At 73.2% G+C, this 56997-nt stretch carries 48 protein-coding genes and 3 pseudogenes (1 of these 51 only partly in view); 31 read left to right on the top strand and 20 right to left on the bottom strand.

Annotated features, from left to right (window positions below; translation table 11 throughout):
* Positions 1-532: the 5' portion of an ABC transporter substrate-binding protein gene (locus KIS93_RS00250; protein ID WP_222107149.1), read on the bottom strand. Its footprint begins 470 nt before the window's first position; 532 of the gene's 1002 nt are visible here — the first part of the coding sequence; its start codon is at positions 530-532; the stop codon falls past the left edge of the window.
* 195 nt (positions 533-727) lie between these two features.
* On the opposite strand from KIS93_RS00250, the gene KIS93_RS00245 reads away from it, so the two are divergent.
* The 3 genes from KIS93_RS00245 to manD are packed head-to-tail and all read left to right on the top strand — an operon-like array spanning position 728 to position 5027.
* On the top strand, positions 728-1882 hold the full coding sequence (locus KIS93_RS00245) for an ROK family transcriptional regulator (RefSeq protein ID WP_186403491.1): 1155 nt from the start codon (positions 728-730) through the stop codon (positions 1880-1882).
* A gap of 14 nt (positions 1883-1896) precedes the next feature.
* Positions 1897-3822, top strand: coding sequence for a cellulase family glycosylhydrolase (locus KIS93_RS00240; RefSeq protein WP_222107148.1), 1926 nt, complete (start codon positions 1897-1899; stop codon positions 3820-3822).
* On the top strand, positions 3819-5027 hold the full coding sequence (gene manD / locus KIS93_RS00235) for a D-mannonate dehydratase ManD (RefSeq protein WP_080040330.1): 1209 nt from the start codon (positions 3819-3821) through the stop codon (positions 5025-5027). The genes KIS93_RS00240 and manD overlap by 4 nt, the downstream gene beginning before the upstream one ends.
* 28 nt (positions 5028-5055) lie before the next feature.
* On the opposite strand, the gene KIS93_RS00230 is transcribed toward manD, so the two are convergent.
* The gene (locus KIS93_RS00230; RefSeq protein WP_222107147.1) at positions 5056-6843 is read right to left on the bottom strand and encodes a SpoIIE family protein phosphatase; all 1788 of its coding nucleotides are present in this window, start codon (positions 6841-6843) and stop codon (positions 5056-5058) included.
* A 544-nt stretch (positions 6844-7387) separates the two neighbouring features.
* A pseudogene (locus KIS93_RS68710) lies at positions 7388-7537 on the bottom strand (PAS domain-containing protein); the annotation flags it as partial.
* Positions 7538-7686: 149 nt separating this feature from the next.
* Between KIS93_RS68710 and KIS93_RS00220 the strand changes: the two are divergent.
* From KIS93_RS00220 to KIS93_RS67185, 7 genes and pseudogenes are all read left to right on the top strand, one after another.
* Positions 7687-9395 (top strand): annotated as a pseudogene (locus tag KIS93_RS00220) (NAD-dependent malic enzyme).
* Between the two features lie 70 nt (positions 9396-9465).
* On the top strand, positions 9466-9966 hold the full coding sequence (locus KIS93_RS68705; protein WP_080040332.1) for an ATP-binding protein: 501 nt from the start codon (positions 9466-9468) through the stop codon (positions 9964-9966).
* A 103-nt stretch (positions 9967-10069) separates the two neighbouring features.
* Positions 10070-10747 (top strand): class I SAM-dependent methyltransferase, encoded by a 678-nt coding sequence (locus KIS93_RS00210; RefSeq protein ID WP_080040333.1) that lies wholly within the window; start codon positions 10070-10072, stop codon positions 10745-10747.
* Between the two features lie 84 nt (positions 10748-10831).
* The gene (locus KIS93_RS00205; RefSeq protein ID WP_080040334.1) at positions 10832-11626 is read left to right on the top strand and encodes a hypothetical protein; all 795 of its coding nucleotides are present in this window, start codon (positions 10832-10834) and stop codon (positions 11624-11626) included.
* On the top strand, positions 11623-12753 hold the full coding sequence (locus KIS93_RS00200) for a hypothetical protein (protein WP_080040335.1): 1131 nt from the start codon (positions 11623-11625) through the stop codon (positions 12751-12753). Before KIS93_RS00205 ends, KIS93_RS00200 begins: the two co-directional genes overlap by 4 nt.
* Positions 12754-12850: 97 nt before the next feature.
* Complete coding sequence (locus tag KIS93_RS00195; RefSeq protein ID WP_080040336.1) at positions 12851-14278, top strand: hypothetical protein; 1428 nt, start codon at positions 12851-12853, stop codon at positions 14276-14278.
* Positions 14275-15561, top strand: coding sequence for an AAA family ATPase (locus KIS93_RS67185; RefSeq protein ID WP_268966985.1), 1287 nt, complete (start codon positions 14275-14277; stop codon positions 15559-15561). The genes KIS93_RS00195 and KIS93_RS67185 overlap by 4 nt, the downstream gene beginning before the upstream one ends.
* Before the next feature lie 16 nt (positions 15562-15577).
* Here the strand turns inward: KIS93_RS67185 and KIS93_RS00185 are convergent, their stop codons facing one another.
* Together KIS93_RS00185 and KIS93_RS00180 are read right to left on the bottom strand one after the other, a co-directional pair.
* On the bottom strand, positions 15578-16510 hold the full coding sequence (locus tag KIS93_RS00185) for a GNAT family N-acetyltransferase (protein ID WP_080040338.1): 933 nt from the start codon (positions 16508-16510) through the stop codon (positions 15578-15580).
* Positions 16511-16631: 121 nt separating this feature from the next.
* Positions 16632-18215, bottom strand: coding sequence for an MDR family MFS transporter (locus KIS93_RS00180; protein ID WP_230466321.1), 1584 nt, complete (start codon positions 18213-18215; stop codon positions 16632-16634).
* Positions 18216-18318: 103 nt separating this feature from the next.
* Between KIS93_RS00180 and KIS93_RS00175 the strand changes: the two genes are divergently transcribed.
* Together KIS93_RS00175 and KIS93_RS00170 are read left to right on the top strand one after the other, a co-directional pair.
* Entirely contained in the window at positions 18319-18864 is a 546-nt protein-coding gene (locus KIS93_RS00175) for a TetR/AcrR family transcriptional regulator (RefSeq protein WP_080040340.1), read from the top strand.
* A gap of 103 nt (positions 18865-18967) precedes the next feature.
* Positions 18968-19387 (top strand): ATP-binding protein, encoded by a 420-nt coding sequence (locus KIS93_RS00170; RefSeq protein ID WP_206068941.1) that lies wholly within the window; start codon positions 18968-18970, stop codon positions 19385-19387.
* 132 nt (positions 19388-19519) lie between these two features.
* Here the strand turns inward: KIS93_RS00170 and KIS93_RS00165 are convergent, their stop codons facing one another.
* From KIS93_RS00165 to KIS93_RS00155, 3 genes are all read right to left on the bottom strand, one after another.
* Positions 19520-19879 carry a hypothetical protein gene (locus tag KIS93_RS00165; RefSeq protein ID WP_080040342.1) on the bottom strand — a complete coding sequence of 120 codons (360 nt, stop codon included), beginning with the start codon at positions 19877-19879 and terminating at the stop codon, positions 19520-19522.
* 68 nt (positions 19880-19947) lie between these two features.
* Positions 19948-20910, bottom strand: coding sequence for a Ppx/GppA family phosphatase (locus KIS93_RS00160; protein ID WP_080040343.1), 963 nt, complete (start codon positions 20908-20910; stop codon positions 19948-19950).
* A 9-nt stretch (positions 20911-20919) separates the two neighbouring features.
* Positions 20920-21126: a hypothetical protein gene (locus KIS93_RS00155; RefSeq protein ID WP_080040344.1), complete on the bottom strand. Its 207-nt coding sequence runs from the start codon at positions 21124-21126 to the stop codon at positions 20920-20922.
* A 45-nt stretch (positions 21127-21171) separates the two neighbouring features.
* Here KIS93_RS00155 and KIS93_RS00150 point away from each other — a divergent pair, with 45 nt between their 5' ends.
* The 3 genes from KIS93_RS00150 to KIS93_RS68215 are packed head-to-tail and all read left to right on the top strand — an operon-like array spanning position 21172 to position 23247.
* A complete protein-coding gene (locus tag KIS93_RS00150) occupies positions 21172-22110 on the top strand; it encodes a formylglycine-generating enzyme family protein (RefSeq protein ID WP_471633769.1) in 939 nt (312 codons plus the stop codon).
* 4 nt (positions 22111-22114) lie between these two features.
* Positions 22115-22846 (top strand): UDP-N-acetylglucosamine--N-acetylmuramyl-(pentapeptide) pyrophosphoryl-undecaprenol N-acetylglucosamine transferase, encoded by a 732-nt coding sequence (locus tag KIS93_RS68220; RefSeq protein ID WP_335673870.1) that lies wholly within the window; start codon positions 22115-22117, stop codon positions 22844-22846.
* Positions 22834-23247: a UDP-N-acetylglucosamine--N-acetylmuramyl-(pentapeptide) pyrophosphoryl-undecaprenol N-acetylglucosamine transferase gene (locus KIS93_RS68215; RefSeq protein ID WP_335673869.1), complete on the top strand. Its 414-nt coding sequence runs from the start codon at positions 22834-22836 to the stop codon at positions 23245-23247. Before KIS93_RS68220 ends, KIS93_RS68215 begins: the two co-directional genes overlap by 13 nt.
* A 92-nt stretch (positions 23248-23339) precedes the next feature.
* Here KIS93_RS68215 and KIS93_RS00140 read toward each other — a convergent pair whose 3' ends face one another.
* The 4 genes from KIS93_RS00140 to KIS93_RS00125 form a co-directional block, all read right to left on the bottom strand.
* Complete coding sequence (locus tag KIS93_RS00140) at positions 23340-24224, bottom strand: hypothetical protein (RefSeq protein ID WP_230466323.1); 885 nt, start codon at positions 24222-24224, stop codon at positions 23340-23342.
* A 21-nt stretch (positions 24225-24245) separates the two neighbouring features.
* Positions 24246-25154 (bottom strand): hypothetical protein, encoded by a 909-nt coding sequence (locus tag KIS93_RS00135; protein ID WP_230466324.1) that lies wholly within the window; start codon positions 25152-25154, stop codon positions 24246-24248.
* A 35-nt stretch (positions 25155-25189) separates the two neighbouring features.
* Positions 25190-25999: a coiled-coil domain-containing protein gene (locus KIS93_RS00130; RefSeq protein WP_230466325.1), complete on the bottom strand. Its 810-nt coding sequence runs from the start codon at positions 25997-25999 to the stop codon at positions 25190-25192.
* 126 nt (positions 26000-26125) lie between these two features.
* Positions 26126-28135 (bottom strand): MMPL family transporter, encoded by a 2010-nt coding sequence (locus KIS93_RS00125; RefSeq protein WP_080040348.1) that lies wholly within the window; start codon positions 28133-28135, stop codon positions 26126-26128.
* Positions 28136-28261: 126 nt separating this feature from the next.
* Between KIS93_RS00125 and KIS93_RS00120 the strand changes: the two genes are divergently transcribed.
* The gene (locus KIS93_RS00120; protein WP_080040349.1) at positions 28262-30715 is read left to right on the top strand and encodes a tetratricopeptide repeat protein; all 2454 of its coding nucleotides are present in this window, start codon (positions 28262-28264) and stop codon (positions 30713-30715) included.
* A gap of 200 nt (positions 30716-30915) precedes the next feature.
* On the opposite strand, the gene KIS93_RS00115 is transcribed toward KIS93_RS00120, so the two are convergent.
* Positions 30916-31572: a response regulator gene (locus tag KIS93_RS00115; protein WP_080040350.1), complete on the bottom strand. Its 657-nt coding sequence runs from the start codon at positions 31570-31572 to the stop codon at positions 30916-30918.
* On the bottom strand, positions 31569-33224 hold the full coding sequence (locus KIS93_RS00110; protein WP_080040351.1) for an ATP-binding protein: 1656 nt from the start codon (positions 33222-33224) through the stop codon (positions 31569-31571). The genes KIS93_RS00115 and KIS93_RS00110 overlap by 4 nt, the downstream gene beginning before the upstream one ends.
* A 447-nt stretch (positions 33225-33671) precedes the next feature.
* On the opposite strand from KIS93_RS00110, the gene KIS93_RS00105 reads away from it, so the two are divergent.
* From KIS93_RS00105 to KIS93_RS00080, 6 genes are all read left to right on the top strand, one after another.
* Complete coding sequence (locus tag KIS93_RS00105; protein WP_080040352.1) at positions 33672-34565, top strand: ABC transporter ATP-binding protein; 894 nt, start codon at positions 33672-33674, stop codon at positions 34563-34565.
* The gene (locus tag KIS93_RS00100; protein WP_080040353.1) at positions 34565-35284 is read left to right on the top strand and encodes an ABC transporter permease; all 720 of its coding nucleotides are present in this window, start codon (positions 34565-34567) and stop codon (positions 35282-35284) included. The genes KIS93_RS00105 and KIS93_RS00100 overlap by 1 nt, the downstream gene beginning before the upstream one ends.
* Positions 35285-35297: 13 nt before the next feature.
* Positions 35298-36788: a sensor histidine kinase gene (locus tag KIS93_RS00095; RefSeq protein ID WP_186403489.1), complete on the top strand. Its 1491-nt coding sequence runs from the start codon at positions 35298-35300 to the stop codon at positions 36786-36788.
* A 103-nt stretch (positions 36789-36891) separates the two neighbouring features.
* Positions 36892-37485 (top strand): response regulator transcription factor, encoded by a 594-nt coding sequence (locus KIS93_RS00090; RefSeq protein WP_080040355.1) that lies wholly within the window; start codon positions 36892-36894, stop codon positions 37483-37485.
* Positions 37486-37605: 120 nt separating this feature from the next.
* Positions 37606-38262, top strand: a complete 657-nt coding sequence (locus KIS93_RS00085) for a response regulator transcription factor (protein ID WP_080040356.1) — start codon at positions 37606-37608, stop codon at positions 38260-38262.
* Between the two features lie 8 nt (positions 38263-38270).
* Positions 38271-39419, top strand: coding sequence for a sensor histidine kinase (locus KIS93_RS00080; RefSeq protein WP_222107146.1), 1149 nt, complete (start codon positions 38271-38273; stop codon positions 39417-39419).
* 857 nt (positions 39420-40276) lie between these two features.
* On the opposite strand, the gene KIS93_RS00075 is transcribed toward KIS93_RS00080, so the two are convergent.
* Positions 40277-43021 (bottom strand): NACHT domain-containing protein, encoded by a 2745-nt coding sequence (locus KIS93_RS00075; protein WP_186403488.1) that lies wholly within the window; start codon positions 43019-43021, stop codon positions 40277-40279.
* A gap of 96 nt (positions 43022-43117) precedes the next feature.
* Positions 43118-44983, bottom strand: a complete 1866-nt coding sequence (locus KIS93_RS00070; protein ID WP_080040359.1) for a propionyl-CoA synthetase — start codon at positions 44981-44983, stop codon at positions 43118-43120.
* 45 nt (positions 44984-45028) lie between these two features.
* Between KIS93_RS00070 and KIS93_RS00065 the strand changes: the two genes are divergently transcribed.
* Positions 45029-45682, top strand: a complete 654-nt coding sequence (locus KIS93_RS00065) for a nucleotidyltransferase domain-containing protein (protein ID WP_230466326.1) — start codon at positions 45029-45031, stop codon at positions 45680-45682.
* Positions 45670-48756, top strand: a complete 3087-nt coding sequence (locus tag KIS93_RS00060; RefSeq protein ID WP_186403487.1) for a helix-turn-helix transcriptional regulator — start codon at positions 45670-45672, stop codon at positions 48754-48756. Before KIS93_RS00065 ends, KIS93_RS00060 begins: the two co-directional genes overlap by 13 nt.
* A 6-nt stretch (positions 48757-48762) precedes the next feature.
* On the opposite strand, the gene KIS93_RS00055 is transcribed toward KIS93_RS00060, so the two are convergent.
* The gene (locus KIS93_RS00055; protein ID WP_080040362.1) at positions 48763-49527 is read right to left on the bottom strand and encodes an arylamine N-acetyltransferase family protein; all 765 of its coding nucleotides are present in this window, start codon (positions 49525-49527) and stop codon (positions 48763-48765) included.
* Between the two features lie 36 nt (positions 49528-49563).
* Positions 49564-50508, bottom strand: a complete 945-nt coding sequence (locus KIS93_RS00050; protein WP_080040363.1) for a GNAT family N-acetyltransferase — start codon at positions 50506-50508, stop codon at positions 49564-49566.
* 132 nt (positions 50509-50640) lie between these two features.
* Between KIS93_RS00050 and KIS93_RS00045 the strand changes: the two genes are divergently transcribed.
* Both KIS93_RS00045 and KIS93_RS00040 read left to right on the top strand, forming a co-directional pair.
* The gene (locus tag KIS93_RS00045; protein ID WP_080040364.1) at positions 50641-51573 is read left to right on the top strand and encodes a hypothetical protein; all 933 of its coding nucleotides are present in this window, start codon (positions 50641-50643) and stop codon (positions 51571-51573) included.
* A 173-nt stretch (positions 51574-51746) separates the two neighbouring features.
* Complete coding sequence (locus KIS93_RS00040) at positions 51747-52262, top strand: hypothetical protein (protein ID WP_080040365.1); 516 nt, start codon at positions 51747-51749, stop codon at positions 52260-52262.
* A 78-nt stretch (positions 52263-52340) separates the two neighbouring features.
* Here KIS93_RS00040 and KIS93_RS00035 read toward each other — a convergent pair whose 3' ends face one another.
* Both KIS93_RS00035 and KIS93_RS00030 read right to left on the bottom strand, forming a co-directional pair.
* Positions 52341-52718, bottom strand: coding sequence for a hypothetical protein (locus tag KIS93_RS00035; RefSeq protein ID WP_155127971.1), 378 nt, complete (start codon positions 52716-52718; stop codon positions 52341-52343).
* 24 nt (positions 52719-52742) lie between these two features.
* Entirely contained in the window at positions 52743-53558 is an 816-nt protein-coding gene (locus KIS93_RS00030; protein WP_080046928.1) for a methyltransferase domain-containing protein, read from the bottom strand.
* A gap of 140 nt (positions 53559-53698) precedes the next feature.
* Between KIS93_RS00030 and def the strand changes: the two genes are divergently transcribed.
* From def to KIS93_RS00005, 5 genes and pseudogenes are all read left to right on the top strand, one after another.
* Entirely contained in the window at positions 53699-54235 is a 537-nt protein-coding gene (gene def, locus KIS93_RS00025) for a peptide deformylase (protein WP_186403486.1), read from the top strand.
* A gap of 7 nt (positions 54236-54242) precedes the next feature.
* Complete coding sequence (locus tag KIS93_RS00020; RefSeq protein WP_080040368.1) at positions 54243-54863, top strand: helix-turn-helix domain-containing protein; 621 nt, start codon at positions 54243-54245, stop codon at positions 54861-54863.
* Positions 54856-56271: a pyridoxal phosphate-dependent decarboxylase family protein gene (locus KIS93_RS00015; RefSeq protein WP_080040369.1), complete on the top strand. Its 1416-nt coding sequence runs from the start codon at positions 54856-54858 to the stop codon at positions 56269-56271. Before KIS93_RS00020 ends, KIS93_RS00015 begins: the two co-directional genes overlap by 8 nt.
* 77 nt (positions 56272-56348) lie before the next feature.
* Complete coding sequence (locus KIS93_RS00010; protein ID WP_080040370.1) at positions 56349-56765, top strand: CBS domain-containing protein; 417 nt, start codon at positions 56349-56351, stop codon at positions 56763-56765.
* Positions 56766-56777: 12 nt separating this feature from the next.
* Positions 56778-56997: pseudogene (locus tag KIS93_RS00005) on the top strand (MmcQ/YjbR family DNA-binding protein); the annotation flags it as partial.

The raw sequence follows: 56997 nt of genomic DNA, 5'->3' as shown, positions 1-56997 counted from the left end.
ACTCCTGCCACGTCTTCGGCACGGCGATCTTCAGCTCGTCGAAGCGTTTCCTGTTGTAGACCATGACCATGGGCCCGACGTCCTGCGGCACGCCGTAGACGGCGCCGTCGAAGCTGGTCAGCGACCACACCTCGGGCGTGAAGGCGTCCTTGATGTCGGCGGTGTAGGCGGAGATGTCGGCCAGCGCGCCGGCGACGATCATGGCGGGGATCGTCTGGTACTCCAGGCAGGTGGCGTCGGGGGCGTTGCCGGCGCGGCTGGCCGTGAGCAGCTTGGTGGCGGTGTCGGTGCCGCCGCCCGCGTCGGTGTGCTTGACCTGGATGTCGGGGTGGGCCTTGTTGAAGGCGGCGACCTTCTCCTTCTGGCCGGCGCTCCAGCACCAGAAGTTCAGCGTGACCGGCCCGGTCTCGGCGGCCTGCGTGGCGGCCTGGGTGGCGGCCGTCCCGCCGCCGTTCGTGCCGGACGAGCAGGCCGCCAGGGCGACGGCCAGGCCGAGCGCCGCGAGCGAGCCGGGGACCCCTCTGATACGCATCCACGTCTCCTTCCGCACAAAGTCCCGGAGTCGGCTTTGCAGGGAAGCCAACCTAGAGAAAGAGTGAGGCGCATGTCACTACTTGTGCACACATTTCCTGAGTGTTATGTGCGCCGGGAGGCGTGTTAGCTTTGCGGCGAAACCAAGAGCGGGAGGGTGGCGCTGATGGAGGCCGGGGGCCGAAGATGGGGCGGCATGTGGGACGCCTTGCCCGACGCCGCTCGCTCCATCGTCAAGGAGCTGATCATCCACGGCCCGCAGTCCAGGACCGCGCTGGCCAGGACGCTGCACCTGTCCACCGGCAGCCTGACCCGGCTGACCAAGCCGCTGATCGACGCGGGCCTCCTGGTGGAGGGCGAGGTGGTGCACGACCCGGTCAACGGCCGGCCGACCCGCCCCCTCGACGTGGCCGCGGCCGAGCACCGGTTCCTGGGGCTGAAGCTGACCGCCGACCGCGTGCACGCGGTGGTCACCGACCTGCGGGCCGAGGTGATCGCCGGCCGCGACGAGGCGATCGCCGACCACGACCCCGAGGCCGTCTGCCGCCAGGCCAGGCGGCTGCTCGACGAGCTGTCGGACGGGCTGCCGCGCGGCGCCGGCACGCCCGTCGGCGCCGGTGTCACCATCGGCGGCAACGCCCGCGCCTCGACGCAGATCGGCGGCGAGCAGCTGGTGGACGCGCCGTACCTGGGCTGGGAGCAGGTGGAGCTGCGGCCGCTCATGGAGCGCGCCCTGGGTGTGCCGTGCGTGGTCAAGAACGACGTGGCGGCGCTGGCGCACCAGCACCACTGGTTCGGCCCCGGGCGCGGGCTGCGCGACTTCGCGCTGGTCACCATCGGCGCGGGCATCGGCTACGCGCTCATCGTGCACGACCACCTGGTGACCGCGGCCGAGGCGGACCTGGGCATGTTCGGCCACATGGTGCTGCATCCCGGCGGGCCGCTGTGTCCGGAGGGGCACCGCGGGTGCGCGGCGGCGTACCTGTCGAGCTGGTCGATCGAGCGCGCCGCGGGGCTGGCGCTGCGGCGGGAGGTCGGCTACGACGAGGTGATGCGGCTGGCCGCGGCCGGCGACCGGGTGTGCCTGGCCCTGGTCCGCGAGGCCGCGCACGCCCTGGGCAGGCTCATCGCGATGATCGCCACGATCTCCATGGTCAAGACCGTGGTGCTGGCGGGCGAGGGCGTGGAGCTGGCCCGCCTGGCCAAGGACGAGCTGAGCCGGGCCGTGACGGCCAACCGGCGCGACGTGCCGGGCTCGGTGAACGTGGTCGTCGAGGCCGACGACTTCCGCGAGTGGGCCCGCGGCGGCGCCGTCGTCGCCATCCAGAGCTTCGTCACCGGCAGCGACTGAGGAGGACAGCACAGGTGAAGCGGCAATCGGCCAGGCTCGGCGACATCTGGGTCGGCGTCAACTTCTGGTCCAGGGCGGGCGGGCCGCGCATGTGGCGCTCGTACGACCCGGAGGTCGTCTCCGAGGAGCTGGCGGTCATGCGCGCGCACGGCATGACCGTCACCAGGAGCTTCTTCTACTGGCCCGACTTCATGCCCACCCCCGACACCCTCGACGAGGAGCTCGTCGCCCGCTACGCCGACTTCCTCGACCGGCACCAGGCGCTCGGCATGCGCACGATCCCGACGTTCATCGTCGGCCACATGTCCGGCCAGAACTGGGACCCCGCCTGGCGGCAGGGCCGCGACCTGTTCGGCGACGTGTGGTTCGTGGCCCGCCAGGCCTGGTACGTGCGCGAGCTGACCGCCCGCTTCAAGGACCACCCGGCCGTGGCCGCCTGGCTGCTGACCAACGAGGTGCCCATCTACGCCGACCAGCGCTCGCGCGGCGTCGGCACGCTCGACCACGAGCAGGTGGCGAGCTGGGCCCAGATCCTCATCGACGCCGTCCGGGCCGGCGGCGGCACCCAGCCCGTCTCGATCGGCGACGGCGCCTGGGGCGTGGAGGTCACCGGCAACGACAACGGCTTCCGCGTGCGCGAGCTGGCCGGGCTGGTCGACTTCCTCGGCCCGCACGTCTACCGCATGGAGACCGACCCCGTACGCCGGCATCTCGGCGCGGCGTTCGTGTGCGAGCTGCTCGACCTCGGCGGCAAGCCGGTGATCATGGAGGAGTTCGGCCTCACCAGCGACTACACCAGCGAGGCCGACGCCGCCCACTACTACCGTCAGGTCCTGCACAACACCCTGCTCGCCGGCGCGAGCGGCTGGCTGACCTGGAACAACACCGACTACGACGACCTGTGGCAGGACGAGCCCTACAGCCACCACCCGTTCGAGATGCACTTCGGGCTGGTGGACGCGGCCGGGCGGCCCAAGGCGCAGGCCCTGGAGGTGCGCGACTTCGCCGCCCTGATCGAGCGGGTGGACCTGGCGCGCTGCTCCCGGCCCGACGCGCGGGCGGCGCTGGTCGTCTCGTCGTACCTGGAGAGCGGGTACCCGTTCACGCACCCCCAGGACGCCACGGTCGTCTTCGACGTGTGCCGGCAGGCGTACGTGGCGGCCCGCGAGGCCGACCTGGCCGTCGGCGTGGCCAGGGAGAAGGACGGCATCCCGGACGACTGCCTGCTGTACCTGCTGCCGTCGGCCAAGCAGCTCACCGCGCCCGGCTGGCGGGCGCTGCTGGAGCGGGCCCGCGACGGCGCCACCGTGTACGCCTCCTGGTTCGCGGGCGAGCACGCCTACCAGCGCGGCTCCTGGTGGCCCGGCCTGGACGCGATGTTCGGGGTGCGCAAGCAGTCACGGTACGGCCTGGTCGAGCCCATCACCGGCGACCGGGTCACGCTCACCATGACAGCCGCGCTGGGCGACCTGAAGGCCGGGGACGAGCTGGTCTTCCCGGTGGCGGGGAACGCGAACGCGCGCTCGTACCTGCCGGTGGAACCCGACGGGGCGGAGGTGCTGGCCCGCGACGACGCCGGCCGGCCCGCGCTGCTGCGGCACGCCGTCGGCGCCGGCTGGATGGTGCTGGCCGCCTACCCCTTCGAGTACATGGCGGCGATCACCCCGAACGTCAACCCCGAGCCCACCTGGCGCCTCTACCGGGCGCTGGCCCGCGCCTCGGGCGTGGACGAGCCCGTCTCGTTCGACACGCCGCTGGTCAGCGCCGCCCTCATGCGGCACGAGGACGGCCGCGTGTTCGTGTGGTGCGTCAGCCAGGCCGGCACCGAGGTCAAGGCCGCGCCGGCCGTGCGCTCCGGCACGCTGCGCGACGAGCACGGCGCCCCCGTCAGCGTCGTCGAGCTGCCGCCGTACGGTGTGCGGGTGCTGGAGCTGGCATGAGGATCACCGACGTCGAGGTGCTGGTCACCTGCCCGGGACGCAACTTCGTGACGCTGCGCGTGCACACCGACGAGGGCGTGCACGGGCTCGGCGACGCCACGCTCAACGGCCGCGAGCTGGCCGTCGCCTCCTACCTGCGCGACCACGTGGCGCCCTGCCTGATCGGGCGCAACCCGTTCCAGATCGAGGACATCTGGCAGTTCCTCTACCGCGGCGCCTACTGGCGGCGCGGCCCCGTCACGATGACCGCGATCGGCGCCGTCGACATGGCGCTGTGGGACATCAAGGGCAAGGCCCTGAACGTGCCCGTCTACGAGCTGCTCGGCGGCGCCAGCAGGACCGGCGTCCTCGTGTACGGGCACGCCAGCGGCCAGAGCGCCGGCGAGGCCGTGGACGCGGTCGGCCGCTACCTGGACATGGGGTACAAGGCGGTCCGCGTGCAGGCCGGGGTGCCCGGGCTCACCGGCACGTACGGCGTGGGCCGCGGCGAGCTGTTCTACGAGCCCGCCGCGGCCGGGCTGCCCGCCGAGGACGTCTGGAGCACCGAGAAGTACCTGGCCACCGTGCCGTCGCTGTTCGCCCGGGTGCGCCAGGAGTACGGCGACGAGGTGCGCCTGCTGCACGACGCCCACCACCGGCTCACCCCCGTCCAGGCCGGCCGGCTGGGGCGGGACCTGGAGCCGTACCGGCTGTTCTGGCTGGAGGACGCGGCCCCCGCCGAGCAGCAGGAGGCGTTCCGGCTGATCCGGCAGCACACCACGACGCCGCTCGCCGTCGGGGAGATCTTCAGCACCATCCACGACGCGACGCTGCTGCTGCGCGAATACCTCATCGACTACCTGCGCATGACCGTCGTGCACGGCGGCGGCATCACCCACCTGCGCACCGCGGCGGCGTACGCGGACGTGCACCAGGTGCGCACCGGCTGCCACGGCGCCACCGACCTGTCGCCCGTCGCCATGGCCGCCGCGCTGCACTTCGACCTGTCCGTCCCGAACTTCGGCATCCAGGAGTACATGCGGCACACCGCCGAGACCGACGAGGTCTTCCCGCACGCCTACACCTTCTCCGACGGTTACCTGCATCCCGGGGACGCGCCCGGGCTCGGCGTGGACTACCGGGACGACCTGGCGGAGCGGTTCCCGTACCGGCGGGCGTACCTGCCGGTCAGCCGGCTGGAGGACGGCACCATGTCCAACTGGTGAGCGTTCGACCGGTGAGCGCCCGCGCCCGTCACGCGCGGGTGCGGGCCATGAGCAGGGCGACGTCGTCCTCGGCCGGGCCGTCGCCCACGATCGCGCCCACCACGGCGGCGCACAGGCCCTCCAGCGTCGGCATCCGCACCGCGCCCGCCAGGGCCGAGCCCAGCCGGGCCATGCCCGCGTCCAGGTCGGCCTGCCGGGTCTCGATCAGGCCGTCGGTGTAGAGGGCCAGCAGGGTGCCCGCGTCGAGATCGAGGCTGTGCGACTCGAACGCGCCCATCCCCAGGCCGATCGGGGTGCCGCTGGGCAGCGCCGGGAACGTCACCTCGCCCGACGGCGCCACCACCGCGGGCGGCGGATGCCCGGCGGCCGCCATGGTGCAGCGCCTGGTCGCCGCGTCGTAGACGGCGTACAGGCAGGTGGCGCCTGCGGCGTCGAGGTCGCCGCACGACTCGTCGGCCACCAGCCGGTCGAGGTGCGCCAGCAGCTCGTCAGGGGGCAGCTCCAGGTACGTGAGGGTACGCACGGCGGTGCGCAGGCGGCCCATCGTGGCGGCGGCGTTGATGCCGTGCCCCGTCACGTCGCCCACCACCAGCGCGATCCTGGGGCCCGGCAGGCGGATGACGTCGTACCAGTCGCCGCCGACGCCCTCGTGCACCGCCGACGGCAGATACCTGGAGGCCACCTCGACCGCGCTGCCGCCGCACAGCTCGCGCGGCAGCAGCTCCCGCTGCAACGCCAGCGCCGTGGTGCGCTCGCGCGTGTAGCGGCGCGCGTTGTCCAGGCTCAGCGCCGCCCGCGCGACCAGCTCCTCCGCCAGGACCAGGTCGTCCCTGGTGAACGGGGCGGGGTTGGCGTTGCGGACGAACACGGCCACGCCCAGGATGTCGCCGCGCGCCTCCAGCGGGACGATGATCAGCGTGTGCATGCCGGTGCCGTGGATGATCCGCGCCCGGTCCGGGTCCTGATCCAGCCACGAGCCCGGCGAGGTGTCCAGCACCGCCTCGAAGTGCGGCCGCCGCGAGGCCAGCACCTTCGTGAACGGCGAGTCCGGCGGCACGAACACCGCCGCCCCCAGCGGCCACAACGACTCCGGCACCCCGTCGTGGACCGACGCCACGCCCGCCCGCCGGAACACCGGGATGCTCGCCTCCGTGGCCGGCAGCCGCTGCAACGGCTCGGCGTCCGGCAGCGTCTCCTCCGACAGGTCCACCGTCACGTAGTCCGCCAGCACCGGGACCGCCAGGTCGGCCAGCTCCTGCGCGGTCTTCCTGATGTCGAGCGTGCTGCCGATCCGCACGCTCGCCTCGCGCAGCAGGGCCAGGCGGTCCCGCGCCCTGCTGTGGCTGATGTCCAGGGCCAGCGAGCACACGCCCAGCGGGCGGCCGCTCACGCCCTCCAGGCGGAACAGCGACGTCGACAACGTCAGCGCCTCGCTCCCGTCCGGCGCCGCCCAGCGCGCCTCACGGTCGATCATCGGGGTGCCGTCGGCGATCACCCTGCGCATCGCCTCCTGCGCCGCCTCCGTGTCCACGCCCGGGACGGGGTCGGTCAGGGAACGGCCGAGGTGGTAGTGCGGGAAGACCCGCTCCAGGCGCTCCGCCGCCCCGTTCAGCCACACGCAGCGCAGGTCCGTGTCCCAGATGGCCATCGCGACGGGGAAGTGGGCGATGAGCGACTCCAGCAGGGAGCCGGTGCCTCCGGACAGGTCGTCGGCGGCGGGGATGGCCGAGACCAGCCAGGACTCGCCGGCCCTCTCGGTGGCCAGGGGCGCGACCTCGACCCGCACGACGACCCGGGCCCCGTCCCGCCTGCGCACCTCCACCAGCCCGGCCCGCGCATCCGGCCCACCCGCCGGTATCCCGGTATCCCCCTCCCACCCGACCCACCGCCCTCGGGCACGCTGTGCTGGGGCGCGCTGTGCGGCGGCGCGCTGCTCGCGGGCGCCACATCCTCCGGCGCGCCCTCCCCCGGCCCTCGCGCCCGCCCACACCGCGCCCGCAGCGCCGCGCCCGCCGCGCTGTGCTGCGGCGCGCTGCTCGCGGGCGCCGCGTCCTCCGGCCCGCCCTCCCCAGACGCGCCGCGCGCGGGCGCGCTGTGCTGGGGCGCATTGCGCTGAGGCGCGCTGTTCGCAGGCGCGCCGGGCTGGGGCGTGCTGTGCTGGGGCGCGCTGCTCGCGGGCGCCGCCGCCTCCTCCGCCGCGCCCTCCCCGGCCCTCGCGCCCGGCCGCGCCACCCTCCACCGCGCTGGGCTGCGGCGCGCTGCTCGCAAGCGCGCTGGGCTGGGGTGCGGCGTCCTCGGGGTGCCGGGCTCGGGGGCCGTGGGGGTCGGTCGCGGGGTGGGGTGGTGGGGTCGGGTTGGAGGAGCAGGGTGGCGGGGCGGCCGAGGACGTCGGCGCCGGGGTAGCCGGTGAGCTCCTCGGCGGCCCGCGTCCAGCCGATCAGGACCCCCTCGCCGTCGATCACGGCGACCGCCGGGACCACTCCGCGCGGCCCCTTGCCGGGTGCGCTCATGTCATCACCCATCCGTGCTCGGGAAACGAGCCTCACCCCTCCCCAAAATAACCACGCCGCCGTACCGGCATTCCCCCTTGACCAAGCCTTGTCCGGACATAAACGCATATGCGGCGTCAGCCTTGCCCGCGCGGGGCAGCCCGCACCGCATGGCCCACCATGAACCCGCGCCCCACCACGACCCGAAGCACGGCCGCCGCCTTCCCGCCGTGCTCGAGGACCCGCTGCTGAACAAGGACACCGCGTTCACCGAGGAGGAGCGGGAGAGCCTGGGCCTGGACGGCCTGATCCCGCCGGTGGTGGAGAGCCTGCACGAGCAGGCGGCCCGCGCGTACGAGCAGTACCGCCGCCAGCCCTCAGACCTGGCCAAGAACATCTTCCTGGCGGGCCTCCAGGACCGCAACGAGGTGCTGTTCTACCGGGTGCTGAGCGACCACCTGCGGGAACTGCTGCCCATCGTGTACGACCCCACGATCGCCCAGGTGATCGAGAACTACAGCCGCGAGTACCGCCGCCCCCGTGGCGTCTACCTGTCGATCGACGACGTGGACGGCATCGAGCGCGCGTTCCGCAACTTCGGCCTCGGCGAGGGCGACGTGGACCTGATCGTGGCGTCCGACGCGGAGCAGATCCTCGGCATCGGCGACTGGGGCCTGGGCGGCGGGGCGGGCATCGCGGCGGGCAAGCTGGCCGTCTACACGGCGGCGGCGGGGATCGACCCGGCCCGGGTGGTCCCGGTGGCGCTGGACGTCGGCACCGACAACGAGGCGCTGCTCAACGACCCGTTCTACGTGGGCGAGCGGCACGCGCGGGTGCGCGGCGCCCGTTACGACGCCTTCATCGAGGCGTACGTCTCGGCGGCCACCCGCCTGTTCCCGCACGCGCTGCTGCACTGGGAGGACTTCGGCCCGTCGAACGCCCGCCGCATCCTGGAGCGCTACACGGACCGTATCCCGACGTTCAACGACGACATGCAGGGCACGGGCGCGATCGTGCTGGCGGCCCTGCTGGGCGCGATCCGGGTGACCGGGGAGCGGATGCGGGAGCAGCGGATTGTCGTGTTCGGCGCGGGCACGGCCGGGATCGGCATCGCCGACCAGCTCAGGGACGCGATGAGGCGCGACGGCCTGGACGAGGAGGAGGCCGTCCGCCGCGTCTGGGCGGTGGACAAGCAGGGCCTGCTGACGCTCGACGTGGGCGGCCTGCGCGACTTCCAGCGCCCCTACGCCCGCCCCTCCTCGGAGGTCGAGGGCTGGGACAGGGACGAGGGCGGCGGCATCGGCCTGGCGGAGGTGGTCGCCCGCGTCCAGCCGACGGTGCTGCTGGGGACGTCCACGGTGCGCGGCGCGTTCACCGAGGACGTCGTGCGCTCCATGAAGACGGAGCGGCCGATCGTCTTCCCCCTGTCGAACCCGACCGAGCGCATGGAGGCCCGCCGGAGGACCTGCTCGCCTGGACCGGCGGCCATGCCTTGGTGGCCACGGGCGTGCCGTTCGAGCCGATCTCGTGCGGCGGCGTCCGGCACGTCATCGGGCAGGCCAACAACGCGCTGCTGTATCCGGGGGTGGGCCTGGGCGTGGTGGTGTCGCGGGCGCGCCGGGTCAGTGACGGCATGCTCCAGGCCGCCGCCGAGGCGGTCGCGGGCATGGTGGACGTGTCGGCGCCGGGCGCGTCGCTGCTGCCGGAGGTGGAGAATCTGCGTGTGGTCTCCGCCACGGTCGCCGTCGCGGTGGCCAGGCGGGCGGCGGAGGAGGGGCTGGCCCGCGCCGAGCTGGGCAATCCCGTCCAGCAGGTGCAGGACGCGATGTGGCAGCCGCGCTACCGGCCGGCCTCCGGCGGGAGCCGCGAGAGGCGCTGACGTTTGCCGATCTCCAGCGTGGAAAGCTGGGACAGGGCCCGCGGACTCCTCCCGGCCCTCGGCGGGCAGAATGGTCATGGTGTTCGAGTTCGAACTACGGTGTCCGATCACGGCCGACCTCGGCCTGATCCGCGATCTGGTGCGCCTGCACGGCCGCCACAGCGGGCTGTCCGAGCGGCGGCTCGAGGATCTGGTGCTGGCCGTGAACGAGGCCGTCACCAACGTGCTGGACCACGGCGGCAAGGCCGGCGTCGTCACGGCGCGGGCCGAGCGCGGCCAGGTCGTCGTGGACATCCTCGACTTCGCCGGCCTGCTGACGCACGACCACCTCGCCTCGGCCGGCCTCGACCACACCGCCTCGCACGGCTACGGCCTGTGGGTGATCCAGAACCTCTGCGACGAGGTCGTCCTCGAACGGACCGAGCACGGCTCGCTGCTGAGCCTGCGCGTGCGCGAGCGCCACCCGGCCGGAAGCGGCGACCGGCACTCCGCCGGAAACCACGACCAGCTCGACGGCTGGCACGACGACGACTGGCACGACGACGACCAGCGGCAACCGGCCTCCCACTGACGGCCTCCCGCTGCGCGGCCGGCCACTCAGGGCGACACCCGCCGGCAGCGCCCCCGGGTCAGATCGCCCGCTCGACCCCGTGATCCGGAGCTAGGTTCGACGTATGCGGAACGCAGGCACGGGCCCCGGCCCGATCACCCCCGACGGATCCCCTGTGGACTTCTACTCCCTGCTCCGGCCCGGCGGCGAGCCCGACCTCGTCGCCGGTGTCACCCCGCCCGGCGGCTCCGTCCTGGAGCTGGGCGCGGGCGTCGGCCGGGTCACGCACCCTCTCGTCGACCTCGGCTTCGAGGTCGTGGCCGTGGACGAGTCCCCCGAGATGCTGGCGCTGGTGCGCGGCGCGCGCACGGTGGTGGCGCGCGTGGAGGAGTTGCGGCTCGGCGAGCGCTTCGACACGGTCATGCTGGCCTCCCAGCTCGTGAACACGGCCGACGACGCCGCCCGGCAGGCGCTGCTGGCTGCGTGCGCGCGGCACGTCAAGCCGGGCGGGGCGGTGCTGATCCAGTGGATGCCCGCCGAGGCGCACGACCGCTGGCACGTGGGGATGGGCCGCACCGACGGCGACATCTCGATCACGATGGCGGCCGTCGAGGAGGTGTCGCCGGGCGTCTTCCACGCCACGATGCGGTACGCGCACGGCGACGACCGCGTGTGGACGCAGTCGTTCTCCTCCAAGCGGCTCACCGACGACGACCTCGCCGCCGCGCTGGAGGCGGAGGGGCTGCGGCTGGACCGCTTTCTCACCGAGGACCGCACGTGGGTGGTGGCCGTCCCGGCGTGATCTTCCAGCCGGGCGCCTTTACGATGTAGATCGAATCTGCCCCGAAATACTGGAAAATACTGGGACTGCTGGTACAGTCGCGCCATGAGTGACCGGCTGGACGATCTCGAACGGCGGATCGACGAGCTGCGGGCCGGCGTGCGCAAGGCGATGCGGGTCAGGGACGGCGCGACGGCCCGCGTCCTGCGCGCCGAGCTGCGCAGCGCCGAGCGCGCCTGGGACGCCCTGGTCAGCGGCCGGCCGCCCCAGGCCAAGGAGGAGCCGCAGCCGCAGAAGGCCGCCCTGGTCACCGTGCGCGAGCAGGTCCACCAGGGGCTGCGGCTCCTGGGAGCGGCCGCCCAGCCCCGGCTGATCGTGGCCGTCAGCGACGCGTTCTTCGGCGGCACGATCCGCAGCAGCCAGCTCACCAGCCTGCGCAGGGACGAGGAGCGCTCGTTCCGCTCCTCTCCCTTCGGCCGCCCGTACTACCTGTGCGCGGCGCTCACCGACCGGCTCTCCCCCGCCCGCGGCCTGCTCACGCTGAGCACGTGGCCGCTGGAGCGGCGCGTGGTCGGCCCGCTGAGCCCCCGCGTCGACTTCCTCACCTGCGCCATCGCCACCGCCACCGCCATCGAGGAGCGCGACTCCGACGACGAGCGGGCCCTGCGCTTATTGGTGCGGATGGCCAGGAACATCCCCGGCGCCACCGACGGCACGCTGGGCCCGCCCGACCCCGGCCGGGTGGCCGCGGCGGCCCGCGCGGAGCTGCTCGTGCACGCGGAGCGCGACACGCGGGATCGCGCCGAGCTGGCAGAACGCGCCACCGCACAGCTCGGTGACGCCGCGCGGCTGTTCGGCGCCGCTACGCTGAGCACGATCAAGAAGGAGAACGCCAAGTGAGCGGCTTGAAGCGGGAAGGCGACCACGTCCACCGGCTGGACGCGTTGCGGGGCACGACGCCGCAGCAGCCGCACGACGCGCGCGCCATCGCGGCCCTGGCCGCGAACCCGGGCTGCGCGCGCCGTGCGCTGATGGACGGCGCCGGCATCGACAAGGACGCCGCCGCCCGGCACCTCGGCTTCCCGGCTCCGTTCGGCCAGTCGCCGTTCGCGATCACGCGCGGCAACATGTTCGAGGCGCTGGTCAAGGCCGACGGCTGCGCGGAGCTGCTGCGCATGCTGCGCGAGGTGCTCGGCCTGCCCGTCGCCGAGGTGTCCTACCACGACGTGGAGAACGTCGGCGCGCACCTGCGGCACGCCCACACCAAGGCGCTGTTCGACCGGGCGGCGCGCGAGGGCCACGACGCCGGCACCCTGTACGACCATCCGCTGCTGAGCCTGCGCATCGCCGGGCACACCGCGTACCTGGAGCCCGACGTCGTGGCCTTCCAGCTCGGCGGGCGTTTCCACATCGTGGAGATCAAGTCGTTCGCGGTGATCGACGGGCAGGCCGACCCGGCCGCGGTGGCGGCGGCGGCCCGGCAGGCTGCGGTCTACGTGCTGGCGCTGCGCAACCTGCTGGAGGAGCTGGGCCACGACCCGCTGAAGGTGTCGCACGACGTGGTGCTGGTCTGCCCGGAGAACTTCGCCAACCGGCCGGTCGCGACCCTGGTCGACGTGCGCAAGCAGCTCGCGGTGCTGCGCCGCCAGCTCGCCCGGATGACCACGCTCGACCGGCTGCTCGAAGGGCTGCCCGACGACCTCAGCTTCGACCTGCTGCCCGACGAGGACGGCCGGCCCACCAGGCCGGTGGCCGAGCTGGCCGACGCGCTGCACAGGACCACCGCCCGGTACGCGCCCGACTGCCTGTCCACGTGCGACCTGTGCTTCTTCTGCCGCGACGAGGCCCGCCAGGAGGGCGCCTCCGACCTGCTGGGCCGGCAGGTGCGCGACGAGCTGGGCGGGGTCGCGTCGGTGGCCGAGGCGCTGGGCCTGGCCGACGGGTCCCGCGACCCGGCCGAGGGCCAGGAGGAGATCGCCCGGCTGCTCCGCAACGCCGAACGCCTGCGCAGGGAGTGCCTGAATTGACCCCGCCCGCCGCGAAGAAGCCCGCGATGATCACGCCAGTCGCGGAGAGGCCCGCGATGATCCCGCCGACCGTCCGCCTGCCGCGGAGAAGCCCGACATGAGCCTGCTGACCTCGCTCGCCCGGCTGCGCGCCCTCGACGAGGGCATCGCGCAGCCCGTCGCGACCGTCCGGCACTGCCACCTGTCGGCGCGCCCGATGGTGTTCATCCCGCTGAAGCTGTCGGGCGAGGCCGCCGCGCCGCTGGCCGCGATGCTCGGCACCGACCGCGCCGATCCGGCGCTGCTCGTGGTGACGCAGCCGCGCAACCGCGACCTGCGCTTCGCCTGGGCCGCGCAGGTGGCGGAGGTGCTGCTGCCCTACATCGAGGGCTTCATGAACGACACCGAGACGGTGGAGCGCAAGAACACCGACCCGTACGAGCGGGCGATCGACGCGCCGCAGCTCATCGTCCCGAACCAGGGCGGCGTGGCCTTCACGCGGCTGCTCGGCCGCTCGACCCGCTTCCGCCGCACCGACGGCCCCTACCCGGTGCCGGAGTCGGTGCCGCTGCTGGGCCGGTGGCTGACGTATCTCGGGGAGCGGGCGGCGTACCCGGGCTCGTCGCTGATGCTGGCCGCCACGGAGGAGCTGGGCCGCCACTGGGCCAGCGGGCAGAGCTCGCTGGAGGACGCGAACCTGGCCGCGCTGCTCGCGTGGATCACCACGGGGCCCACGGACGAGGCGGAGGATCCGCTGATCTGGCCGCCGGCGGGCCCGGCCACGGACCCGGGGTTCGACGCGGAGGTGCTGGCGCCCGCGATGGAGAGCGGGTCGGCCGAGCGCGTCACCGAGGCGCTGCGTACCCAGCTCGAACCCACCTGGCGGCTCATGTGGCAGGCGATCGACCTGCTGGCGGCGCTGCCGGAGGGCGCGAGCGTGGCGCAGCGGTGGGAGCAGGACCGCGGCTCGTTCAGCGGCATGGCGGTGCACATCGCCGAGGGCGCGCCGCCGCAGGCGCGGCGCGACGGCGCGGTGGCCGCGGCGGCGCGGCTGGCCCGCATGGAGCGCGCCCAGGCCGCCTACGACGTGCAGCGCGCCTACGACGACCCGCTGGTGATGGCCGAGTACCGGCTGACCGGCGAGGCGTTCGCGGGCGAGGTGATCGAGACGGTGCCCGACAACACCGAGGGCGAGGGCCGCTCGCGCAAGCTCCGCCCGCTGGTGGTGATCAAGACCGACGATCCGGTACGCCTGCCGCCGGGCACCACGCTCGGCACCCCGCAGCGCCGCAGCCAGGGCGCCGAGCTGGTGGAGGCGGCCGAGGGCCTGGTCACCCTCAAGATCACGAAGGGGATGGGCCGGGGCAGGACCGCCGCGCCCGGCGCCGTGCCGGAGGTCGGCGAGCGGGTCTGCTACACCTCCCTGACCGACGACTTCCAGGGCTCGCCCGCGCTGCCCGAGCCCGAGGCCACGCCGTGGACGCACGGCGGCCCGCCGCAGGAGTACGTGCCCGACGACGAGGACGCCCAGGAGGAGTGGTCGTGACCACGGAGCAGCTCGCGCCGGAGCAGGTCATCAGGAACGTGCTGGCCGACCTGCCCCGCCACCGCGGCGTGGTGGTCGACTCCCCGCCGGGAGCGGGCAAGTCCACGCTGGTCGTACGCGCGGCGGCACACATCGCGGCCACCGGCGAGCCGCTGATGATCGTGGCGCAGACCAACGAGCAGGTCGACGACCTGGTGGCCCGGATCAGCGACAAGCACCCGCACCTGACCGTGGGCCGCCTGTCGGCCGGCGGGTACGTGCCGCCGCTGCGCATGCTCGAGCTGCCCGGCGTCCGCGTCGGCACCCGCATCCAGGATCTCGGCGACCCCGACATCGTCATCGCCACGGCCGACAAATGGGCGTGGATCGGCGACCGGGTGTGGCCGTGGGCGATCGTGGACGAGGCGTACCAGATGCGCTCGGACAAGCTGCTGCGCATCGCGGGCCTGTTCGAGCGGGCGCTGTTCGTGGGGGATCCGGGCCAGCTCGACCCGTTCTCGATCGTGGACGGCGACCGCTGGTCGGGCCTGTCGTGGGACCCGTTGCAGAGCGCGGTGTCGGTGCTGCTGCGGCACAACCCGGACCTGCCGGTGCACCGGCTGCCGGTGTCGTGGCGGCTGCCCGCGTCGGCGGCGCCGGTGGTGTCGCAGGCGTTCTACCCGTTCACCGGGTTCCGCTCGGGCACCAATCACGGCGACCGGTGGCTGGAGCTGTCGACCGGCGGCATGGGCACCGTGCACGACCGGGCGCTGGAGGAGGCGGCCCGGTCGGGGTGGGCGCTGCTGGAGCTGCCGAACCGGCACACCGTGCGCACCGACGGCGAGGCCGTGCAGGCGGTGGCGCTGCTGGCCGAGCGGCTGCTGCAGCGCGGCGCGGTGGCCGGGTCGGAGCAGGGCGAGCGGCCGGTGACGGCGGACCGGATCGCGGTCGGGGCGGCGCACCGGGACCAGGTGGCCGCCATCCGCGCCGCCGGGCTGCCCCCGGAGATCACCGTGGACACCGCCAACCGGCTGCAGGGCCGCGAGTACGACGTGACGATCGTGCTGCACCCGCTGTCGGGCCGCCGCGACGCCACGGCCTTCCACCTGGAGTCGGGGCGGCTGTGCGTGCTGGCCTCGCGGCACCGGCACGCGTGCGTGGTGGTGGCCAGGGCGGGCATCGCCGAGCTGCTGGACGCGCACCCGTCGGCGGAGCCGGTGCAGCTCGGCGTGCCGGTGAAGTTCCCCGACGGGTGGGAGGCCAACCAGTCGGTGCTGGAGCACCTGTCCAGGCACCGCGTCTGATCTCCAACGGCTCCGCTTAGGGGAGGCGGCGCTGCCAGACGTCGATGGCCATGACCTGGCGCATCCCCGCCGACTCGTACAGCCCCAGCGCCGGCGTGGTGTTGTTGGAGTCGACGTGCAGGATCGTGCCCTTGCGCCCGCGCGCGGCGTCGGCGGCGAACGCGTGCCGCAGCAGGAACCGCCCGAGCCCGCGCCCCCGGCAGGCGGGCAGCACGGCCAGCGTGGCCACGTAGCCGCAGCCCTCGTCCGACAGGAACTGGTCGGTGCCGATGATCACGGCGGCGGGCTCCCCGTCGAGGCGGGCCAGGGTGAGCTGGCTCCAGTCGGTCGTGCTGGCCGCCTGCCTGCGCTCGTACCACTGCTCGTAGGTGACCTGGACGAACCCGAAGTGCTCGGCGAACCCCTCCTGGTGCACGCGGTGCGCCTCCCGCCGCACCTCCTCGCTCTCCCCCGAGTGCAGGGTGACGCCGGCGGGCGGCTCGGGCGCCTCCACCGGGCCGTCGTGGTCGATGCGCATGCGGTGGAAGCTCGTGCCGGGCGCGAAGCCCAGGGCCTCGACCCGTGCCCGCTTGGCCTCGTCCGTACGGTAGACGCCGGTGTGCAGCGTGACGGCGTCGTGGCCGCGTTCCTTGCCCAGCTCGGCGGCGCGGGCGAGGACGGCGGGCCACAGCTCGCCGGCCAGGCCGCTCACGCCGGGGCGGACGACGACCTCCACGTCCACGAGGTCGCTGTCGCCGTTGCGGCAGGCCCAGGCCCAGCCGTCGAGCCGGCCGTCGGCGTCGTGGGCGAGCCAGCCGTCTCTGTCGCGGTCGAAGCCCGGCTCCACGAGCTCGTCGGCGATGTCCTCCAGCGTGGAGTCGGGGGCGCCGATGACGGCCGTGTCGGACGCCGCGACGAGCTCGTGGATGGCCGCGGCGTCGTCCACGCGCGGCCGGCGGATGGTGTGCATGACCAGGATTGTGGTGGAGGCGTCCGGTCCGGCGCCTCCCCTTTTTCCGCCGGCGGCCGGGGTGACGGCCCTCTCCCCCGCTTTCAGCCGGCGGCCGGCGTGACGGCCTTGTCCCCCGCTTTCAGCCGGCGGCCGGCGTGACGGCCTTGTCCCCCGCCGCCCCCGCCTGCCCGGCCGGTCCGGCGCCGCGCAGCGGGATCTCCTTGACGAACGCCGCCAGCACCGGCACGACGATCGCGAAGGCGATCGCCCACCAGAACACGCCGGAGATGGAGACCGCCAGCGACTCCAGCAACCCGGTGCGGGCCTGGGCGGGCAGCTGGGCGACGGCCGCGGGGTCCATCCTGGCGCCGTTCCTGGCCAGGCCGTCGGCGGCGCGCGCCCCGAAGCGGGCGGTCAGCTCCGACAGCAGGTGGTTGTTGAAGATCGCGCCGAACAGGGAGACGCCGAACGAGCCGCCGATCGAGCGGAAGAACGTGCTGGCGCTGCTGGCGACGCCCAGGTCCTTCTGCTCGACGCTGTTCTGGGCGATGAGCATCGTGGTCTGCATGAGGAAGCCCATGCCGAGGCCGAGCACGGCGATGTAGAGGCCGGTCTCCCAGGAGGGCGTGCCCACGTGCATGGTGGACAGCAGCCACATGCCGGCGACCATGCCGACGCCGCCGATCACCGGGTAGATCTTGTACTTGCCGGTGCTGGTGATGGCGCGGCCCACGAAGATGGACACGACCATGGCGGCGCCCATCATGGGCAGCATCAGCAGGCCGGAGTTGGTGGCGGTGGCGCCCTGCACGAGCTGCTGGAACAGCGGCAGGAAGTTGATCGCGCCGAACATGGCGAAGCCGAGCAGGAAGCCGATGACCGAGATCAGCGTGAAGTTGCGGTTGCGGAACAGCTGCAGCGGCATGATCGGCTCGGCGGTGCGCCGCTCGGCCACGACGAACGCCGCCAGGGTCACCGCCGCCAGCGCGGCCAGGCCGAGGATCTGCCACGAGCCCCAGGCGTAGTCGTTGCCGCCCCAGGTCGTGATGAGCACCATCGCGGTGATGCTGACCGACAGCAGGAACGCGCCCGCCCAGTCGATGCGCACGTTCCCCCGGTCGACCGGCGGCAGGTGGAGCTGCGTCACGATGAGCACCAGCGCGACCGCGCCGACCGGCAGGTTCACGTAGAAGGCCCAGCGCCAGTCGAGGTGGTCGGTGATGAAGCCGCCGACCAGCGGCCCGGCGATCATGGCCAGGGACATGACGCCGGCGGTGATGCCCTGGTACTGGCCGCGCTCGCGGGGCGGCACGAGGTCGCCGATGATGGCCATGACGTTGACCATGAGCCCGCCGGCGCCCAGGCCCTGCACCGCGCGGAAGGCGATCAGCTCGGCCATGCCCCCGTCGGGGCCGCCGAACATCGCCGAGCCGGCCATGCCGCACAGCGCGGAGCCGGCCATGAAGATGACGATCGAGACGATGAAGATGGTCTTGCGCCCGTAGAGGTCGCCGATCTTGCCCCAGATCGGGGTGGAGACGGTGGTGCCCAGCACGTACGCCGTCACGACCCACGACAGGTAGGTCAGCCCTCCTAACTCTCCCACGATGCGCGGCATGGCCGTGCCCACGATCATGTTGTCCAGCATGGCCAGGACCATCGCGAGCATCAGGCCGGGCAGCACGACCATGACCTCACGGCGGCGTCCGACAGCCTCCGCCACCCTTGCCCCCCATAGATTGTTGAACATTTGCTTACTTGCCGTCCGGCAAGCGTAAGATAAGGTAGATACTTACTTGCCGGCCGTCAAGTAGAAAAGGTGCGAAGTGCGGGAAGACACGCGAACCCGAATCCAGGAGATCGCGCTGAGGCTGTTCACCGAGCAGGGCTACGAGGCGACCTCCCTGCGGGAGATCGCCGAGGAGCTCGGCGTGACGAAGGCCGCTCTTTACTACCACTTCAAGACCAAGGACGACATCGTGGCGAGCCTGGTCGAGCAGCGCCTGACCGAGCTGGACGAGCTGCTGGAGTGGGTCAGGAGCCGGCCCAGGTCGCCCGAGACGCGCCGCGAACTGGTCGAGCGCTACGCCGACAACATCCGCGCGACCCGGCACCTCGGCATCGCCCGGTTCCTGGAGCGCAACCAGACGGCGCTGCGCGACCACCCCACGCTGATCAAGATCCGCGAGCGCATGATGCAGCTCACCTCGGAGATCAGCGAGCCCGGCGCCCCGCCCGCCGAGCGCATCAGCCACTCCCTCGCGCTCTTCGCGCTGCACGCCGGCAAGTGGCTGATGAAGGAGGGTGAGCTGTCGGAGGAGGAGATCCACAAGGCGTCCCTGGAGGTCGCCTACCGCTTGCTGGAGCGATGAGAGTTTTCGGCCGCGTCCCGTCCGAATTCGACGATTGGGACACGAATTCGAGGGCAGAAGGCTCGCACGCATCCAGACGGGAGGAGGCGCAGTGGAGGCTACGATGGCACTCCGACTGCCCAGGGATGCGGCGAGCGTCCCGCTGATCAGGCAGATGCTGGACGGCACGCTGCGGTCGCTCGGCGTCGAGCCGCAGGTCCGAGATGACATCGAGCTCATGCTGACCGAGGCGTGCTCCAATGTGATCAAGCACGCGTCGCCGAGCGACGACTACACGGTCAGCGCGTCCGTCCACGATCACCTCTGCGTGATCAAGGTGGTCGACAACGGTGACGGGTTCGACCCGCGCGCGGTGGCGGAGCCCGAGCCGGGCGCCGAGTCCGGGCGCGGGCTGCAGATCATGCGGGCACTCGCCGACGACATCCGCTTCACCAACCGGCAGGAGCACGGGGCGGTGGTCTGCCTGGAGAAACGCCTGCGCTACGCGCCGGGCGCGGCCGGGCAGCATCTCATGGCCACCTGAGGCAGGCCCCTTGGCGGAGCTCCCGCCACATCTCCTGGCCGCACCGGGACCCACGGGTCCCGGTGCGGCCGTTTCATGCGGCCGCACCCCGGTGCGGCCGTTTTTATGCGGTCACACCCCGGTTTTATGCGGTCACACCCCGGTGTGGCGTTCCACGGGGCGCCGGTGCAGGCGCGGGCCGTGGAAGGCGCCGCTCCCCCGCCTCGGCTCCCCGCCGCGCGCGGCGGCGCCGAGCGGGAAACGGCGGCGCAGCCGGGGCGTGCCACCGCGCAGCCGCGCCCGCCGCCGCTCCGGCACCGTCTCCCCGCTGAGCTTCAGCTCCAGCCGGGGCGCCCGGTGCAGCAGCCGCCTCCAGACCCGCTCCCAGCGGGTCAGCGAGGCGACCATCGCCAGGAACGTGAGCATCGCGACGGCCGAGATGAGCAGCACCGCAAGGACGACGAGGATGAGGACGACGGCCAGGGAGCCGATCGTGCCGAGCACTGTCATCATTCGGCGGAAAATGCCCGCCTACCAGCGCTTCATGCCAAAAATTGGGGATAGATCGACCTTACTTCGACCTATTGGTCTGGGCCGCCGTTGAGCTGGTCGAGCCGGCCCGGCAGCAGGTCGAGCCGGCGCAGTATGACGCCCTCGCGCAGCGCCCACGGGCACACCTCCAGCCGGTCCACCTCGAACAGGTCCATCGCCGCGTCGGCGACCAGCGCCCCCGCCGCGAGCTGCGCCGCCCGCCCCTCGGACACGCCGGACAGCTGGGCCCGCTCGGCCGACCTCATGCCGGTGAGCTTGGCGGCCCAGTCGGCCATGTCCTGGCGCGACAGCGAGCGCGAGACGTAGGGGCCCTCGCTGGAGGGCGCCGCCCCGGCGATCCTGGCGAGCTGCTTGAACGTCTTCGACGTGGCCACGGCCCGGTCGGGCTCGCCGTACCTGGCGACGTCGCCGACCGTGCGGGCGATCTCGGCGCGTACGTGCTTGCGCAGCTTGCGGACCTCCTCCGCGGACGGCGGGTCGCCGGTGAGCCAGTCGCGCGTCAGCCGCCCGGCGCCCAGCGGCAGGGAGACGGCCACGTCGGGCTCCTCGTCCACGCCCGCGGCGATCTCCAGCGAGCCGCCGCCGATGTCGAAGGCCAGCAGCCGCCCCGACGACCAGCCGAACCACCGGCGCACGGCCAGGAACGTCAGCCTGGCCTCGTCGCGCCCGGACAGGACCGCGATGTGCACGCCGCAGCGCTTGTCGATCTCGGCGAGGACCTGCTCGCCGTTGGCGGCCTCGCGGACGGCGGAGGTGGCGAAGGCCAGCAGGTCCTCCACCCCCTTGTCCTCGGCGAGGTGGACGGCCTCCTCGACGAAGCTGCCGAGCCGCTCGATGCCCTCCTTGCCGAGCTTCTGGTCCTTGCCGAGGTGCTCAGTGAGGCGCAGGTCGACCTTGTGGGAGTAGGCAGGCATGGGCCGGGCGCCGCGGTGGGCGTCGACGACCAGTAAATGGACGGTGTTCGAGCCGATGTCCAGCACGCCGAGTCGCATGACAGAAAGCTACCGGTCTGCGGCTTTTACGGTGAAACCGAGGTGACAGGGGTCGAGCGCGGCGGACATGGCGGCCTCCAACGTGAGGTGCGGGGTGACTGAGTGCTCACGCAGGAGGGCGCACGACGCCCCGTGCCGCAGCGGGCCCGGCGCGGACATGGCCACGGCCAGCGCCCCGGCGGGGGTGACCCGGGCCGGCCGCGTGATCGTGGGCATGTTTCAGGGACTACCCTTCCTTGGTGTCGTGACACTTTGGGGGGACTGTTGAGCGCTTGTTGTGGCCCGAGCCGCGACACCGCCGCCGAGCCGGCCGGGCACGCCGCCGTCATGAGTACGGGGATCACAACTGTGCGGCGGGCCGCGCCGGGCGGGCCGCCGCGCGGGATGGTGCGCATCCCCGGCGGCACGTTCCTCATGGGCGGCGACGACCCCGACGGGCGCCCCGAGGACGGCGAGGGGCCGGTGCGCGAGGTGCGCGTCGACCCGTTCTGGATCGATCCCACCTGCGTGACGAACGCGCAGTTCGCCACGTTCGTCAAGGAGACCGGCTACGTCACCGAGGCCGAGCGGATCGGCTGGTCGTTCGTGTTCCGCCAGTTCGCCACCGCCGGGGTGATGGAGGCCACGGTGCCGGGCGCGCCCTGGTGGGCGGGCGTGGAGGGCGCCACGTGGCGCACCCCTGAGGGCCCCGGCTCGACGATCGGCGACCGCCAGAACCATCCGGTCGTGCACGTGTCGTGGCACGACGCCACCGCGTACGCGGAATGGGCGGGCAAGCGGCTGCCCACCGAGGCGGAGTGGGAGATGGCGGCCAGGGGCGGGCTGGAGCGCAAGCGCTACCCGTGGGGCGACGAGCTGGCGCCCAAGGGGCGGCAGCGGTGCAACATCTGGCAGGGTCACTTCCCGACGGCGCCGAGCAAGGGGACGATGCCGGTCAAGTCGTTCCAGCCGAACGGGTACGGCCTCTACAACGTCTCCGGCAACGTGTGGGAGTGGACCGCCGACTGGTGGGGCGTGGAGTGGGAGCCGTTCGCCGACAACCCGGCCGGCCCCGATGAGGGCACGGCCAAGGTGATCCGCGGCGGGTCGTACATGTGCCACGACTCCTACTGCAACCGCTACCGGGTGGCGGCGCGCACCGCCAACACACCCGACTCCTCGACCGGGCACACCGGGTTCCGCTGTGCGGCCCTAGTCTGATCGCATGTCACGAACCCTGCGACTGTTGATCACCGGCGGCGGCACCGGTGGTCACACCTATCCGGCTCTGACGACCCTGTCGGCCGTCCAGCGACGTCAGGTGCCGCACGACGTGCTGTGGGTGGGCACGGCCAATGGCCTGGAGGCGCGGATCACGGCCGAGCACGGCATCCCGTTCAAGGCGATCACCACGGGCAAGCTGCGCCGCCGTCCCAATCTCAAGGAGCTGGGCACCAACATCGCCGACGTGTTCCGCATCCCGGTCGGGGTGCTGCAGGCGATCGGGCACGCGGCCCGCTACCTGCCCGACGTGGTGCTGTCGACCGGGGGTTACGTGGCGGTGCCGATCGGCGTGGCCGCCAAGATCATCCGTCGGCCGCTGGTGATGCACGAGCAGACGACCGTCGTGGGGCTGGCCAACCGCATCCTGGCCAGGCTGGCGACCACGATCGCGCTGTCGCACGAGTCGTCCCTGCAGTACCTCCCGGCCTCCGCCCGCGCCAAGGCCGTGGTGACGGGCAACCCGATCAGGCCCGAGCTGCTGCAGGGCAACCGGGCGGCGGCCTACGACCTGTTCGGGCTGACGTTCGAGGTGCCGCTGATCTACGTGACCGGCGGCGCGCAGGGCAGCAAGCAGATCAACACGCTGATCGCCGAGGTGCTGCCCGGCTGCTGCCGCACGCGCAGATCGTGCACCAGTGCGGGCCCGCCTGGATCGACCAGATGCGGGCCGTGACGCTGCCGCCGGAGCTGGCCGACCGCTACCACCCGGTGCCGTACGTGGGCGGGGAGCTGGCCGACCTGTTCGCCGCCGCCGACGTGGTGATCTCGCGCAGCGGCGCCGGCACCGTGTCGGAGCTGACCGCCATCGGCAAGCCGTCGGTGCTGATCCCGCTCATCCCGACCGGCGGCGACGAGCAGCGCAAGAACGCCGGCTACCTCGCCTCGGCGGGCGCCGCGCGGGCGCTGCTGGAGCCGAACCCCACGGCCGAGATGCTGCTGGCCGAGCTGATGCCGCTGCTGGCCGACCCGGGGCTGCGGCAGGCGATGGGGCAGGCGGCGGCCAAGCTGGGCCGCCTCGACGCCGCCGACGCCCTGTGCGACCTGCTGCTGCGCGCCGCCCACTACGCCCCCTGACCTTCGCCGAGCGCCCCTCGATCCCCCATGGTCGCGAAGATGACCATGGGGGGGCGCTCACGGCTCCAGGTGACTCCCAGCCCTCAGGCGGCTCACGGCTCCAAGTGGCGGAAGGCCTCCTGGGCCGAGCTCACGCTGCGCCGCAGCGCCTGCTCCAGGCGGTCGGCGTCGGCGGCCAGGCGCTCCAGCTCCGGTACGGCGAACCCGTCGGCCCCGGTCTCCGCCACCAGCTCCTCGTACTGGTGCAGCCGGCCGCGCAGCTCCTCGATCTGGTGCTGGGCGATGTAGGCCCGTTCAGCGTCGGCGACGTTGGCCGCGTACCGTTCGAGCGCCTCGACCCGCGCCAGCACGGCCTCCTCGCTGCTGTCGAGCGCCCGCGCCAGCGGCCGGGCGACGGCCTCCACCTCGGGGGTGAGCCCCTGCGAGACGGTCTCCCTGTGCTTGGCGCGCAGCCCCGACAGCTTGGCGAGCAGGCGGGCGATCTCCCACTCCTGCGCGGGCAGCATCACCCCGTTCCGTACGTCGTCGAGCAGCCCCTCGGCGTTGACCCTGGAGCCGGTCACGGCGGCGATGGCGCGCTGGGCGCGGGCGAGGATCCTGGCCGAGGACTCGTCGAGGTCCTCGGTGAGCACGTAGCGGCCCTCGTACCAGCGCAGCTGCTCGTAGACCTCGCGCTCGTAGGCGTCCTCGTCGTCCTCGGGGACGTCGTTGCGGACGAACAGCACGATCATCAGCGGGATGCCGAACAGCACCATCATGAGCAGCCCGAGGCCGCGGACCGGCGCGCCGAAGCCCATCAGCAGGCCCATGAAGGCCACTCCGCCGAACGCCGCGATCATGCGGTGGTGGGCGCTGGCGACGGATCGTCGCGGCTGAGGTGCCCAGCCCTGGCGCATCTTGAGCAGGACCTGACGGCTGTCCCTGAGCAGCTGGGCGTCGTCGGGTGGTACTTCGGGGTCTACTACCACATCCGCCACGAATCCGGATCCTAAGGGAAGTCAGCTACTTAGGTGGCGAAAAGCCTCGTGCGCTGAGCTGACGCTGTCGCGCAGCGCCTGCTCCAGGCGGTCGGCGTCGTCGGACAGACGGCTCAGCTCCGGCACCGCCGAGCCGTCCGCGCCCGACTCGGCGAGCAGCTCCTCGTAGGCGGGCAGCTTGGCGCTGAGGCGTTCGATCTGGTTGCGCGCGCGGTAGGCGCGCTCGGCGTCGGCCACGTGGCCCGCGTACCGTTCGAGGGCTTCGACGCGGGCCAGCACGGCCCGCTGGCTGCTGTCCAGCGCGTGCGCCAGCGGCTCCGCGACGGCGGCCACCTCCGGGGTGACGCCCTCGGAGACGACCTCCTGGTGCTCGGCGCGCAGCTCCGACAGCTTGGCGAGCAGGCGGGCGATCTCCCACTCCTGCGCGGGCAGCATCACCCCGTTCCGTACGTCGTCGAGCAGCCCCTCGGCGTTCACGCTGGAGTCCACGACCTGCTCGATGGCGGCCTGGGCGCGGCCCATGAGCACCCGGGCGGGCTCGTCCAGCCGCTCCCGCAGCACGTACCGCCCCTCGTGGCGGCGGGCCGCCTCGTACACCTCGCGCTCCAGGGCGTGCCGCCGCTCCACCTCGGCGTCGGGCCTGGGCCGCAGCAGGACGCTCACGATCAGCAGCGCCGCCCCCGTCATGATCACCACGAACGGGGTGTAGCGCTCGGCGACGAACAGCGCCAGCCCGTACACCGACGCGATCAGGGCCGTCGCCGTGGCCGCGCCCCGCACGACGAGCCCCGCCATGGGCAGGCGCCGCCGGTGCTCGGGCACCCAGCCCGCCTGGATGCGCAGGAGCAGCTTGCGATGCTCGCGCAGGAGGGCCGCGGCGTCGTCGGGCACCGCCGGATCGACTATCACCTTCGCGGGACGTCCGGGCACCTTACCGATCCTCTTGTCGCGTTTCTGGCGTGATGTCAGCTCTCCAGGTACCTGAACGCCTCGTGGGCGGACTCGACGCTGCGGCGTAAGGTGCGCTCCAGGACGTCGGCGTCCTCGGCCAGCCGCTCGATCTCGGCCGTACCGAGCCGGTCGGCGCCCGCCTCGGCCAGCAGCTCCTCGTAGCGGGGCAGGCGGGCGCGCAGCTCCTCGATCTGGCCGCGGGCGTGGTAGGCGCGCTCGGCCTCGGCGACGTGACCGGCGTAACGTTCCAGCGCCTCGACGCGGGCGACCACGGCGGCCTCGCTGTTGACCAGGGCCCGCTCCAGCGGCTCGATCACCGCGGCCACCTCGGGCGCGATGCCCCTGGCCAGCAGCTCCCTGTGCTCCAGGCGCAGCGCCGACAGCTTGGCCAGCAGGCGGGCGATCTCCCACTCCTGCGCGGGCAGCATCACGGCGTTGCGGGCGTCGTCGAGCAGGCCCTCGGCGTTGACGTGGGAGCGCAGCACCGACCCGATCGCGCGCTGCGCCCTGGCCAGGACGAGCCGGGCGTCGTGGTCGAAGTCCTCGGGCAGGAGGTAGCGGCCGTCGTACCAGCGGGCCTGCTCGTACACGCCGCGCTCGTGCGGGCGCTCCTCCTCGGGGGTCTCGCTCATGGACGCGATCTTCACCAGGACGATGAAGACGTACGAGCCGAGCAGGACGAACCCGGCCGCCGGAGCGGGCGAGGCCAGCAGCACCGCCATCAGCGCGATCACCACGGGGGTGGTGGCCAGCAGCAGCGCGCTGGAGGGGCTGCGGCGGCGCGCCGGGGACAGGGACGCGGGCGGCACCCACCCGGCTCTCACCCTGGACAGTAAGGGGGCATTCGCGCGTAACAGACCGGCCACCTCGCGTGGCACTTGCGGATCTACTACCACACCCACGTTCTGTCCTGGCACCCTGGCGCCCCCAACGCTCGTGATGTGTGGATATTACGTAACATTCCGCCTGGGTGTCAGCCTCCGAAAGGTCAGGACAGGGAACCACCAGTTGCGCTCCCCCATCACCTCCATGGCGGCCGGCACCAGAACCAGCCGCACCACAGTGGCGTCCACCAGCACCGCGACCGCCAGCCCGACCCCCATGACCCGCAACGCGCGCTCGTCGAACGCGCCGAACGCGGCGAACACGCAGAACATGATCGTGGCCGCGGCGGTGATGACCCGCGCCGTCCTCGCCAGCCCCGCGGCGACCGCCCGCGAGTTGTCGCGATCCTTCAGGTACTCCTCCCTGACGCGGGACAGCAGGAACACCTCGTAGTCCATCGACAGCCCGAACGTGATCGTGAACAGCATCATCGGCACCCACGCGTCGATCGGGCCCCCGCTGCCGCCGCCCAGGACGTCGAGCTGGAAGACGGCCACGACCACGCCGTAGGCGGCGCCGATGGACAGCAGGTTCACCACGATCGCCTTCAGCGGCAGCACCACGCTCCTGAAGACGGGCACCAGCAGCGCGAACGCGGCCAGCAGCACCACCCCCACCACCCAGGGGAGCCGGTCGGCCGTGTGCCGGGCGTAGTCGAGTGCGGCGGCGGTGGAGCCGGTGACCAGCACCGGCTCGGGCAGGGTGGCGCGGAGGCGGTGGACGAGGTCGTCCGTGCGCTCGTCCTGGGGGCCGGTACGGGGGATCACGATCGCGGTCCGCTCACCGGCGGCTCGCGCCTGGGCGACGCCCGGGGTGCGGGCCGCCTGCGCGACCGCCCCGCGCAACTCCGCACCGTCTCCGCTCGCGGGAGCCGCCACCAGGATCAGCGGCCCCGCGATCCCCGGCCCGAACCCCTGGGCGAGCAGGTCGTGGGCGCGGCGGGTGGTGTCGGTGACCGGCCGGTTGCCCGCGTCGGACCAGCCGACCCGCAGCTGCGTCGCGGGCAGGGCCAGCGCCACCAGCGCGACCAGCGCCGCCGCCCCCGCCGTCCAGGGCCTGCGCTGCACGACCCGGCTCCACCGGTACGACAGCGGCACCCCCTCGGCCCGCCTCGGCACCGCGAACCGGTCGATCCTCCTGCCGATCATCCCCAGCAGCGCCGGCAGCAGCGTGAGGGCGGTCAGCATCACCGCCAGCACCCCGCACCCGGCCGCCAGCGCCACCCCGCCGCCCAGCGACGGGCCGAGCAGGAGGATCCCGGAGCCGGTGGCGATCACGATCAGCCCGGCGAACAGCACGGACCGCCCGGCGGTGCGCATCGCCTCGGCGACCGCGTCCGCCACGCTCTCCGACGTCTCCAGCGCGGTACGGAACCGGGTGACGATCAGCAGGGCGTAGTCGACGCCCACGCCCAACCCCAGCATGATCGTCAGGTACCTCCCGAACCCGGGGCCGCTGACGACATGCCCGAGCAGCGACAACGACGCCACCCCGCACGTCACGCCGACCACCCCGACGATCAGCGGCACCACCGCCGCGACCAACGACCGGAACGCCACCAGCAGCACCACCGCGGCGGCCACCAGCCCGACCAGCTCCGTGACCCCGCCGGGGGTGAAGTCGGCGAAGTCGTCGCCCGCCAGCTCGACCGTCACGCCTTGGGGCGGGCGGAACTCGTCCCGGAGCGCCCTGAGCCGCGTCGCCGCCTCCTGGTCGCGGTGGTCGACGGGGATGGAGGCGATCGTGCCGTCCGGGGAGACGCGCCGGGCGCCGAGGTCCACGTGGACGCCGGGGACGGCGTTCATCCTGGCGATCAGCCCGGCGGCGGGATCCCGCGCGGGATCGCCGGTGAGTGCGCGGGCGAGGCCGGGCGGGGCCGACACGACCAGCGCGCCCGTCGATTCCGGGGTGGTGCCGCCCAGGAGCTCGGCGGCCCGCCGGCTCTCCGAGCCCGGCAACGAGAAGTCGTCGTCGGTGGGGCCCGGCCAGGTGGCGGCGGCCGCGACGAGCGCGGCGGTCAGCGCCAGCCAGAGGGCCACGACGAGCTTGCGGTGGCGGATGCAGAAGCGGATCATGCGGCAACGCTAGGGACGCGGGACACGCACGGTCGTCGTCCCGGCGCGGGCACGTGGCTACACCGATCGCGGTAGCGCCCACAACTCGGGAGCCCCTGATCTCGGTGGAGGCCCCATGATGGCGTCATGCGCGAGCAGGAAGACCCGGGCCGCTCAGAAGCGCCCGCCACCGACGAGCGTCCGCCCGTGGCCACGGGCACCGCCTCCTCCAGCGAGAGCGACGCGGGCGGGATGCGGATGTTCGCGCGCGCCTCCGGACATGGCCGGACCTACCAGGCGGGGCGCGACCTGATCCAGTACCGGACCGTGCTCCCGGAGGCGGCGTTGCGGCCGGTCGCCGAGGTGGCCGCCCCGCCGTCGCTGGTGAAGGTGCCGGGGAACAGGCAGGTGTTCGTCGGGCGCGGGCCCGAGCTGGCCGAGCTGGAGCAGGCACTGGGCACGGCCGGGCCGGTGGTCGTGGCCGCCGTGCACGGGCTGGGCGGGGTCGGCAAGTCCACGCTCGCCGCCCGCTACGCGTGGGCGCAGACCGGACGGCGGAACCCGGTGTGGTGGATCACCGCCGACAGCCCCGAGTCGGTGCGGGCCGGGCTGGCGGAGCTGGCCGTCGCCCTGCAACCCGAGCTGGCCTCCGCGCTGCCCCCGGAGAGCCTGGCCGAGCGGGCGCTGGGCTGGCTGGCCTCCCACGACGGCTGGCTGCTGGTGCTGGACGACGTCACGGACGTCGAGGACGCGACGCTGGTGCTGGAACGCGCGCCGTCCGGCCGGGTGCTGCTGACCAGCCGGCTCGGCGAGGGATGGCACCGGCTGGACGCCCGCGTGCTTCCCCTGGACGTGCTCAGCGAGCGGGACGCCATCGAACTGGTCGCCCGCATCATGGGCCACCGGCCCGCGGCTTCGGGACGGCCTGACCTCGACGGGCTGCGGGAGCTGGTGGCCGAGCTGGGATGCCTGCCGCTGGCCGTCGAGCAGGCGGCGGCGTACATGAGGCAGGCCAGGCTCACCCCGCGCGCCTACCTGGAGGCGTTACGGGAGCGCCCGGCCGTGCTGTACGACCAGGCCGCCCGCGGCTCCGGCGCCGAGCGCAGCGTCGCCCGCATCTGGCGGCTCACCCTCGACCGGCTGGCCGGCGTCCCCATGGCCGGCCGGGTGCTGCGTGTCCTGGCCTGGTACGGCGCCGAGCCGATCCCGCGTACCCTGCTGGAGCGCCTGGACGCTCCGGACGTCCGGCATGCGCTGGGCGAGCTGGCCGCGTACAACATGATCGCTTTGGACGGCGCGGCGATCACCGTGCACCGGCTCGTGCAAGCGGTCGCCCGCACGCCCGGCCAGGACGACCCGCACCGCCGGCCCGCCGACATCGAGCAGGCCCGCGAACGGGCCACCGGCCTCCTCGTGGAGGCCCTTCCCGAGCCGCGCGCACTCGGCGCCTCGCCGGCCTGGCGGGCGCTGCTGCCGCACATCACCGCCCTGACCGAGCGCACCTCCCCCGAGACCGACACCGTGGCGACCGCCCGGCTGCTCAACCGCACCGGCGTCCTGCTGCTCGACGAGGGCGCCCCGCAACGCGCGCTCGGCTGCTTCGAACGGGCGTACGCGGCGTACCGGGCGAGGCTGGGCGCCGACCACCAGGACACGCTGCAGGCCCGCGCCAACGTGGCCGGCGCCTACCTGAAGATGGGGCGGCTGGACCAGGCCATCCCCCTGCTCGAAGCGACGCTCGCCGATCAGGAGCGGGCCCTGGTGTTCGGGCCGGACAATCCGGGCGCGCTGAACACGCGCAACATGCTCGCCATGGCCCACCAGGACGCCGGGAACCTGGCCAAGGCGATCCCCCTGCTGGAGGAGACCCTCTCCGGCCGCGAGCGGGTGCTCGGCCGCGACGATCCCGCGACGCTGATCTCCCGCCTCAACCTGGCCGCCGCCCATCGCGAAGCCGGAGACCTGGGGACGGCCATCCCGCTCCTCGAATCCACCCTCGCCGACTGCGAGCGCGTGCTGCGTCCCGCTCACCCGGACACGCTGGCCGTCCGTCACGTCCTGGCGACCGCGTACCAGGACGCCGGGCTCCCGCGCCGGGCCATCGAGATGTACGAGGACACGATCGCCATCCAGAAGGTGGTGCTGGGCGATGACCATCCGGCTGTGCTCATCTCGCGTGACAACCTCGCCGGCGCCTACCTGAAGGCCGGGCAGCCGGACCGGGCCGTGTCCCTGTTCGAGGCGGTCGTCGCCGACTTCGAGCGGGTGCTGGATCCCGACCACCCCGACCTGTTCATCGCCCGCGGCAACCTCGCCGACGCCTACCTGAGGACCGGCAGGCCGCAGGAGGCTCTGCCCTTGCTCGAAGCGACGCTCGCCGACCGCATGCGCGTGCTGAGCCCCGACCATACCGACCTCCTGGCATCGTTCAACAATCTCGGCCGCGCCTACGCCGCCGTCGGTGATCTGGACCGGGCGATTCCCCTGCTCGAAAGGGCCCTGGGCGGGTGCGAGCGGGTGCTGGGGGCGGATCATCCGCGCACGCGGGAGGTACGGGACACGCTGGCGTCCCTCAGGAGAGCGGCCGCGGAGCGGTCGTGATCACTCGTGGCTGTGATCACTCGCGGCTGTGATCACTCGCGGCTGTGATCGCTCATGGCTGTGATCACCCGTGGTCGCGATCACCCTTTGACCATGATCGCCCGCGGCCGGGATCGCCCGCGACCGTGATCAGCCGTGACCTGGATCGCCCGTGACCGTGATCAGCCGTGACCTGCGTCGCCCCGCCCCCTTGACTGTGATCACCCTTCACCGTGCTCTCCCGGGCGGACCAGGCCGCTCTCGTAAGCGATGACGACGAGCTGGGCGCGGTCGTGCGCCGACAGCTTGGCCATCATCCGGTTCACGTGCGTCTTGACCGTGAGCGGGCTCATGAACAGCTCCTCCGCGATCCGCGCGTTCGTCAGCCCCTTGGCGACCCTGGCCAGCACCTCACGCTCACGCCCCGTCAGGCCGCTCAGCCGCCCCTCGTCCAAAACGGCGGGACGCGCGGTGAACTCCTCGATGAGCCGCCGCGTCACCTGCGGCGACAGCAGCGCGTCACCCCGGGCGGCGACGCGGACGGCGTGCCGGATCTCGGCCGGTTCCGCGTCCTTGACGAGGAAACCGGAGGCGCCGGAGCGCAGCGCCTCGTACACGTACTCGTCCAGGTCGAACGTGGTGACCACCACGACCCGCACGCCGGTGCCGGCCAGGCCGCGGGTGGCTTGGAGCCCGTCGAGCTCCGGCATGCGGATGTCCATCAGCACGACGTCGGGGCGCAGCTCGCGCGCCAGCCGCACCGCCTGCGCTCCGTCGGCGGCCTCGCCGATGACGGTGAGGTCGTCCTCGGTGTCGAGGAGCGCCCGCAGACCGGCCCGGACGAGAGGCTGATCGTCAGCCAGCAGGACCGTGATCACGCGGGCAACCGGGCGGTGACGCGGAAACCGCCTCCGGGCGCCTCCCCGGTGGCGAGCCGGCCCCCCACGGCCGCGACGCGCTCCGCCATGCCGGTGAGCCCATGCCCGTGCGGCGCCCGCCCACCCCGCCCGTCATCGTCCACCCGCACGGTCACCGCTCCCACCTCGTACGTCAGCGTCACGCTCGCCCTGGTGGCGCCGGCATGCCGCATGGTGTTGGTCAGCGCCTCCTGCACGACACGGTAGACGGTCAGGTCGGCAGCGGCCGGCAGGGTGCGGCGCTCACCTTCGACATCCAGGGTCACCGGCAGCGCGGCGTTCTCGATCAGGCGGGGCAACTGCGCGGAGCCGGGCTGCGGAACGAAGTCGTCCTCGACAAGACGGCAATGCCGCACGAATCGGACCTGCCGAACACGACCGCCCTCAGCCCCACCCGTACCGCCCATGCCACCACCCGCGCCACCCAGGCCACCCAGGCCACCGACACCACCCATGCGACCGGTGGCCCCGATGCCACCAGCCCCACCAACGCCGCCCTCATCGCTTAGGTCACGCCGGCCACTTAGGTCACCCTCATCGCCCATGCAACGCGGGCCACCCATGCCACCGGCGCTGCCCGTGCGGCCGGTGCCGCCGGTGCGGCCCATGCCGCCCTCATCGCCCAGGTCACTCACGCCACCGACGTCATCCTCATCGCCTAGGTCACTCACGCCACGGAGGTCACCCTCATCGCCCCGGCCACCACCCACGCCACCCAGGTCGCCCCCGTCGCCCAGGCCACCCACGCTATCCATGCCACTCCTGCCACCCACATCGCCCATGCCACCGGCGCCACCCATGTCACCCGTGCCGCCCGAGCGGCCGGTGCCGCCCATGCCGGTCGCGCCTGTACCAGTGGCGCCGCTCGTGCCGCTCGGGCCGTTCGGGCCGTTCGTGCGCAGGACGCCGAGGATGGCCTTCATCTCCGACAGGGCCTGCCGGCTCGACGAGCGGATCACCCCGAGCGCGGCGGCAGCTTCGGGCGGCCCGCCGGCACGTTCGACGGCCTCGGCGGCGACGGCGGCGTGCAGGGCGATCACGGACACCGTATGCGAGGTGACGTCATGCAGCTCCCTGGCCACCCGCAGCCGTTCCTCCTGTGCCCGCCGCAGCGCCTCCTCCTCACGGGTTCGCTCGGCGTCGGCGGCCCGCCGCTCGACCTCGGCCGTGTACGCCCGCCGCGCCCGCGACGCCTCCCCACCCTGCGCGACGGCCAGGACGATCAACGTCCAGAGGATCACGGCGGTCACGACGTCGGCCTCGGCACGCACGACGGCGACCATCCCGGGCACCGCGACGAGGAACGCCGCCCCCACCCATCCCATGACCCTGCGGCGCCCGTCAGCGATGGTGACGAACAGGGCGATCAGGGCAGGCGCCGGCCACAGCGCGAGCGCGTACCCGAGGGTGAAGACGGCGGCGGCCGCTCCCGCACACACCGCCAGCGCCGCTTCGGGCCGCCGTCGCCACCAGGCGAGCCCGAGCACTGTGACGGCCAGCAGCACATGCCCGAGCACGTCGAGCGGCCGGGCGCCCGGCTGGTTGCCGAGCGCCATGGCGGTGGAGGAGTAGACGACCACTGCCATGCCGCACATCAGGGCGATGGTCCGCATGGCCGCACGCTAGTGCACACCCCACCGGACGGGCGATACCGCCAGCGCGGTATCCGGAATACACCTCGCGCCGTACCCCTGATGGCGCCGAGAAGACAGCGCACGCCATGGCCAGCACGGCAGCCGGGGCACGCCCCCGCCGTACCTACTGACGGCACCCACAACGCGGCGCACGCCACGACCGACACGGCAACCGGAGCACACCCGCGCCATACCTACTCATGGCACCCAGAACCCAGCGCACACCACGACCGACACGGCAACCGAGGCACACCTCACGCCGCATCACATGACCAACACGGCAACCGAAGCACATCCCACGCCGCATCACATGACCGGCACGGCTACCGGAGCACGCCTAACGCCGTCGCCCATGACATCCGTCATACAGCCCCGGCTGACGTACGGCACTACACCCGGCGGCACCCGTTCCCGCAGGCTACTGCCATGACGAAAAGCGTGTGGGAGATGCGGGCCGTCACGAAGACCTACGGCCCGGTCACCGCGCTCGCCGACGTCGATCTCGATGTCGGCGAGGGCGAGACGGTGGCGGTGCTCGGCCCGAACGGGGCGGGCAAGAGCACGTTGTTGTCGATCGCGCTCGGCCTGCGCACCCCCGGCTCGGGCACCGCGAGGGTGCTCGGCCGCCCGCCGCTGGAGGCGTTACGGGCGGGCCGGGTCGGGGTGCTGCTGCAGGAGTCCGGGCTGCTGGAGGACGTCCGGGTGGGCGAGCTGGTGGCGGCGGTCGCCGGCATGTACCCGAGGCCGCTGCCGCCGGAGCGGGCGATGCGGGCGGCGGGCGTCGAAGACCTGGCGAGGCGGCGCGTCGGGGCGCTGTCGGGCGGGCAGCGGCAGCGGGTGCGGTTCGCGCTGTGCGTGGTCGGCGACCCCGACGTGCTGGTGCTCGACGAGCCGACGGTCGGCCTCGACGTGGAGGGCCGCCGCGCCCTGTGGCAGGAGGTACGCGCGCGGACGGCGCAGGGCCGCACCGCCGTCTTCGCCACCCATTACCTGGCCGAGGCCGACGACTACGCCGACCGGGTGGTGCTGCTCGCGGGCGGCAGGGTCGTCGCCGACGGCTCCGTGTCCACGGTGAAGTCGCTGGTGGGCGGCAGCGAGGTGCGGTGCACGCTGTACGACGCGGACCTCGACGACCTGGAGATCCTGCCGGGGGTGCTGCAGGTGAGCGTCGAGGGCCGCTCGGTCACGCTGCGCACGAAAGACTCCGACGCGACGCTGCGCGGGTTGTTCGCGATGTTCGACGACGTCAGAGACGTACGGGTGGAGAGCACAGACCTGGAGAGCGCGTTCGTGAGCCTGACGGGAGAGGGGCGGGGCTGATGGGGTCGTACCTGAGACTGGAGCTGGCGCGGGGTTTCCGCAACCCGGTGGGGCTGATCATGACCACGTTCTTCCCGCTGGGGCTCTACCTGCTGTTCACGCTCGTGCTCGACGTGGCGCCGAAGGGGATCGGCGACGTCGGGGCGTACACGATGGTGTCGATGGCCACCTACGGCGCGATGGGCTCCGCGTTGTTCATCGGGGGCGCCATCGCGCTGGAGCGCTCCAAGGGGTGGCTGGCGCAGCTCGCGGTCACGCCGCTGCCCGCGCACGGTTACGTGACGGCCAAGCTGGTCAGCGGCGCGGTCACGGTGCTGCCGAGCATCGTCGTGGTGCTGGCCGGCGGGGCGTTACTGACCGGGGTGCGGCTGCCGCTCGGCACCTGGCCGCTGCTGGTGGTGCTGATCTGGGCGGGCGCGCTGCCGTTCGCGGCGCTCGGCACGGCCTTCGGCTACTCGATCAAGGGGCAGGTGGCGAGCCTGGCCATGATGATCGTCTACTTCGTCCTGACGGTCCTGGGCGGGCTGTGGCTGCCGGTGGAGTCCATGCCTGAGGGCATGCGCGTGGTGGCCGAGTACAGCCCTGCGTACGCGGCGGGCTCGCTGGGCTGGCGGGCGCTCGACGGTCTGGCGCCGTCGGGCTCGTCGCTGGCCGTGCTGGCGGCCTGGACGGTGCTCTTCGCCGCGCTGGCTCTGTGGCGTTACCGTCGGGCAGTATGACGGTCGGAGAGCCATGACGGTGGGAGAGCTGGATGTCGGCAAGGGCCGCACGGCGGCCAGGGTGGGCTCGGCCGCCTGGCTGCTGCTGATCGCCTGGCCGCTCTGGTCGTTCCTGGCCTCCGGGCCGGGGGCGCCGGCGGTGGTGGCGGCACTGGGGCTGGTGGCGGTGTTCGCGGCCTGCTGGCTGCCGATCATGTGGCGCATGCTGAGCCCCCTCCCCAACCCGCCCCTGCCATGGGCACTGGCCGGCCTGACCATGTCGGGGCTGGCGCTGCTGCCGCTGTTCGGGGCGCCGTGGGCGTACACGTCGTTCGTGTTCGCGATCAGCGCGTTCGCCGCGTCACTACGGGTCCGCGCCTTCGCCATGGCGGTGGTCGCGACAGTGGTCGTGGAGGTCCTCGCACTGCTATGGACCGGCGCGCCGATGTCGCAGGTCTGGTGGGTGCCACTGATCATCGTGGTGCAGACCGCGGCCGTGTCGGCGATGAAGAGCATGGGCCTGCTCATCGCCCGCCTCAACGCGGCCCGCCTCGAGGTCGCACGCCTCGCCGTGGAGAACGAACGCCTGCGCTTCGCCAGAGACCTGCACGACACCCTCGGCCACACCCTGACCTCGATCACGATCAGAAGCCAACTCGCCGCCCGCCTCGCCACCACCGACACCGAACGCGCCGCCCACGAAATGACGGAAGTGGAGCAGACCGCCCGACGAGCCCTGGACGAGGTACGCCACGCCATCGCCGGCTACCGAGCACCATCCCTGTCGGAAGAACTCGAAACCGCCACCCGCAACCTCGGCGTGGCCGGCATCGAGGTCACCGTCTCCCCCGCCGACGGCCCCATCCCACCGGCCGCCGAGGCCCAACTCGCCTGGGCGGTAAGAGAAGCCGCCACGAACGTCCTCCGCCACAGCCGCGCCCGCCACTGCCACATCCGCCTGCACGTGAACGACTCTTCGGCAGCAGTGGAAGTCCTAGACGACGGCCACCCCACCCCCCATCTTCAAGGCGACCACCACCCCACCGCCCCGACCCCAGCGGCCACCGACCCACCGAGCATCACCCCACCGACCCCCACTCCGGCGACCACCGACCCGCCGAGCATCGCTCAGCGGATGACCAACCCACCGACCCCCACTCCGGCGAGTATCGCCCGGCCGAGCATCACCCCGTCGACCACCGACCCGGGGGCCTCCCGTGGGGCGACCACCGCTCAGCGGAGGACCGCCCCACCGATCCCCACTTCGGCGGCCACCGACCCGCCGAGCATCACCCGGCCGAGCATCACCCCGCCAACCGCCCACCCGGCGGCCTCCCGTCCGGCGACCACCGCTCAACCGATGACCAACCCACCGACCATCGACCCAGCGCCCTCCCCTCCAGCCACCATCACTCAACCGACGACCACCCCACCGACCGCCAGCTCACCGCGGACCATGGTCCCGATGACCACCTCCCCCATCACCATCCCGCCCATGGCCGTCGGGGGAAGGGCAACGGGCTGACGGGGCTTGCTGAGCGGGTCGGGGCGACGGGTGGGCGGCTGGAGGTGGGCACGCTGCCCGGCGGCGGCTACCGCCTGTACGCGCAGGTTCCTCTGGAGGCGGCATGATCAAGGTGCTCATCGCCGACGACCAGGATCTCGTGAGGGGCGGTCTGGCGGCGTTGCTCGGGCTGGAGGACGACATCGAGGTGGTGGCCGAGGTGGGCCGCGGCGACGAGGTGCCGGCGGCGACGGCGGAGCACGATCCCGACGTCGTCCTGCTCGACATCGAGATGCCCGGTTTGTCGGGCCTGGAGGTGGCCGAGCGGCTGCGCGACCGTCGCGTGATCATCGTGACCACGTTCGGCCGGGCCGGCTACCTGAACAGGGCGCTGGAGGCGGGCGTGGCCGGGTTCGTGGTCAAGGACGCCCCGGCCGCCGAGCTGGCCGCGGCGGTGCGGCGGGTGATGGCCGGGGAGCAGGTCATCGACCCGAAGCTGGCCGTGTCCGCCCTGACCACCGGCCCCAGCCCGCTCACCCAACGGGAGGCCGAGGTACTGCGCATGGCGTCCGGCGAGCCGACCGTGGCAGCGATCGCCCGGCGCCTGTTCCTGACCGAGGGGACGGTACGCAACTACCTGTCGTCGGCCATCGGCAAGACCGGCGCCCGCAACCGCGCGGAGGCCGTCCGGGTGGCGGAGGAACGAGGCTGGCTCTGAACCGGCAGGGACGCAGCCGGCTCTGGGTTACCGCGGCGCTAGCCTGCCAAAGGTGTGGTTATGTCGGCGTTATGGCGGGAGGGCCACACTGGTCGGCATTTGAGGATCTTGGGGGGTACGGTGCGGGTTCTGGTCGCTGAGGATGAGCGCATGCTTGCCGACTCGATCGCCGAAGGGCTGCGGGGGGAGGCGTTGGCGGTGGATGTGGCCTATGACGGTGAGGCGGCGTTGGAGCGGCTCGGGGTGCATGACTACGACGTGCTGATCCTCGATCGGGACCTGCCGGGCACCCATGGTGATGAGGTGTGCCGGGCCGTGGTGGAGCAGGGGTGGCTGGTGCGGGTGCTGATGTTGACGGCGGCGTCCGATGTGCGGGCTCGGGTGGCGGGGTTGTCGCTGGGGGCCGACGATTATCTGCCGAAGCCGTTCGCGTTCGAGGAACTGGTGGCGCGCGTGCACGCGCTGGGGCGGCGGGCGCGCAAGGCGGATCCGCCGATGCTGGAGCGGGCGGGGGTGCGGCTGGACTGGGCGCACCGGCAGGTGTTCCGCGACGGGCGGTACGTGCCGCTGGCCCGCAAGGAGTTCGGCGTGCTGGCCGAGCTGCTGCGGGCGCAGGGCGCGGTGGTGTCGGCGGAGACGCTGCTGGAGAAGGTGTGGGACGAGCACATCGACCCGTTCACGAACACGGTGCGCACGACGATGATGAAGCTGCGTAAGAAGCTCGGCGAGCCCCAGGTCATCGAGACCGTTCCGGGATCGGGGTACCGGATCCCATGAGCGTTCGTATGCGTTTCGCCCTGGTCTGTTCCGGGGTGGTGCTGGTGCTGGGCGGCCTGGCGCTGACGGGGGTTTATCTCGCGGCGCGGCAGAGCCTCGAGTATCGCGCCGGCGTGTTCACGCCTGCCAAGTTCGCGGTCGACAGCTGGCGGGAGTTCTACCGCTATCAGGACATGTACGAGATCGCGCGCAGCCGCGCGATGCAGGTGCACGCCGTCTACCAGCGCGACACACCGGCCACGGTACGTAACGTCGGCGCGGTCGCGCTGCTGGCGGCCACGGCGCTGGCGTTCGGGATCGGGTGGCAGAGCGCGGGGTGGATGTTGCGGCCCCTCAGAAGGGTCACCGAGACGGCGCAGCGGGTGGCGCAGAGCGGCGACCTGACCGAACGCATCGCCTACGACGGCCCCCGGGAGGAGATCAAGGAGCTGGCCGACACCTACGACATCATGCTGGGGCGGCTGGCGCGCGCGTTCGACGGGCAGCGCAAGTTCGTCGCCAACGCCTCCCACGAGCTGCGCACCCCGCTGACGATCAACCGCACGCTGGTGGACGTGGCCGTGCGGCGGCCCGACGCGACCGACGACGTCAAACGGCTCGGCGAGTCGCTGCTGCTCGTCAACGCGCGGCACGAACGGCTCATCGACGGCCTGCTCGCGCTGGCGGAAGGCGAGCAGGCGGTGCTCGACCGGCGGCCCTTCGACCTGTCGGACGTGGCCGAGCACGTGCTCGACCAGGCGGCGGCCGAGGCGGCGGAGCGCGAGGTGACGATCCACCGGCTGCTGGACTCCGCGCCCACGGCGGGCGAGGCGGTGCTGGTGGAGCGGCTGGTCCAGAACCTGGTCGAGAACGCCGTCCGCCACAACCAGCCCAAGGGCGAGGTGTGGGTGACGACGCGCGGGCGGGCCGACCGGGTGGAGCTGGTCGTGGCCAACACCGGCCTGCCGGTGCCACCGTACGAGATCGAGACGATCTTCGAGCCGTTCCGGCGGCTGCACGGCGACCGGTTGCGGTCGGACCGGGGCAGCGGGCTCGGCCTGTCGATCGTCCGCGTGATCGCGGAGGCCCACGGCGGCACGGTCCTGGCTCGGCCGCGCGACGAGGGGGGCTTGACGATCACGGTGGAGCTGCCCGCCGCCGACGAGCCCGGGTCCTGAGGCGACCGAGAGGTGGGGGCCCCAGTGGAGCTGCCCGCCGCCGACGGGGCCGCGGCCTGAGATGGTCGGGAGACGGGGCGTCCTGGCGGGCCTGTCTGCTGCCGACGGGTTTGGGCTTTGAGGTGGTCGGGGGTAGGGCCTTCCGGTGGAGCTACCCGTCGTTGACGAGGGCGAGCCTCAGGCGGCGCATCCTGGCAGGGCTGCCTGCCGCCGACGGGTCCGGGGCCTGAGGCGGTCAGGGGGCAGGGCGTCCTGGCGGGATTGCCTGCTGCCGACGCGGCCGGGTCTTGAGGTGGTCGGGGGGCGGGGCGTCCTACTGGAGCGGCCGCCGCCGACGAGCCCGGGTCCTGAGGCGACCGAGAGGTGGGGCGCCCCAGTGGAGCTGCCCGCCGCCGACGGGGCCGCGCCCTGAGGTGGTCGGGGGCGGGGCGTCCTGGTGGGACTGCCTGCTGCCGACGCGGCCGGGCCTTGAGGTGGCGGGGGGCGAGGCGTCCTACTGGAGCTGCCCGCTGCCGACGGGGCCGGGTCCTGAGGTGGCCGGGGGCGGGGCTTCCCCTGTGGAGCTATCCGTCGTCGACGGAGCCGAGCCTCAGGCGGCGCCTCCTGGCGGAGCTGCCCACCACCGGCGAGGCAGGGCGTCTCAGCGGAGCTGACCGCCGCCGACGAAGCAGCGACCGGGCGCGGGCGGCTCGGTGAAGCCAGCCGACGAAGCGGCGACCGGGGGCGGGCGGCTCGGTGGAGTTAGCCGCTGCCCGGCCCGGGGCCTGAGCCGGGCGGGGGCGGAGGCGGGGTGTTCTGGTGGATTTCCCAGAGGGCTGTTTCGGGGATGCCGGACTTGACGAGTTGTTCCCACGTCGTCATCCGGTCCACCGGATCGGCGAGCATCGTTCGCAGGAGGCGTCGTAACGCGGCGTGGTCGGCGCCGTCCTCGTGCCACATCGTGCCCAGCGCCTGGTGCATGGCGGGTGAGCGGACGGCCACCGTGCGCAGCAGTTCCTCCAGGATGCTGACGCGGTCGCGGAACGGGAGCGCGCCGCCCTCCCCCAGCGCCCGCAGCAGCAGGTCGAGGAGGCGGCGGTGGCGGGGGCGTGGCCGGTGGCGACGGCGACGACGACGTCGCCCATGCCGCTGGGTTCGGCGCCGCCGCCGAGCAGGACGTCCTCCACGCCGTCGGTGACGACGCGGTGCGCGGACAGGGCCGTGACCAGTCCGGACCAGCCGTCGGTGCCGAGCTGCCCCTTCCAGAGGTGGGTGAGGGCGGACCAGCGTTCCAGGTGGTCGGGGCCGGGCAGGAGGGACGAGACCGCGACGGGCTGCTCGGAGGCGGCGACGATGAGCAGGGTGAGGTTGGCGGAGTAGGCGGCCAGGCGGCGGGTCACGGTGTGGCGTACGGGGCGGAAGCCGGTGAAGTGGCGGCGCGTGCGTTCGTAGAGGGCGCGCCGCAGGAGGCCGGCGAGCTGGTCGGCGCAGCGGGCGCGCACCGCCGTGGGCACCTCGTCGAGCAGCTCCAGGAGGAAGCCGATGGTGGGAGCGCGTTCGGCGAGGCAGGAGTGGGAGGTGACGGCGTAGAGCAGGTCGTCGTCGACGGCCTGGACGACGGCGAGGGGTTCGTCGCCGGCCAGGCGGCGGCGCCGGTCGAGGTCGCGCAGGGCGTACAGGGTCAGCCAGGCGACCAGGAACTCGCCGAACGTGGAGTGCAGGAACGCGTGCCCGCGCCTGCGGACGAAGAAGAAGCGTTCGGTGGCTTTGCGGGCCCAGTCGACGGGTTCGTCCTCGTCGTCCTGGTCGTCCTCGCCGCCGTGGCAGAGGGCGGGCAGGTCGCGGTCGAGCTGGTCGTCGGTGACGACCTGGCTGCCGCGGGCGAGCATGGACAGGGCGACGGCGCCGAGCAGCACCAGCTCCTGGTCGATGGCGACGCGCCGGGCGCCGCCCGTTTCGCGTTCGGTGTAGTCGCGCAGCAGCACCTCGTACAGGCGGGCCCGGCCGAGCGGGCCGTGGTCGTGCTGCAGCGCGTTGCCGCCGGCGTCGTACAGGGCGAGCAGCAGCAGGAGCAGCGGCTGCCTGGCCATCTCGCCATGGACGAGCGCCGCCTCGGCGGGCAGCGGCTTGAGGTCGCGCCTGGCCAGCAGTGCCCGGTTGGCCTGGTCCCAGATGTCGAGCCACTGGCGTACCTGGTCGTCGTCGAACGGCAGGAGCTGCAGCGCGAGCAGCCCGTCGGGGAAGCGGACGCGGTCGGCCACGGCGGTGCGGGCGGTCACGATGACGGCGACCGGCCGCCCGAGCCCGGCCTCCCTGGCCTGGAACTCGCGGACCCGCTCCAGGTAGTCGTAGCGGTTGAGCCCGCCCTGCACCAGCTCGTCGAACCCGTCGAGCAGGATCACCGGCATGGCGCCGTCACCGGCCGCGACCAGGTCGGGGTAGGTCACCTCCTCCCCCAGCACCTCGCCGGCCGCCTGCTCGATCTGCCCGGCCACGTCGGCGCGGCCGCGTACGGCACGCAGCTCCACCCGGAACGGCAGGAACTCCGAGCGGGCCAGCCGGGCGGCCAGCACCTCGGTCAGCTTCGTCTTGCCCGAGCCGGGCTCGCCGAGGACGAGCAGCGGCGCGCGGGTGGCGCGCAGCGAGGTGAGGTGCCCGGCGAGGAACGCCTCGGGGTCGGGCAGCAGCCGCTGCCGCTCCCACCAGCCGCGCTCGGCCGGTGAGGATTCGCGGGTCGGCTCGGCCACCCGGCAGCGCGGGGTGAGGTAGCCCTCGCCGAGCAGCGGCAGGTAGACGTCCTCGGGCAGCTTGCCGGCCAGCAGGAGGGGCTGGTCGAGGGCGTTGGCGGCCATCCTGAGCCGGTGGATCATGGGGCGGTCGCCGACGCGGGGCGGGGCCAGCTCGGCCAGCAGCCACGCCACCCGCGACAGCGCCGTGGCGGGCGGCGGCCGCTCGGTGACGAGGCTGCGCACCCCGAACTCGTGGCTGTCGAGCGCCAGCGACCGGTAGTCCTCGTCGTAGATGCGCAGCGCGTGCGCGGTGGGGCCCTCCGCGAGCAGGCGGGGCAGGACGAGCTGGTCCTCGACGGCCAGCTCGTCCCACAGGGACAGGCCGCCGACGTACCCGGTCATGGCTTCGGCCATGCGGGCGTAGGCACGTTCCACGGCGGCGCGCGTCTCGGCGTAGGGGACGTGCGGCTCGGGCGTGGGCAGCCGCTCCAGCAGCAGCCCGGCGACCAGCCGGGCGTAGCGTTCGGCGGTCGGCACGCCGTGCGCGATGCGGTCGCCGCGGTCGAGCTGGTCGAGCGTGAACGGCAGCTTCGCCTCGCCGAGCGCCTCGAACCAGGCGGCGACGACGATCGCGGCGTGCGCCGCGGCCAGCCGTTCGGTGCGGGTGAAGCGGTTGGCGCCGCTCTTCAGCTCGGGCAGGCGGCGGGCGACGTCCTCGCCGTAGGCGATGACGGCGTCGCGCAGGTCGCGCAGGTTCGTGCTGAGGCGGGTGCCGCCGGCCAGCGCCCAGCCGGTACGCTCGGCCTCCGCGGCGAACCCGATCACCTTGACCAGCCGGCCGTCCTTGCATCCGAGAATCCTCAGGGCGTCGGCGTAGCTCGGTGCGTCGATCATGGCCTTCTCCCGGGGGATTGGGATGTCCCATCATGCGGTGTACGCCCCGTCCGGCGCAGGCTTGTTCGCCAGGACGACCGAGACGTCACCGGCGCGTCACGTTCCTTTCAGTGCCTGGGCGATCTCGGGCAGCGAGCCCGGGTCCTCGATGGTGGACGGGATGTCGTACGGGTTCCCGTCGGCGATGTCGCGCATCGTGGCGCGCAGGATCTTGCCGGAGCGGGTCTTCGGCAGCCGGGTCACGACGACGGCGCGGCGGAAGGCGGCGACGGGGCCGATGCGCTCGCGTACCAGCGCGGCCAGCTCCCGCTCGACGTCGTCGGGGTCGCGCCGCGCGCCGGCCTTCAGCACCACGAACCCCATGGGGAGCTGGCCCTTCAGCTCGTCGGCCACGCCGATCACCGCGCACTCGGCCACGTCGGGGTGGGAGGCGATGACCTCCTCCATGGCGCCGGTGGACAGGCGGTGCCCGGCGACGTTGATCACGTCGTCGATGCGGCCCATGACGTAGAGGTAGCCGTCCTCGTCGAGGTGGCCGCCGTCGCCCGTCAGGTAGTGCCCGGGATAACGTTCGAGGTAGGAGCGGGTGAAACGGGCCTCGTCGCGGTAGAGGGTGGGCAGCGCGCCGGGCGGGAGCGGCAGCTTCACGGTGACCGCCCCCTCGACGCCGGGCGGGCAGTCGTCGCCGTCACTGTCGAGCACGTGCACGTCCCAGCCGGGCACGGCCTTCGTCGGGGAGCCCGGCTTGATGGGCAGCGGCTCGATGCCGACGCAGTTGGCGGCGATCGGCCAGCCGGTCTCGGTCTGCCACCAGTGGTCGATGACGGGGACGCCGAGCAGGTCGGCGGCCCAGTGGTAGGTGTCGGGGTCGAGCCGCTCGCCGGCCAGGAAGAGGTGCCGCAGGCCCGACAGGTCCCACTTTTTCGCGAAAGCGCCGGACGGGTCCTCCTTCTTGATGGCGCGGATCGCGGTCGGGGCGGTGAACAGCGTCCGCACGCCGTGCGTGGCCACCACCCGCCAGAACGCGCCCGGGTCGGGGGTGCCGACGGGCTTGCCCTCGTACAGGACCGTGGTGCAGCCCGCCAGCAGCGGCGCGTACACGATGTAGGAGTGGCCCACCACCCAGCCCACGTCGGAGGCGGCCCAGTAGACCTCGCCGGGGGCGGCGCCGTACACGTGGGCCATGCTCCAGTGCAGCGCCACCGCGTGGCCGCCGTTGTCGCGCACGACGCCCTTGGGCGAGCCGGTCGTGCCGGAGGTGTAGAGGATGTAGAGCGGGTCGGTGGCGGCCACGCTCACGCACGGCGCCGGCTCCGCGCCGCGCACCGCCTGCGCCCAGTCGAGGTCGCGGCCCTCGCGCAGCTCCGCCGCGCACTGCGGGCGCTGCAGGATCACGCACCGGTCCGGCTGGTGCTCCGCCTGCTCCAGCGCGTCGTCCAGCAGCGGTTTGTACGCCACCACGCGCGCCGGCTCGATGCCGCACGACGCCGACAGCACCACCTTCGGCCGGGCGTGATCGATGCGCACCGCCAGCTCCCTGGCCGCGAACCCGCCGAACACCACCGAGTGCACCGCCCCCAGCCGGGCACAGGCCAGCATCGCGACCACCGCCTCCGGCACCATCGGCAGGTAGATCACCACGGTGTCGCCCGCGGTCACGCCGAGATCGCGCAGCATGCCGGCCGTCCTCGCCACCTCGTCCCGCAGTTCGGCGTAGGTCAGGACGCGGGTGGTGCCGGTGACGGGGCTGTCGTGGATCAGCGCCGGCTGCGCGCCGCGGCCCCGCTCGATGTGCCGGTCCACGGCGTTGTGGCAGGTGTTGAGCCGGCCGTCGGGGAACCAGCGGCCCCGGTCGTACACGGTGGCGGGCGGCACGTCCCAGTCGATCCCGCGGGCGGCCTCCCCCCAGAACTGCTCGGGTTGCTCGATGCTGCGCCGGTAGACCTCGTCGAAACCGCTCACCCGTCGATCAGAACAGCCTGCGGCCCCATGGCGCAAGATATCGGGGTGGACGATGACGTGATCCTTTCCGTGGTGGTGGGGTCGAGGGCGTACGGGCTGGACACCGACGACTCCGACACCGACCGGCGCGGCGTGTTCGTGGCGCCGACCTCGGCGTTCTGGCGGCTGGACAAACCGGCCACCCACCGGGACGGGCCGCTGCCCGAGCAGTTCTCCTGGGAGGTGGAGCGCTTCTGCGCGCTGGCCCTGGACGCCAACCCCACCGTCCTGGAGTGCCTGTGGTCCCCGATCGTGGAGGTGATCACACCCACCGGGCAGCGGCTGCGGGACCTGCGCGAGGCCTTCCTGTCCGAACGGGCGCAGCGCTCCTTCGCCGGGTACGCCGAGGCGCAGCTGCGCCGGCTCGACCCCGAACGGCCCAACTGGAAGCAGGCCATGCACATGATCCGGCTGCTGCTCAGCGGGCTGCACCTCGTCCGGCACGGCGAACCGCTCGTCGGCATGCGGGCCCACCGGGAGCGGCTGCTGGCGGTGCGGCGCGGGCAGGTGCCGTGGGACTCCCTGATCGCCTGGCGGGCCGCCCTGTCCGCCGAGCTGGCCGCCGAGACGAGCGTCCTACCGCAGCGGCCGGATCGGGAGCGGGTGGAGGAGTTCCTGGTGCGGGTGCGGGAGGAGAACCTGCCGCCGTGTCCTCCGTGAGCCTGGTGGGGCGGGACGACGCGCTGCGGGCCGTCTCGGAGGTGCTGCTGAGCGGGGGCGGCGGGTGCGTGGTGGTCGAAGGGCCCGCCGGGATCGGCAAGAGCCGGCTGCTGGAGGAGGCCGCCGCCGTCGCGCGGGCGCGCGGGCTGGTGGTGGCGGTGGGGCGGGCGACGGAGCTGGATCGGGTGGCGCCGCTTTCCACCCTGCTGCGCGCGCTCGGCTCCCTGGACGACCTCGATCTCGGGGCGCTGGGTGGGCTCGGCTCGCCGGGTGTTTTGGGCTCGCCGGGTGATCCGGGCTCGTCGGGTGGGCTCGGCTTGGCGGGTGGGCTCGGCTTGGCGGCGGCCGGTGGCGGGCCGTTCCTGGCGGTCGAGCGGGCCGGTGAGGCGATCGAGCGGATCAGCCGGTTGCGGCCGCTGGCGATCGTCCTCGACGACGTGCAGTGGGCGGACGAGCTGACCTGCCTCGCGCTGCGGCAGCTCGTGCCGGGGCCGGCCGGGTCGCCGGTGGCGTGGCTGCTCGCCCGGCGACCGCTCCCAGAGCAGGAGGCGGTGGACCGGCTGATCGCGGAGGGCGCGCGCCGGGTGCCGCTGCCGCCGCTCGGGCCGGACGAGGCGGCCGAGCTGTGCCGGCTCCTCCTGGGGGCCGCGCCCGGGGCGTCGGTGCTGGAGCTGGCGCGGGGCGCGGGCGGGAACCCGTTCCTGCTGGAGGAGGTGCTGAACGGGCTGCGCGCGGAGGGCCGGATCTCGGTGGACGGCGGCGGCGTGGCATCGGTGACCCTGCGAGGCGGCGACGGCGGGGTGGCGTCGGCGGGTCCGTTGGGTGGCGAGGCGCCGGTGACGGTGGGCGGCGGGGTGATGGAGCTGCCGGCGGGGTTCGTGGCGGCCGTCGAGCGGCGGTTGCGCGAGCTGTCGGGTGAGACGCGGCGGCTGCTGGAGGCCGGGGCCGTCCTGCGGCGGCCGTTCACGCTGCACGAGGTCGCGGGGCTGCTCGGCGCCGTGCCGGGCGCGCTGGTGGGGCAGGTCGAGCAGGCCGTACGGGCGGGGGCGCTGGTCGGTGACGGCGATCGGCTGGTGTTCCGCCACGACCTCATCAGGGAGGCCCTGTACGGCGGGCTGGCCCCCGCCATCAGGACGGCGCTGCACCGGGAGGCCGCGGCCGTGCTCCGGCGCGAGGGCCGGCCGCCGGCGGAGCTCGCCGAGCACCTGCGCCAAGGGGCCGGGGTGGGGGACGCGGCGGCGATCCGGGAGCTCCGGGCCGCCGCCGAGGAGATGACCCCCGCCGCCCCCTCGGCCGCCGCCGACCTGATGCTCCGGGCCCTCGAACTGTCGGCCCCTGAACCGGGCGGCGGGCTGGTGGCCGGGGTGGTGCGGTTGCTGGCCTCGGCGGGGCGGCTGGGCGAGGCGCGGGAGATCGCCGACACGCACGGGGTTCCCCGTGGGGCGGCCGAGGAGGCGGGGATCGCGTTCGGGCTGGCCGAGGCGCTCAAGCACGCCGGCGACGACCGGGCCGTCCTCGACCGCACGGGCCGCGCGCTCGGCCTGCCGGGCGTTCCTGCGCGGGAACGGGCCCGGTTGCTCGCCGTCCGGGCGCACGCGCTGATGATGACGGGCCACGTCGACGCGGCCGACGACGCGGCGCGGAAAGCCATCGCGGAGGCACAGGCGAGTGGCGCGGCCGAGCCGACCGGCGCGAGCAACGCGACGGGTTCCGGCAGGGCGGCCGGCTCAGGCAAGGCGACGGGCTCGGGCAGGACGGCCGGCGGGGGCGAGGAGGTCGGTGGGGGCGAGGTCGTCGGTGGAGGCGAGGTCGTCGCTGGAGGCGAGGTCGTCGGTGGGGAGGTGTTCGCGCAGGTGGTCGGGTTGCAGGCGCGGTCCACCGTGGCGATCTTCCGTGGTGAGCTGGGTGAGGCGTTGCGTCACGCCGAGCGTTCGGTCGCGATGGCGGACGCGGCGGGCGGCGAGACGGCGCACCGGCATCCGCGGTTGTGGCTGGGGGCGGCGCTGACGGCGCTGGACAGGTTCGAGGAGGCGGCGGACGTCTACGCGGTGGTCGAGCGGGAGTGCTCCCGCCTCGGTACGGCGTGGGCGCTGCCGTTGCTGCACCGGTTCAGGGCCGAGCTGCTGCTGGCGTGGGGGCGGCTCGACGACGCGGCGGCCGAGGCCGAGACGGGGCTGCGGGTGGCGGAGCGGCTCTCGGCGATGGCGCTGGCGCCCGCGTTGCTGGGGGTGCTCGGGCACGTGGCGCTGCTGCGGGGCGAGCCGTCGGTGGCGCGCGACGCGCTGGACCGGGGGCTGGCCCTGGCCGGCGACGGGCCGGGGCTGGTGGCCGAGGAACTGCGGTGGCGGCGTGGCCGGCTTCCGTCGGCCGGGGTGCTGCCGTACCTGGTGGTGCAGGAGCCGTGGACGGCGGCGCGGGCGCGGTCGGTGCCCGGCATGCTGGAGTGCGTGCGGGACCTGGCCCGGCGCAACCCCGGCCATGCGTCGCTGGCGGCGGGTGCGGCGCACGCCGAGGGGCGGCTGGCGGAGGCCATCGAGCTGTACCGGGCCGGCCCGCGACCGCTCGGCCTGGCAGCGGCGCTGGAGGACGCGGGACGGCGGGAGGAAGCCCAGGAGGTGTACCGGGCATGCGGCGCGATCCAGGGCGCCGCATCCCTGGACACCGCATCCCCGGTCACCGCGCCTCTGGACACCGCAGCCCAGAGCGTCGCGCCTCAAAGCACCGCACCTTCAGGCACCACACCACCAGGTGCCGCGCCTGAAGGCGCCGCACCCCTGACTGCCAAATCCTCGGGCGCCCCACCTCCAGGCGCCACTCCCCCAGGGGCCGCATCGCCAGGTGCCACGGATCCGGGTGGGAGGCCCGGCGTGGGGTGGGCGGCGTTGACCGGGGCTGAGTTGCGGGTGGTGCGGCTGGTCGCGCAAGGGTTGACGAACAGGGAGACCGCGGCCGCCCTGTTCCTGTCGCCGCACACCGTCGACACCCACCTGCGCCACGCCTTCGCCAAGCTGGGCGTGAACAGCCGGGTGGAGCTGACCCGCCAGGTGCTGACGCACGAGCCGCCCACCCCTTGACGGCCCTCAGTCCGGGAGCAGGGGGAGCAGGGTCTCGGCGTCGTGTGGTGTGATGTCGATTCCGAGCTCCGCGTGCAACCACCCCGCGAGCTCCGCCGCCGTCGCGAAGCTCCGTCCCTCCAGTCGCACCCGCGAGTCGGCGGTCGTGCGCTGGGCGAGGACGTGGCGGGTGAAGGGGGACTGCGGGTGGTGGGAGACGTAGTAGTTGGCGACCTCGAAGTCGCTGGGGAGCTGCGGCTCGTCCGGCCGGAAGGCGTAGAGCTGCTCCTCCCCCGCGTACAGGACCCAGAAGCCGTCCTCGCGCGCCAGCCGCCACCGCCAAGGCCCCGACTGCACCGACGCCCCCTCCTCGAACGGCATCGGCTCCACCAGGCCCTCGCCGCCGAAGCCGACGTCCGCCAGCCACGTGCGGCCCTCCGCCACGACGGTGAGCATGGCGTGGGAGCGCGGCAGGTGGCGGCGGCCGCCGAGGCGGATCCTGGCCAGGTGGCGGGTGACGGTGAAGCCGAGGCGTTCGAGGGCGGCGGCGAACAGCAGGTTGTGCTCGTGGCAGTACCCGCCGCGCCCGCCGGTGACCATCTTGTCCTGGAGGCTGCCGAGGTCGAGGGAGATGTCCCGGCCGAGGAGCACGTCGAGGTTCTCGAAGGGGATGGCGCGCACGTGTGCCAGGTGGACGGCGCGCAGGGTGCCCGCCGCCGGGGTGTGCGGCCCGTCGTACCCGATCCGCCTGAGGTAGGCGTCGATGTCGAGCTTTTCGATATCCCAAGTCATGTGATCAACAATGCCGGGTACGGGGGCCGCCGCGCATCACGCGTTCACGGGATCCGCCGACAGGACCAGCCTTATGGCGAAATTTCGGTATCCGGCCCGTTCGAAGGCCCGCGCCATCGGCACGTTGCCCGCGTCCGTGTCGGCCACGATCCGCTGCACCCCGCGTTCGGCATGGAAGCGGGTGATCTCGGCGAGCAGGTCGTTCACGTAGCCGTGGCCGCGCTGCTCCGGCACCACCCCGAGGTAGCCGACGACGGGCCCGCCGTTGTTGGCCGACGGCAGCGCGACCCCCACCAGCTCCCCGGCCTTGTCGTAGGCCAGCCGCCACCACGCCCGCTCCCCCGGCATCTGCCTGTAGTCGGAGACGTCCTCGCGGGCCTGCGCCTCCGCTCCCATGGTGGCCACGGCCTGGCGGGTGTGGTGGTCGAGCGTCCCGGCCGCCACCCGCATGAACGCGGCCACGAACGCCTCGTCGTCGTCATCCCCGCGGAAGACCAGCCGGTCGGACGGCTCAGGCACCTCCGCCTCGTCCGCCGTCCACTCGTAACGCAGGCGTTCGAGCTCGTCGGTCAGCCCGGCGCGCCCGGCGGCCTCCCACCTCCAGGCGACGGCCGCGCTCGCCTTGGGGTCGTCGCGCCAGCCGCCCGAGACGAAGACGTGGTACGCGGGCGACTTCCCGAAGGCGTCGTGGGCCCGGGTCAGCAGCTCGGCGGCCAGGCCCACCCGGTCGGGGACCGAGGGGGCGACGTACAGGCAGTCGAGGGCGAGCGGCCGGTCGTTGCCGGGAAAGCTCCACCACACGGCGCGGGCCTTGATCTCGCCGCCCGGCTCGTCCTCGGCGAGCCAGATGCGGTCGTAGCCGTAGGCGCCGTCCTCCAGGAACGACAGCAGCCGGTCGGGGTGGGACCAGCTGATGGACTCGTCGACGACGCAGCCGAGCAGGCGGTCTAGATCGTCCTCGACGGCGGGACGGAAACGCATGAATCCTCCGAGAAGCAGAAGCGGGCGCGGCGGACGCCCGTGAACATGCCGAACATCTTCTCGCGCCTCCTTTCTTCTGACTTTTCGGCCTCAGCGCGTACCTTAGCGGAAATCTCACGACAGGATGGGCGGGTGAGCTCCTACCACGACGACGACACACTGCCCCTCCAGCCCCCGATCCGGCTGCCCGCCAAGGCCACCCTCGCCGCCGCCGTGCGCGCCGCGCCCCTGGCGGAGGAGCTGAAGCCGGAGGGCGACGACACCGAGGTGCTGGCCTTCTGGGCGGCGCGCTGCCGGGAGCGGCTGGCCGAGGACGAAGGGCTGCTGCTGGAGCTGGTGCGGCTGTTCCTGTCCAGGGAGCCGCTCAGGGGCGAGGCGTCCGAGACGCTGACGGGGCTCGGCCTGGTACGGCAGGCGGAGCCGTACACGCTGAGCTGGCTCGGCCTGTGGGTGGCGCGGCAGATCATCGCCGAGACGACCGGGCAGGACATCCCCGTCATGGGGACGCTCGCGGACGCCGACGCGGCGACGCTGCTGCACGGCCTGCGCTCCTACCCGGAGAGCGAGCGCGGCGAGGAGCTGGCCGGCTGGCTGAAGGGCCGCGACGAGCGGCAGGCGGTGGACGAGATCGCCTCGGTGCTCGGCACCGTGAGCCCGCTCAGCCGGGCCGTCGGCGTGGAGCTGCTGTGGACGGCGTTCGGCGAGGACGGGCGGCAGGCGCTGACCCGGCTGCTGGAGGAGCCCAAGCTCGGCGCGGTGATCGCGGCCAGGATCGGCAAGGAGGAGCGGCAGCCGTCGCCCGAGGAGATCGCGTGGGTGCTGGTGGACATGGCGGCGGCGCTGCTGGAGTTCGGCGGCGAGACCGGCGAGGTGATCGAGTCGATCGCGATGGGCATGCAGGCGGAGGAGCAGGCGGGCACGATCGCGATCCTGGCGTTCGGGGACCATCCGTGGACGGGGCAGGTGCTGCGCGTGCTCATCGAGCACCATCCGGACGAGCGGGTGGCCGCCGCGGCCCGCAAGGCGCTACGCCGGCTGCGCGGCCTGGCCGACCTGCGCGGATGAGGCCCGCGGAGGCGCCCATGATCGCGACGGCTCCGGCCTGCGGAGGCGACCCCGATCGCGGCGGCTCCGGCCTGCGGAGGCGACCCCGATCACGGCGGCTCCGGCCTGCGGGGATGTGCCGGTCGTGACGGTCGCGGCACGCGGCGGCGGGCGGCGGCGGTAGAGTCGGCTCGGTGACTGAGCATGCGATCTCCCCTCAGACCGGCATCCTGGGTGACACGTTCGCCTGCGGCTGCGGCGTGATCCTCGGCGGCCGGATGTCCGCCGAGCTGCACGCCGCCGAGAACGGCCTGTGCTCGGCCTGCCTCGGCTCGACCGAGGAGGAGGTGGCGCCCGGCCTGAACCGCCCCTGCACCTCGTGCGCGGGCAGCGGCCGGCGCCGGGAGCAGGTCAACTGGCAGCTCGCGCACGCCGAGGCCGAGCACCTGATCACGATGACGGTCGTGCGCGGCGTCGTGGCGGGCTTCGACGGCCCGTTCCGCCTGTCGGAGGTGGCCGACACGGTCCGCAACGGGCTGGGGCTGCCCGCGGGGCGGCTGCCGGTCGGGCCGCGGGTGCGCGACCTGCTGCTGCAACTGCAGGCGGCGGGCGAGATCACCATGCTGTCGGCGCCCGACGAGATGGTGGGCACGGACATGGTGCTCTACCGCGACCCGCAGTGGCAGCGCGCCCGCACCCTCGGCCTCTGACGCTCCGCCGATCGGCCTCTGACGCTCCTCCGATCGCCGGCGGCTCGGCTCGTCGTCTCGACGAGGTCGCGCAGCAGCTCAGCTCGTCGCCTCGACGAGATCGCGCAGCAGTTCGCCGCCCAGCCGGGCGCTCTGCTCCCGCCACTCGGCCATGAGCCATTCCAGCACGCGGATGTACAGCACCTGGGCGAGGTTCTCGTCGGCGTCGCGCATGAGCTCCTCGACGATCCCGAAGCACTCGGCGGCCAGCCGCTCGTCACCGGCGCGCAGGGCGGGCTCGAAGACGCCCCACCAGAAGATCACGGACATGACGCCGTACGCGTCCGCCGGCGCCATGCCGGGCGCCTCCGCGGCGTCCTCCGCCTCCTCCGCCTCCATGGCGGCCAGCAGCGGCCGGGCCTCGGGGAGCCGTCGCCGCAGGTATGCGCGGAAATCGTGGTATCGCACGGCGGGCACGAGCGACACCTTATGGCGCGCCGGTCAGGTCGCGGTTGCGGGGATGCGGCAGAGGATCTCGCCGTGCAGGATCGACAGCCAGCCGTCCTCGGCCGCCGCCCACTCCCGCCACCCGTCGGAGATGCGCCGCAGGTCGGTCTCGGTGGCGGCGCCGGTGGCGAGGGCCCGCTCGGCCATGGCCGATGACAGGACGCGCTCGGCCCACATGCCGCCCCACCAGGCGCGGTCCTCGGGGGTGGCGAAGCACCAGGTGCTGGAGGTGGCGGTGACGTCCTCGAAGCCCGCCTGCCGGGCCCACGACAGCAGCCGCCGCCCGGCGTCGGGCTCGCCGCCGTTGCCGCGCGCGACCCGCTGGTAGAGGGCGAGCCATTCGTCCAGCGCCGGTATGCGCGGCCACCAGGTGAAGGCCGAGTAGTCGCTGTCGCGGGCGGCGACGAACCCGCGCGGCTTGGTGACCCGCCCCATCTCGCGCAGCGCCCGCACGGGGTCGCCGACGTGCTGGAGCACCTGGTGGGCGTGCACGACGCAGAAGGTGTCGTCGGGGTAGGCCAGCGCGTGCACGTCGGCGACGGCGAAGTCCACGTTCGGCAGCCCTCTCGCCGTCACCTCGGCCCTGGCCAGGTCGAGGGCGTCGGCGGTGACCTCGGAGGCCGTCACGTGCCCGTCGGGGACGAGCGCCGCCAGGTCGGCGGTGATCGTGCCGGGGCCGCTGCCCACGTCAAGGATCTTCATGTGCGGCTTGAGGTGGGGCAGCAGGTACGCGGCCGAGTTCGCGGCGGTGCGCCAGCGGTGCGAGCGCAGCACGGACTCGTGGTGGCCATGCGTGTAGACGGCGTCCATCGGCGAAACTCCCTCGTTTTCGATGACGTTGCCGACCACCCTAGCGCTGGTCTCACTATTCAAGAGAGAACGTCTTGCATGTCGAGACACGGCGCGGATTGCGTACACTTTGCCGGGAATCTTCCGAGGAAGGAGCACAGGTGGCAGGACAGGCCAGGCCGATCGTGACCGTGGGCGACCCGGTGCTGCACAGCCCGTGCGAGCCGGTCACCCGATTCGACGGCGAGCTGGCGGCGCTCGTGGACGACATGTTCGCCAGCATGTACGCGGCCGAGGGCGTGGGCCTGGCGGCCAACCAGATCGGCGTGCCGCTGCGCGTGTTCGTCTACGACTGCCCCGACGCCGAGGGCGTGCGCCACAAGGGCGTGGTCGTGAACCCGGAGCTGAAGGTGCCCGGCCTCGGCGAGCGGCGTCTCGACGCGGGCGACGAGGGCTGCCTGTCCGTGCCCGGCCAGTACGCGCCGCTCCCCCGTCCCGACCGTGCGACCGTGCGCGGATCCGACGTGAACGGCGAGCCGGTCACGGTCGAGGGCAGCGGCCTGCTGGCCCGCTGCCTGCAGCACGAGTGCGACCACCTCGACGGTTACCTCTACATCGACCGCCTGCCGGCCAAGCGCCGCAAGCAGGTGCTGGCGGCGTACCAGGAATCCACTAAAGCGGATAAAGCACCGCTATAGTGGAGGAATGAACGGCGAAGGGGTCCTGTCCAGCGGCCTGTCCATGGGCGAGCTGGGGCAGCGCATCCGGGGCGAGCGGCAAGCGCGCGGGCTGTCCATCGAGCGGCTGGCCGAGCTGAGCGGCATCAGCAGGAGCATGGTCTCCGAGGTCGAGCGGGGCACGAAGACGCCGACCGTCCTGGTGCTCGACCGGCTGGCCACGGCGCTGGGCACGTCCATCGCGCGGCTGCTCGACGAGCCCGCGCACAGCGCGATGCGGGTGCTGCGGCACAGCGAGCAGCGGGTGCTGCGCGACCCGTCCGGCTGGGAGCGGCGGGTGCTGTCGCCGGTGCTCGGCGACGTGGAGTTCGAGTTCATGCGCACCACCATCGGGCCCGGCGTGGACGCGGGCGAGTTCAGCCCGCACGCGCCCGGCTCGCGCGAGTACCTCGCCGTCGAGCACGGCAGCCTGCGGCTGACGATCAACGGCAGGCCGTACGAGCTTGCGGCCGGCGACTCGGCCTACTACCCGGGCGACTGCCGCCACGCCTACGCCAACGACGGCACCACCGACTGCGTCTTCTACCTCGCCATGGAGGTGAGTGGAGTCGGGCAGCACGAACCACGGAGGGAATCCCCCGATGCATGACCTGCGCGAGGCCGGCGCCAAGGCGGCCCGGATCATGGCCGACCACCTGGAGGGCGTCGCGGAGCGGCCGGTGTGGCGGCCGGTGCCCGACGGCGAGCTGGCCTGGCTCACCGGCCAGGAGCTGCCTGAGACCGGGCGCGCGCTGGACGACCTGCTGGAGGACGCGCGCGAGCACGTGCTGCCGTACCCGATGGGCAACGGGCACCCGCGCTTCTTCGGCTGGGTGAACTCGCCGCCCAACCCGGCGGGCGTCCTCGTCGAGCCGCTGGCCGCCGCGCTCAACCCGAGCTGCGCCGGCGGCGACCACGCGGGCCCGCACCTGGAGCGCACGGTGGTGCGCTGGCTGGCCGGCCTCGTCGGCTTCCCGCACCCGCCCGGCGGCGGCCTGCTGACCAGCGGCGCGTCCATGGCGACCGTGATCTGCCTGGCCACCGCCCGCCAGCAGGCGGCGCTCGCCGACGGCTGGGACGCCCGCGAGGAGGGCCTGTCCGGGCGGCCGCCCCTGGTCATGTACGTCACCGAGGAGGGCCACAGCTGCCTGCACAAGGCGGCCCAGCTGCTCGGCCTCGGCTCGCGCAACGTCCGCCTCGTGCCGGTGGACGGCGCGTACCGGATGGACGTGCGCGCGCTGCGCGCCATGATCGCCGAGGACCTCGACGCGGGGCTGCGGCCGTTCTGCGTGGCGGGCAGCGCGGGCACGGTGAACTCCGGCGCGGTGGACCCACTCGACGACATCGCGGACGTGGCCGCGTCGTACGGGCTGTGGTTCCATGTGGACGGCGCGTACGGCGCGCTCGGCGTCCTGGCCGGCGGGGCGGCGCCGCACTACGCCGGGATGGAGCGGGCCGACTCGCTGGCCCTCGACCCGCACAAGTGGCTCGGCGTGCCGGTCGGCTGCGGCTGCGCGCTGCTGCGCGACCCGGCCGCCGCGCGGGCGGCGTTCAGCCTGGTGCCGTCGTACCTGGTGGACGAGAACGCGGGCGACCTCGGCTGGTTCGCCGAGTACGGGCCGGAGCAGACCCGGCCGTTCCGTGCGCTGAAGACGTGGGCGACGCTGTCGTACCTGGGCAGGTCGGGTGTCAAGGGCCTGGTGGAGCACACGACCGGGCTGGCCCGCACGCTCGGCGAGATGATCGAGGCGGCCCCCGACTTCGAGCTGCTCGCCCCGGTCACCACCTCGATCACCGCCTTCCGCCACACGCCGCGCGCCGGCGCGCTCCCGCGCGAGGTGGACGCGCTCAACCGCGCCCTGCCCGTCGCGGTGCAGGCGCGCGGCAACGCGTTCCTGACGGGCACCCGGCTCGGCGGGCGCGACGCGCTGCGGACCTGCATCCTGCACCCCGGCACCACCGAGCAGGACCTGGTGGTGCTCCTGGAGGAGATCCGGCTGGCCGCCAAGGCACTCTGACGCCGCGGTACGTCGCGCCGGTGAGAGGCGCATCCGCCCGGGTAGGGGGTCGCCGAACCGACCTACAGGAGGATCCCATGGCGAGAACCGTGGCAGACGTGATGACCTCTCACCCCGCGACGGTCGAGGCCGACCAGCCGGTGTCCGTCGCGGCGAGCCTGATGCGCGACAACGACACCGGCGCGGTCATCGTCAACGACAACGGCCGCATCAAGGGCATCGTCACCGACCGCGACATCACGGTGCGGGTGACCGCCGACGAGCGCGGCCCGGACACGCCCGTCCGCGACGCGTGCAGCCCGTCCGTGGAGGCCGTCGGCCCCGACACCAGCATCGACCAGGCCGTCCAGCTCATGCGCACGCACGCCGTGCGCCGCCTGCCCGTGGTCGAGGACGGCCGCGCCGTCGGCGTCGTCAGCCTCGGCGACCTGGCGATGGAGCGGGACCCGAACTCCGCGCTCGCGGACATCTCGGCGGCGGAGGGCAACCGGTAGTACCGTCGGCGTGTGGTCACCGTCGATGACGTACGGCAGTTCGCGCGCACGCTCCCGCGCTCGTCGGAGCACCTCATCAGAGACCGCGTGAAGTTCCGCGTGGGCAGGATCGTCTACGTGGCGTTCTCGCGTGACGAGAGCCTGATGGGGTTCGGGTTCCCGAAGGAGGAACGCGCCGCGCTGGTCGCGGCCGAGCCCGCGAAGTTCCTCCTGCCGAGGGAGTCGGACCTGC

The sequence above is a fragment of the [Actinomadura] parvosata subsp. kistnae genome (assembly GCF_900323885.1).
GTDB classification, from domain to species: domain Bacteria; phylum Actinomycetota; class Actinomycetes; order Streptosporangiales; family Streptosporangiaceae; genus Nonomuraea; species Nonomuraea composti.
Note: the sequence above shows the minus strand (reverse complement) of the source record. Positions and strands in the feature narration are given on the sequence as shown.

What these genes read in the sequence shown, in the direction of transcription:
- KIS93_RS00205 (WP_080040334.1), top strand. Translation starts at nt 10,832, where the DNA reads ATGAGTGACCGGCTGGACGATCTCGAACGGCGGATCGACGAGCTGCGG.
- KIS93_RS00100 (WP_080040353.1), top strand. Translation starts at nt 34,565, where the DNA reads ATGGGGTCGTACCTGAGACTGGAGCTGGCGCGGGGTTTCCGCAACCCG.
- KIS93_RS68215 (WP_335673869.1), top strand. Translation starts at nt 22,834, where the DNA reads ATGCGGGCCGTGACGCTGCCGCCGGAGCTGGCCGACCGCTACCACCCG.
- KIS93_RS00050 (WP_080040363.1), bottom strand. Translation starts at nt 50,508, where the DNA reads ATGCGTTTCCGTCCCGCCGTCGAGGACGATCTAGACCGCCTGCTCGGC.
- KIS93_RS00030 (WP_080046928.1), bottom strand. Translation starts at nt 53,558, where the DNA reads ATGGACGCCGTCTACACGCATGGCCACCACGAGTCCGTGCTGCGCTCG.
- KIS93_RS00120 (WP_080040349.1), top strand. Translation starts at nt 28,262, where the DNA reads ATGCGCGAGCAGGAAGACCCGGGCCGCTCAGAAGCGCCCGCCACCGAC.
- KIS93_RS00090 (WP_080040355.1), top strand. Translation starts at nt 36,892, where the DNA reads ATGATCAAGGTGCTCATCGCCGACGACCAGGATCTCGTGAGGGGCGGT.
- KIS93_RS00165 (WP_080040342.1), bottom strand. Translation starts at nt 19,879, where the DNA reads ATGATGACAGTGCTCGGCACGATCGGCTCCCTGGCCGTCGTCCTCATC.
- KIS93_RS00155 (WP_080040344.1), bottom strand. Translation starts at nt 21,126, where the DNA reads ATGCCCACGATCACGCGGCCGGCCCGGGTCACCCCCGCCGGGGCGCTG.
- KIS93_RS00170 (WP_206068941.1), top strand. Translation starts at nt 18,968, where the DNA reads ATGGCACTCCGACTGCCCAGGGATGCGGCGAGCGTCCCGCTGATCAGG.
- KIS93_RS00210 (WP_080040333.1), top strand. Translation starts at nt 10,070, where the DNA reads ATGCGGAACGCAGGCACGGGCCCCGGCCCGATCACCCCCGACGGATCC.
- KIS93_RS68220 (WP_335673870.1), top strand. Translation starts at nt 22,115, where the DNA reads ATGTCACGAACCCTGCGACTGTTGATCACCGGCGGCGGCACCGGTGGT.
- KIS93_RS68705 (WP_080040332.1), top strand. Translation starts at nt 9,466, where the DNA reads ATGGTCATGGTGTTCGAGTTCGAACTACGGTGTCCGATCACGGCCGAC.
- KIS93_RS00160 (WP_080040343.1), bottom strand. Translation starts at nt 20,910, where the DNA reads ATGCGACTCGGCGTGCTGGACATCGGCTCGAACACCGTCCATTTACTG.
- manD (WP_080040330.1), top strand. Translation starts at nt 3,819, where the DNA reads ATGAGGATCACCGACGTCGAGGTGCTGGTCACCTGCCCGGGACGCAAC.
- KIS93_RS00095 (WP_186403489.1), top strand. Translation starts at nt 35,298, where the DNA reads ATGACGGTGGGAGAGCTGGATGTCGGCAAGGGCCGCACGGCGGCCAGG.
- KIS93_RS00185 (WP_080040338.1), bottom strand. Translation starts at nt 16,510, where the DNA reads ATGCACACCATCCGCCGGCCGCGCGTGGACGACGCCGCGGCCATCCAC.
- KIS93_RS00015 (WP_080040369.1), top strand. Translation starts at nt 54,856, where the DNA reads ATGCATGACCTGCGCGAGGCCGGCGCCAAGGCGGCCCGGATCATGGCC.
- KIS93_RS00105 (WP_080040352.1), top strand. Translation starts at nt 33,672, where the DNA reads ATGACGAAAAGCGTGTGGGAGATGCGGGCCGTCACGAAGACCTACGGC.
- KIS93_RS00020 (WP_080040368.1), top strand. Translation starts at nt 54,243, where the DNA reads ATGAACGGCGAAGGGGTCCTGTCCAGCGGCCTGTCCATGGGCGAGCTG.
- KIS93_RS00245 (WP_186403491.1), top strand. Translation starts at nt 728, where the DNA reads ATGTGGGACGCCTTGCCCGACGCCGCTCGCTCCATCGTCAAGGAGCTG.
- KIS93_RS00075 (WP_186403488.1), bottom strand. Translation starts at nt 43,021, where the DNA reads ATGATCGACGCACCGAGCTACGCCGACGCCCTGAGGATTCTCGGATGC.
- KIS93_RS00010 (WP_080040370.1), top strand. Translation starts at nt 56,349, where the DNA reads ATGGCGAGAACCGTGGCAGACGTGATGACCTCTCACCCCGCGACGGTC.
- KIS93_RS00125 (WP_080040348.1), bottom strand. Translation starts at nt 28,135, where the DNA reads ATGATCCGCTTCTGCATCCGCCACCGCAAGCTCGTCGTGGCCCTCTGG.
- KIS93_RS00055 (WP_080040362.1), bottom strand. Translation starts at nt 49,527, where the DNA reads ATGACTTGGGATATCGAAAAGCTCGACATCGACGCCTACCTCAGGCGG.
- KIS93_RS00110 (WP_080040351.1), bottom strand. Translation starts at nt 33,224, where the DNA reads ATGCGGACCATCGCCCTGATGTGCGGCATGGCAGTGGTCGTCTACTCC.
- KIS93_RS00080 (WP_222107146.1), top strand. Translation starts at nt 38,271, where the DNA reads ATGCGTTTCGCCCTGGTCTGTTCCGGGGTGGTGCTGGTGCTGGGCGGC.
- KIS93_RS00195 (WP_080040336.1), top strand. Translation starts at nt 12,851, where the DNA reads ATGAGCCTGCTGACCTCGCTCGCCCGGCTGCGCGCCCTCGACGAGGGC.